48 protein-coding genes, 1 tRNA gene and 1 pseudogene (2 of these 50 running past the window's edge) are annotated in these 57,671 nt (G+C 52.3%); 18 read left to right on the forward strand and 32 right to left on the reverse strand.

What is annotated here, in order from left to right; translation table 11 throughout:
- The 4 genes from BOC67_RS15630 to BOC67_RS15645 all read right to left on the reverse strand — a co-directional run.
- Nucleotides 1–193 carry the start of a RagB/SusD family nutrient uptake outer membrane protein gene (locus BOC67_RS15630; protein WP_291911535.1) on the reverse strand. It extends 1,256 nt beyond the left edge of the window, so the window shows 193 of its 1,449 coding nt (coding positions 1–193); the start codon lies at nt 191–193; its stop codon lies off the left edge, out of view.
- A gap of 24 nt (nt 194–217) precedes the next feature.
- Complete coding sequence (locus BOC67_RS15635; RefSeq protein ID WP_291911536.1) at nt 218–3,457, reverse strand: TonB-dependent receptor; 3,240 nt, start codon at nt 3,455–3,457, stop codon at nt 218–220.
- A 241-nt stretch (nt 3,458–3,698) separates the two neighbouring features.
- Nucleotides 3,699–4,838 (reverse strand): FecR family protein, encoded by a 1,140-nt coding sequence (locus tag BOC67_RS15640; RefSeq protein WP_291911537.1) that lies wholly within the window; start codon nt 4,836–4,838, stop codon nt 3,699–3,701.
- 111 nt (nt 4,839–4,949) lie between these two features.
- Nucleotides 4,950–5,534 (reverse strand): RNA polymerase sigma factor, encoded by a 585-nt coding sequence (locus tag BOC67_RS15645; RefSeq protein ID WP_291911538.1) that lies wholly within the window; start codon nt 5,532–5,534, stop codon nt 4,950–4,952.
- 282 nt (nt 5,535–5,816) lie between these two features.
- On the opposite strand from BOC67_RS15645, the gene msrB reads away from it, so the two are divergent.
- Nucleotides 5,817–6,260 (forward strand): peptide-methionine (R)-S-oxide reductase MsrB, encoded by a 444-nt coding sequence (msrB, locus tag BOC67_RS15650; protein ID WP_291911539.1) that lies wholly within the window; start codon nt 5,817–5,819, stop codon nt 6,258–6,260.
- A 265-nt stretch (nt 6,261–6,525) separates the two neighbouring features.
- The gene (locus tag BOC67_RS15655; RefSeq protein ID WP_291911540.1) at nt 6,526–6,903 is read left to right on the forward strand and encodes a hypothetical protein; all 378 of its coding nucleotides are present in this window, start codon (nt 6,526–6,528) and stop codon (nt 6,901–6,903) included.
- A gap of 61 nt (nt 6,904–6,964) precedes the next feature.
- Here the strand turns inward: BOC67_RS15655 and BOC67_RS15660 are convergent, their stop codons facing one another.
- The gene (locus tag BOC67_RS15660) at nt 6,965–8,113 is read right to left on the reverse strand and encodes an acyltransferase (RefSeq protein ID WP_291911542.1); all 1,149 of its coding nucleotides are present in this window, start codon (nt 8,111–8,113) and stop codon (nt 6,965–6,967) included.
- 121 nt (nt 8,114–8,234) lie between these two features.
- Here BOC67_RS15660 and BOC67_RS15665 point away from each other — a divergent pair, with 121 nt between their 5' ends.
- Nucleotides 8,235–9,029, forward strand: coding sequence for a DUF4846 domain-containing protein (locus BOC67_RS15665; RefSeq protein ID WP_291911543.1), 795 nt, complete (start codon nt 8,235–8,237; stop codon nt 9,027–9,029).
- Here the strand turns inward: BOC67_RS15665 and BOC67_RS15670 are convergent.
- Entirely contained in the window at nt 9,016–9,819 is an 804-nt protein-coding gene (locus BOC67_RS15670; protein WP_291911544.1) for an SDR family oxidoreductase, read from the reverse strand. The two genes, BOC67_RS15665 and BOC67_RS15670, sit on opposite strands and share 14 nt — an antisense overlap.
- Nucleotides 9,820–9,838: 19 nt before the next feature.
- Entirely contained in the window at nt 9,839–11,038 is a 1,200-nt protein-coding gene (gene uxuA / locus BOC67_RS15675) for a mannonate dehydratase (RefSeq protein ID WP_291911545.1), read from the reverse strand.
- 160 nt (nt 11,039–11,198) lie between these two features.
- On the opposite strand from uxuA, the gene BOC67_RS15680 reads away from it, so the two are divergent.
- The 7 genes from BOC67_RS15680 to BOC67_RS15710 all read left to right on the forward strand — a co-directional run bounded on the left by BOC67_RS15680 (nt 11,199) and on the right by BOC67_RS15710 (nt 21,934).
- Complete coding sequence (locus BOC67_RS15680) at nt 11,199–12,221, forward strand: LacI family DNA-binding transcriptional regulator (protein ID WP_291911546.1); 1,023 nt, start codon at nt 11,199–11,201, stop codon at nt 12,219–12,221.
- 159 nt (nt 12,222–12,380) lie between these two features.
- Nucleotides 12,381–12,761, forward strand: a complete 381-nt coding sequence (locus tag BOC67_RS15685) for a hypothetical protein (RefSeq protein WP_291911547.1) — start codon at nt 12,381–12,383, stop codon at nt 12,759–12,761.
- 273 nt (nt 12,762–13,034) lie between these two features.
- Entirely contained in the window at nt 13,035–14,120 is a 1,086-nt protein-coding gene (locus tag BOC67_RS15690) for an efflux RND transporter periplasmic adaptor subunit (RefSeq protein WP_291911548.1), read from the forward strand.
- A gap of 19 nt (nt 14,121–14,139) precedes the next feature.
- A complete protein-coding gene (locus BOC67_RS15695) occupies nt 14,140–17,307 on the forward strand; it encodes an efflux RND transporter permease subunit (RefSeq protein WP_291911549.1) in 3,168 nt (1,055 codons plus the stop codon).
- Nucleotides 17,300–18,730 (forward strand): TolC family protein, encoded by a 1,431-nt coding sequence (locus BOC67_RS15700; RefSeq protein WP_291911550.1) that lies wholly within the window; start codon nt 17,300–17,302, stop codon nt 18,728–18,730. The genes BOC67_RS15695 and BOC67_RS15700 overlap by 8 nt, the downstream gene beginning before the upstream one ends.
- A gap of 693 nt (nt 18,731–19,423) precedes the next feature.
- Nucleotides 19,424–20,140 carry a terpene synthase family protein gene (locus BOC67_RS15705; RefSeq protein WP_291911551.1) on the forward strand — a complete coding sequence of 239 codons (717 nt, stop codon included), beginning with the start codon at nt 19,424–19,426 and terminating at the stop codon, nt 20,138–20,140.
- Between the two features lie 156 nt (nt 20,141–20,296).
- The gene (locus BOC67_RS15710) at nt 20,297–21,934 is read left to right on the forward strand and encodes an ATP-binding protein (protein ID WP_291911552.1); all 1,638 of its coding nucleotides are present in this window, start codon (nt 20,297–20,299) and stop codon (nt 21,932–21,934) included.
- 62 nt (nt 21,935–21,996) lie between these two features.
- On the opposite strand, the gene BOC67_RS15715 is transcribed toward BOC67_RS15710, so the two are convergent.
- Both BOC67_RS15715 and BOC67_RS15720 read right to left on the reverse strand, forming a co-directional pair.
- On the reverse strand, nt 21,997–22,452 hold the full coding sequence (locus BOC67_RS15715; protein ID WP_291911553.1) for a hypothetical protein: 456 nt from the start codon (nt 22,450–22,452) through the stop codon (nt 21,997–21,999).
- A gap of 33 nt (nt 22,453–22,485) precedes the next feature.
- A complete protein-coding gene (locus tag BOC67_RS15720) occupies nt 22,486–23,322 on the reverse strand; it encodes a hypothetical protein (protein ID WP_291911554.1) in 837 nt (278 codons plus the stop codon).
- A 283-nt stretch (nt 23,323–23,605) separates the two neighbouring features.
- Between BOC67_RS15720 and BOC67_RS15725 the strand changes: the two genes are divergently transcribed.
- Nucleotides 23,606–25,228: an NADP-dependent glyceraldehyde-3-phosphate dehydrogenase gene (locus tag BOC67_RS15725; protein WP_291911555.1), complete on the forward strand. Its 1,623-nt coding sequence runs from the start codon at nt 23,606–23,608 to the stop codon at nt 25,226–25,228.
- Nucleotides 25,229–25,753: 525 nt separating this feature from the next.
- Here BOC67_RS15725 and BOC67_RS15730 read toward each other — a convergent pair.
- The 4 genes from BOC67_RS15730 to BOC67_RS15745 all read right to left on the reverse strand — a co-directional run bounded on the left by BOC67_RS15730 (nt 25,754) and on the right by BOC67_RS15745 (nt 31,520).
- Nucleotides 25,754–27,190: a hypothetical protein gene (locus tag BOC67_RS15730; protein WP_291911556.1), complete on the reverse strand. Its 1,437-nt coding sequence runs from the start codon at nt 27,188–27,190 to the stop codon at nt 25,754–25,756.
- Nucleotides 27,191–27,794: 604 nt separating this feature from the next.
- Nucleotides 27,795–27,867 (reverse strand) — tRNA-Lys (locus BOC67_RS15735).
- A gap of 73 nt (nt 27,868–27,940) precedes the next feature.
- Nucleotides 27,941–30,364, reverse strand: coding sequence for a penicillin acylase family protein (locus BOC67_RS15740; RefSeq protein WP_291911557.1), 2,424 nt, complete (start codon nt 30,362–30,364; stop codon nt 27,941–27,943).
- Nucleotides 30,365–30,416: 52 nt separating this feature from the next.
- Entirely contained in the window at nt 30,417–31,520 is a 1,104-nt protein-coding gene (locus BOC67_RS15745; RefSeq protein WP_291911558.1) for an 8-amino-7-oxononanoate synthase, read from the reverse strand.
- A 61-nt stretch (nt 31,521–31,581) separates the two neighbouring features.
- Here BOC67_RS15745 and BOC67_RS15750 point away from each other — a divergent pair, with 61 nt between their 5' ends.
- A complete protein-coding gene (locus BOC67_RS15750; protein ID WP_291911559.1) occupies nt 31,582–32,178 on the forward strand; it encodes a tRNA-(ms[2]io[6]A)-hydroxylase in 597 nt (198 codons plus the stop codon).
- Nucleotides 32,179–32,306: 128 nt separating this feature from the next.
- Here the strand turns inward: BOC67_RS15750 and BOC67_RS15755 are convergent, their stop codons facing one another.
- Nucleotides 32,307–34,550: a patatin-like phospholipase family protein gene (locus BOC67_RS15755; protein ID WP_291911561.1), complete on the reverse strand. Its 2,244-nt coding sequence runs from the start codon at nt 34,548–34,550 to the stop codon at nt 32,307–32,309.
- A 115-nt stretch (nt 34,551–34,665) separates the two neighbouring features.
- On the opposite strand from BOC67_RS15755, the gene BOC67_RS15760 reads away from it, so the two are divergent.
- Nucleotides 34,666–36,126 (forward strand): MFS transporter, encoded by a 1,461-nt coding sequence (locus BOC67_RS15760; RefSeq protein ID WP_291911562.1) that lies wholly within the window; start codon nt 34,666–34,668, stop codon nt 36,124–36,126.
- On the opposite strand, the gene BOC67_RS15765 is transcribed toward BOC67_RS15760, so the two are convergent.
- From BOC67_RS15765 to BOC67_RS15800, 8 genes are all read right to left on the reverse strand, one after another.
- Entirely contained in the window at nt 36,121–37,104 is a 984-nt protein-coding gene (locus BOC67_RS15765; RefSeq protein ID WP_291911563.1) for a GSCFA domain-containing protein, read from the reverse strand. The two genes, BOC67_RS15760 and BOC67_RS15765, sit on opposite strands and share 6 nt — an antisense overlap.
- A 9-nt stretch (nt 37,105–37,113) precedes the next feature.
- Nucleotides 37,114–37,965 (reverse strand): hydroxymethylglutaryl-CoA lyase, encoded by an 852-nt coding sequence (locus tag BOC67_RS15770; RefSeq protein WP_291911565.1) that lies wholly within the window; start codon nt 37,963–37,965, stop codon nt 37,114–37,116.
- 38 nt (nt 37,966–38,003) lie between these two features.
- On the reverse strand, nt 38,004–38,774 hold the full coding sequence (gene rlmB / locus BOC67_RS15775; RefSeq protein WP_291911567.1) for a 23S rRNA (guanosine(2251)-2'-O)-methyltransferase RlmB: 771 nt from the start codon (nt 38,772–38,774) through the stop codon (nt 38,004–38,006).
- A gap of 36 nt (nt 38,775–38,810) precedes the next feature.
- Nucleotides 38,811–39,362, reverse strand: a complete 552-nt coding sequence (locus tag BOC67_RS15780) for an NUDIX hydrolase (RefSeq protein WP_291911568.1) — start codon at nt 39,360–39,362, stop codon at nt 38,811–38,813.
- Between the two features lie 30 nt (nt 39,363–39,392).
- Nucleotides 39,393–39,833 (reverse strand): N-acetyltransferase, encoded by a 441-nt coding sequence (locus tag BOC67_RS15785; protein ID WP_291911570.1) that lies wholly within the window; start codon nt 39,831–39,833, stop codon nt 39,393–39,395.
- A gap of 161 nt (nt 39,834–39,994) precedes the next feature.
- Complete coding sequence (locus BOC67_RS15790) at nt 39,995–40,906, reverse strand: EamA family transporter (RefSeq protein WP_291911571.1); 912 nt, start codon at nt 40,904–40,906, stop codon at nt 39,995–39,997.
- Between the two features lie 479 nt (nt 40,907–41,385).
- The gene (locus tag BOC67_RS15795) at nt 41,386–41,916 is read right to left on the reverse strand and encodes a methylated-DNA--[protein]-cysteine S-methyltransferase (RefSeq protein WP_291911572.1); all 531 of its coding nucleotides are present in this window, start codon (nt 41,914–41,916) and stop codon (nt 41,386–41,388) included.
- Complete coding sequence (locus BOC67_RS15800; RefSeq protein WP_291911573.1) at nt 41,876–42,799, reverse strand: DNA-3-methyladenine glycosylase; 924 nt, start codon at nt 42,797–42,799, stop codon at nt 41,876–41,878. Before BOC67_RS15800 ends, BOC67_RS15795 begins: the two co-directional genes overlap by 41 nt.
- Before the next feature lie 99 nt (nt 42,800–42,898).
- Between BOC67_RS15800 and BOC67_RS15805 the strand changes: the two genes are divergently transcribed.
- Nucleotides 42,899–44,326, forward strand: a complete 1,428-nt coding sequence (locus BOC67_RS15805; protein ID WP_291911574.1) for a PLP-dependent aminotransferase family protein — start codon at nt 42,899–42,901, stop codon at nt 44,324–44,326.
- Between the two features lie 66 nt (nt 44,327–44,392).
- On the opposite strand, the gene BOC67_RS15810 is transcribed toward BOC67_RS15805, so the two are convergent.
- The 5 genes and pseudogenes from BOC67_RS15810 to BOC67_RS15835 form a co-directional block, all read right to left on the reverse strand.
- On the reverse strand, nt 44,393–45,142 hold the full coding sequence (locus BOC67_RS15810; protein WP_291911575.1) for an SDR family oxidoreductase: 750 nt from the start codon (nt 45,140–45,142) through the stop codon (nt 44,393–44,395).
- A 156-nt stretch (nt 45,143–45,298) separates the two neighbouring features.
- Nucleotides 45,299–46,047 (reverse strand): annotated as a pseudogene (locus BOC67_RS15820) (SDR family oxidoreductase).
- Between the two features lie 408 nt (nt 46,048–46,455).
- Nucleotides 46,456–46,725: a helix-turn-helix domain-containing protein gene (locus tag BOC67_RS15825; protein ID WP_073078726.1), complete on the reverse strand. Its 270-nt coding sequence runs from the start codon at nt 46,723–46,725 to the stop codon at nt 46,456–46,458.
- A gap of 347 nt (nt 46,726–47,072) precedes the next feature.
- Nucleotides 47,073–48,449: an ATP-binding protein gene (locus BOC67_RS15830; RefSeq protein WP_291911578.1), complete on the reverse strand. Its 1,377-nt coding sequence runs from the start codon at nt 48,447–48,449 to the stop codon at nt 47,073–47,075.
- A 1-nt stretch (nt 48,450) separates the two neighbouring features.
- The gene (locus BOC67_RS15835) at nt 48,451–49,134 is read right to left on the reverse strand and encodes a response regulator transcription factor (protein WP_291911579.1); all 684 of its coding nucleotides are present in this window, start codon (nt 49,132–49,134) and stop codon (nt 48,451–48,453) included.
- An 80-nt stretch (nt 49,135–49,214) separates the two neighbouring features.
- On the opposite strand from BOC67_RS15835, the gene proB reads away from it, so the two are divergent.
- Both proB and BOC67_RS15845 read left to right on the forward strand, forming a co-directional pair.
- Entirely contained in the window at nt 49,215–50,249 is a 1,035-nt protein-coding gene (proB, locus tag BOC67_RS15840; protein WP_291911580.1) for a glutamate 5-kinase, read from the forward strand.
- A 13-nt stretch (nt 50,250–50,262) separates the two neighbouring features.
- Entirely contained in the window at nt 50,263–51,513 is a 1,251-nt protein-coding gene (locus BOC67_RS15845; protein WP_291911581.1) for a glutamate-5-semialdehyde dehydrogenase, read from the forward strand.
- A gap of 361 nt (nt 51,514–51,874) precedes the next feature.
- On the opposite strand, the gene BOC67_RS15850 is transcribed toward BOC67_RS15845, so the two are convergent.
- Entirely contained in the window at nt 51,875–52,948 is a 1,074-nt protein-coding gene (locus tag BOC67_RS15850) for a class I fructose-bisphosphate aldolase (RefSeq protein WP_291911582.1), read from the reverse strand.
- A gap of 98 nt (nt 52,949–53,046) precedes the next feature.
- On the opposite strand from BOC67_RS15850, the gene BOC67_RS15855 reads away from it, so the two are divergent.
- Both BOC67_RS15855 and BOC67_RS15860 read left to right on the forward strand, forming a co-directional pair.
- Nucleotides 53,047–53,631 carry a histidine phosphatase family protein gene (locus BOC67_RS15855; protein ID WP_291911583.1) on the forward strand — a complete coding sequence of 195 codons (585 nt, stop codon included), beginning with the start codon at nt 53,047–53,049 and terminating at the stop codon, nt 53,629–53,631.
- A gap of 9 nt (nt 53,632–53,640) precedes the next feature.
- A complete protein-coding gene (locus BOC67_RS15860; RefSeq protein ID WP_291911584.1) occupies nt 53,641–54,165 on the forward strand; it encodes a GNAT family N-acetyltransferase in 525 nt (174 codons plus the stop codon).
- A gap of 15 nt (nt 54,166–54,180) precedes the next feature.
- Here the strand turns inward: BOC67_RS15860 and BOC67_RS15865 are convergent, their stop codons facing one another.
- The 4 genes from BOC67_RS15865 to BOC67_RS15880 all read right to left on the reverse strand — a co-directional run.
- Nucleotides 54,181–54,876, reverse strand: a complete 696-nt coding sequence (locus BOC67_RS15865; RefSeq protein WP_291911585.1) for an SIP domain-containing protein — start codon at nt 54,874–54,876, stop codon at nt 54,181–54,183.
- A 59-nt stretch (nt 54,877–54,935) separates the two neighbouring features.
- Entirely contained in the window at nt 54,936–55,799 is an 864-nt protein-coding gene (locus BOC67_RS15870; protein ID WP_291911586.1) for an AraC family transcriptional regulator, read from the reverse strand.
- 102 nt (nt 55,800–55,901) lie between these two features.
- Nucleotides 55,902–56,669, reverse strand: a complete 768-nt coding sequence (locus BOC67_RS15875) for a class I SAM-dependent methyltransferase (protein ID WP_291911587.1) — start codon at nt 56,667–56,669, stop codon at nt 55,902–55,904.
- Between the two features lie 48 nt (nt 56,670–56,717).
- Nucleotides 56,718–57,671 carry the 3' end of a M1 family aminopeptidase gene (locus BOC67_RS15880; protein WP_291911588.1) on the reverse strand. Its footprint extends 1,605 nt past the window's final position, so only the last 954 of its 2,559 coding nucleotides appear in the window; its start codon lies beyond the right edge, outside the window; the stop codon is at nt 56,718–56,720.

A 57,671-nucleotide genomic window follows, 5' to 3' on the forward strand; every position in this document is an offset into this window, starting at 1 on the left:
GCTGGCACTGGTACAGGGCGCTCATACTGCCGGACTGGCGGATGGGTTTATAAATCGCATTCAGCCCTGCCTGCACTTCGGCGGGGGAATTGTAAAAGTTTTCTTCCGCTATCGCCTGCGGCTTTTCCTCCAGCACGCGGCTGCAGGCGGTGAAGGACAATGCGGCGAGGAGCAGGTATATTGCATGTTTCATATCAGTCAGTTGAATTATTAACAATCAAAAACCACAACGGATGCCTACCGTAAACGATTTGCTGACCGGATAGGTAGCGTAATCAATCCCTTGCGCCACGGAGTTTTCAGAGCCATAAACGTTCACCTCCGGATCGTACCAGGAGTATTTGGTAAACGTGATCATGTTCTGCGCGCTCACGTACACCTGCGCTTTCCTGAACCATTTGGCGTGCAGTTTTTGCACGGGCAGGTCATAAGCGAGCTGTATGTTTTTGATTTTAAGATAGGAGCCGTTTTCCACGAAGCGGGTGGACATGTTGCCCGCCAGGTTGCGCGTGATCTTCGGATACTTCGCGTTGGTATGTTCCGGCGTCCAGTGGTCCTCCGCTACTTCCGCCGGGAGGTTGAGGCCCATGCCGAGGTCCAGCGTGGCGGCCTTGTTCAGGTTAAAAATATCGTTGCCCTGTGAGCCGGTGATAAACAACGTGAGTTCAAACCCCTTCCAGGAAGTAACGGAATTGATGCCATAGGTAAAATCCGGGTTGGGATTGCCGATGTAGGTTTTATCCGCCGCGGAAATTTTGCCGTCCTTGTTCAGGTCCTCATATTCCAGGTTGCCCGTAGCGCTGTAGCCCTTTTCCACGTAGCCGTAGAAGATGCCGAAAGGCTGGCCTTCCCGCAGCAGGTTCACATAATCGTTGAGCGAGCCGGTGTAAAGGTTGTTGCCATAGATATCCTGGCCGTTATAGAGTTTCAGCACTTTATTGCGGTTGAAGGCGATGTTGGCGCCGATGTTCCATTTTACCGCCTGGTCCATCACCTGCACATCCAGTGCGAACTCCATCCCTTTATTCTCCATTTCGCCTACGTTCCGCACCGTATTCTTGTACCCCATGGAGGAAGGCAGCTGTACCTTGTTAAGGAGATTTTTGGTGCGCTTATGATAGAAATCCGCCGTGAGGTGGAAGCGGTCACGGAACAACCCCAGGTCCAGCCCGAAATCAACCTGGTAGGTGGTTTCCCATTTCAGTGTATTCGGAAGCGTTTCTCCCGGCGCGTAGGTGATGTACGCAGCATCTCCAAAGATGGTAGTGCCCGGGTTCAGGAGGTTCAGCGTTTGATAGGGCGAAATAGCCGTACTGCCGGAAGCGCCATAGCTGGTGCGTATCTTCAGGTCGCTGATTGTTTTGGATTGCCTGATCCAGGGTTCGTTGGACATGCGCCAGGCCAATGCGGCGGAAGGGAAGTTACCCCATTTGTTGTCTTTCGCGTACCTGGAAGAGCCGTCCCGGCGCATGCTGACCGTGAAGAGGTACTTATCCATGAGCGTGTAATTTACGCGGCCAATAAACGAGAGCAGGGCCCATTTTTCGTAGGAGCTGTTCGGCACGCCCGGCGTGGCGGCGCTTTGCAGGGAACCGGTGTTCACCACATCGCTGAGGAAGCCGATGCCGGAGCCTTTCATCACGGTTAGCACATTATCCTGGTAGGTGAAACCTGCCATTGCGTTAATAGCGTGTATGCCTAACCGTTTGTTGTAGTTGATCACGTTTTCGTTGAGCAGGCTCTGGGTTTGCGCCGTATTTACCTCCGCCTTGCCAACGGAATTGGTGGAAGGTTCTATGTTGGAATAGATATCCCTGCGGTCGTCCTGGTTATTGATGCCGGCGGAAATGCGGATGCTGAGGTCCTCCATGGGCCGGATGGTGAGCGCCGCGTTGGAAAATACCCGGTTGGCTTTTAACCGCTCGTTGACTTCGTAGATGGGAATCAGCGGGTTGATGATAGCGTTGGAAATAAACGGGTACGCTGTGGTCAGGCGGCGATAGGAGCCATCTTCCAGGTAGGGCGTCAGCGTGGGCGGCGCCATCAGCATGGCCGAGATGAGATCGCTGCCGCGGTTGCCGAGCTGGGAATTCTGCACGCGGGTGTCTATCCGGGTGAGCGCCACATTATACGACAAGGAGAATATTTTACTGATGTCATGTTCTATACTGCCCCGCAGCGAGTAGCGTTTATAATCGCTGTTGCGGACGATGCCATCCTGCAGGTAGAGGCCGGCCCCAACGGAGAAGCGGGTTTTATCCCCGCCGCCACTAACGGTAACGCCGGTATTGGACAGCGGCGCTTTGTGCATGACGAGGTCCTGCCAGTCGGTACCCGGCATTTTTGCAAAATCGTCTATCTGCTGCTGGGTGAAGTAGGCCGGCACGTTGTCGTTCTTCGCCTGCTCGTTGTAGAGCAGGGCGTATTGCTGCGGGTTCATGAGCCGCATTTTTTTGGTGACCGACTGTATGCTGTAGCTGGACGCTACATCCACCGTGGTCCCTTTTTTTTTCTTTCCCGATTTGGTGGTGATCATCACGATGCCGTTTGCGCCGCGGGAGCCGTAGATAGCGGTCGACGAGGCGTCTTTCAGGACCTCCATGGACGCGATGTCTGACGGTTGCAGGAAATCCGGGCTGCCGGTAAACGGAAATCCATCGATCACATACAGCGGTTCATTGCTGCCTAAAATGGAATTCACGCCCCGGATGCGGACGCTGATTTTCCCGCCGGGCGCGCCGTTGTTCTGCATCACCTGCACGCCGGGCGCGCGTCCGGCGAGGGCCTGCATGGCGTTGGTGAGGGGTTGTACGGAAATATCTTCCGAACGTATCTGGGATACGGCGCCGGTGAGGTCTGATTTTTTAGCGACGCCGTAGCCGATCACCACCACTTCTGAGGATTTATTGATCACCGGTTTGAGCCGGATGGCCAGCGCGGCGCTGCCGTTGGCGGTTACTTCCAGCGTTTCGTAGCCCAGGTAGGAAATGACCAGCACGGCGTTGGCCGGGGCGTTGAGCCGGAAGGAGCCATCCGCCTGGGTGACGGTGCCTGTGCTGCTGTTTTTCACTTTTACCGTGGCTCCCGGCAGGGGGCTGCCATCTTCGCCGGTTACCTTGCCCTGGATTTCCTGCCGCAGGTCGGCGGGCTGGTCCGATGTATTTTCCTTTGCGGTGATCACAATATTTTTACCGACCACGGTGTAGGTAAGCGGCAGGTTTTTAAGGCAGATATCCAGCGCCTCCCGGAGCGGGAGGCCTTTGATGTCCACGTTGATGGCGGGGGCCAGGTCCAGCAGGTGATGGTCAAAAAAGAATACGTACCCCGACTGCTTTTCAATGGCCCTGCATACCTTTTCCAGGGAGATGTTTTTCCTAGACAGGGTAATTTCCTGGCCATAGCCATTGGCGCTCACCTGCAAGCATGCTGTTAATAAAATGGCTGCTGCGATTTTCATAACGCGAATTGTTTGGGCGATCCACGGTGGTTGACTGCCCGTGTGCCGGAGAATAGCTTTAAAATTCATACATTTGATTGGTTTGGGTAATAAAAATCCCGCCCGGCGTTAGCCAGGTGTTTGAAGGTCGTGGAATGATTTTCAGGAGTTACCCGCCATTATTACCGGAGGTGTTGGCGCACTTCCGGTTTTTATTTATGGATAACTGTGCGTTGATTACATTTTCATAACGGTATTGGTTTCATGGCTGTACGATGATTTTGTGATGAGATAGTTTGACATGGATCTTACTGAGTTCAAGTATCCTGATAACTTCTTCTATACTGCTGTTCCGGTTGATCTTTCCACCAAATTCCCTGTCGGCCGGCACTTTACCTGCATATTCCACCTCCACATCATACCACCGTGCGATCTGCCGCATGACGCCGGGAATTTTTTCGTGGTTAAAGAGGAAGTAACCGTTTTTCCAGGCTACGATCTCTTCCACGTCAGGCGCTGCCATTACCTGCGTACTCCCGTCAGCGGTAGTGCTGGCCTGCTGGCCCGGTTGTATGCGGGTGGTGGCTTTGGGCGTTTTCAGCGCGATGGCGCCTTCCACGAGGGTGGTGCGTATGGATGGTTCTTCCGTATAGGCGTTTACGTTAAAGCTGGTACCCAGCACCTGGATGGTGGTATGTTGCACTTTGACAAAGAAAGGTTGATTGGGCGCGGGGGCGATTTCGAAATAGGCTTCGCCGGTCAGTTCCACGGTGCGGTCGCTCCCGGTAAAGCTGGCGGGGTACCGCAGGCTGGAAGCGGCGTTTAGCCATACCCGTGAGCCATCGGCCAGCACGATGCGGAACTGGCCGCCCCGTGGCACCTGCAGCATATTATACTGCAGCGGCCCCGTTGTGCCGTTACCGTTATAGGCCAGTACGCCCCCGCTCAGCTGCAGGCTGGCATTCCCCTGCCGGGCCACGGTAGCGCCGGAGGAGTCCAGCGGTACCTGCGTACCGTCCGCCAGGGTGAGGATGGCTTTGCTGGAACCTGGTACGGGCAGGTTTTTCTGCGCGGTGATGGGTGCCTTTGGCGTCGTTGGGTGATTTTTCCAGAAGTAAATGCCTGCGCTGAGCAGCAGCGCTATAGAGGCCGCAGCGGCCACGCGTGGCCACCAGGCAGCGCGTGGCGTTTGCGCCGGGCGCAGTTGGGACCAGAGGCGTTCCTTTACCTCATCAGGGCCGGCCGGGGGGCTTTGGAGCAGCTGTTGGTCGATAGCCGCTTCAAACAGCTGCCGGTATTGCTCCTGCTGCAGCGCCTGGCGGAATAGTTCGAGGCCTGGCGCATCCAGCGTATCGTTGAGGTATTGTTGTAATAACGTGGCAAATTGTTCCGGATGTATCATAGTGGAATTACCTTACTGGGGTAAAGACGCGCAGGTGTGAAAAAGGGAGGTGCCGGAAGAAAAATTTTTTTTTTGGATGCAGATGGGGATGGAATTTTTTCTGTAAACTTTTCAGCTACAAACCAGGAAGAAAAAAGTAACAAGGTACCCCGGCAGCCATTTACGCAGCGCCGCCAATGCCTGTACGATATAACTTTTAACAGTAACCCTGGAAATTCCCATCAGGGCAGCGATTTCAGCATGGTCCAGCCCCTCGAGGCGGCTCAGCCGGAACGCCTTCTGCTGCTGGGGCGGGAGCTTCAGGATGGCTTGCTGGAGTTGCTGCAGCAGGTCCCGGGAATAGATTTCCTCCGGGCCTTCCATACGGGCGCTTTCCCGGAAATACTGCGCCTGGTATTCCAGGTAGGAAGCCTGGGAATGCAGCTTGCGCAACCGGCTGAATATCAGGTTGCGGGCAGCGATAAAAAGATAGCCTTGCAGGTTGGTAACCGATGGCAGCGTGGTCCGCTTTTCCCAGAGCATGGCAAATACATCCTGCGTAATATCTTCGGCGATCTCCGGAGATTTGGATAATACCAGGGCCGCGGCATACACCCTTTCCCAGTAGCGCTCAAACACACGCCGGTAAGCGTCTTCGTTTCCTGCAGCTATGCCCGCAAGCAACTCCTGGTCGCTGCTATTGATGAAACACTCCATTGAATCACACCCGCTGGTTTAGACCCGAATAGCCGGGCAGCTAAAAATAGCAAAAAATTATCTGGAGGCGGGGGAAATTGCGGCCGAACAAAAAACCCGGTTCCCGCATTTATAAGATAGTAATTAACAAATCCTTATATACTGCCACATCCGCAGCATACGGCAAATGCTTAAATTTGTATGGACATCGAATCAGCACCGCATATGAGAGTTCAATCCATCATACTCCTTCTTTTATTATTTGTAACCGCGTGCAAAGGACAGGCGCAAAAGAGCAATAATATGGAAACGACACACAACAACAATCCCTACTATTCCCGTACAGATACCACCCATCTGAACGTGAGTAATGCAGAGTGGAAAAAAATACTGCCGCGCGACTTATACCAGGTTGCCAGAGAGCAGGGTACCGAAAGGGCGTTTACCGGCAAGTACTGGGAAGGCAATCCCAAAGGCACGTACTACTGCGCCGTTTGCGGCAACGAACTGTTCCGCTCGGATGCGAAGTTTGCCAGCGAATGCGGATGGCCCAGCTTCTTTGAGCCGGTAAGGGAAAACAGCGTGATCTACAAGCCGGATCATTCCTTTGGCATGGAACGCATTGAAGTGGAGTGCGCTAGGTGCAACTCCCACCTGGGGCATATTTTTGACGACGGTCCCCCGCCTACGCATAAACGTTTTTGTATGAACTCCGTGTCGCTCGACTTTGAGCCGGACGCGAAGTAACTGCCGGCAGGCGGAACTTTTTTAAGGGGGAAAGGCTACGGTCTTTCCCCTTATTTTTTTACGAAGTAAGCACAGCTTTACACAGATTGGGTAGCCCTTCCCCCAGGTTTATTTAGCAGCCGGCACGCGGGCATGGCGAGGACCGGACAACTGTAAGTGCCCTATTATCAGGCAGTTCAGCCTGTTTAAAGGCCGATTTTTGCTAATGGTATGCTAATTGTTTTATGGCAGGCAGGAATCTTTATTAAAAACCAAAACTTACATTATGAAATCTATGCTCAAATTCATCGGGGTGTTACTGTTAACCGCATTTGTGTTCGCTTCCTGTAGCAAAGACACCGATCCAGCCGATGTAGACGTATTCGCCGGTACTTTTAAAGGTAAAATCGGCTATCATGATGCAGATCAAAACCTCAGTACTGATGCAGGCAGTGTATTTGTAACCAAAGTTGGTTCCCGTTATGACTTCCGTTTTTCAGACGGTATTCCGGACCTCACCGGCGTAGAGTTTGAAAAGAAGGACGATAATACCATGGTGAACATCGGTTCCGCAGGAACAGGATTGATCACTATCAATAAGGATAAACTCGTGATCGGCTATACGAAAGATGGCAGAACATGGACGGCTGATTGCGGCAGGTAAGGCTATATTTGCTCAACATACAACTACAAAAAAGCTCCGCGTCATGCGGAGCTTTTTTGTTTTATTTTACTACAGGCACTTTTATCGCGGCGGCCGGCATCAGCTTTTGCTGCAGCCACCTGCGCACCGGTTCATCGTAATATTTCAGACATACCCAGGCTATCCCCACCGCGCTGGCAAATGTCAGCAACGCGTAAGGCGCGGCTTCCGCCAGTGTGATGCCTTTATGCCTGCTTACCCAGCCGGTATAGGTATAAATTAAGGGGTAGTGGGAGATATAAACCGGGTAGGAAATATCCCCGAGGAACTTGCAAATACGCGTGGAGGTCCTGCCTTCCAATACGCCGCTGGCGCCCAGGTACACCACCACCGGAAACACCAGCACAATCACAATACTCTCGTACAACCCGTTCGCCCACATTTTTTCAGCCCCGCCTATACGCGGCATGCCAAGCACCACCAGCAGGAGGATACTGCACCAGAGAAAGGCATTTTTTACCTGTACCAGCCTGGCCGTGCGGAATAACAGCAACCCGGCAAAGAAGGGGAACAGCAGCCGGATAAAACCAATCTTCAATTGCTGGACGCTGAGCGTCCACCCGCCGATCATTTCCCCCCGTTCGCTGGTGATGGCATAATGTACGAGCCAGATGCCGCAAACCGCTACCAGCACGCCCAACGCGGCTTTCGACAATTTTCGTACGCCCGCTGCGTACAGGAAGTTGCCGATGTATTCGAAGAAGAGGGACCATGCAGGCCCGTTCAGGGGATGCATTTCGTTCCAGCCCCGCACATCCATGCGGATGGTCACCGGCAGCAACGTAGCGCCGATGAGCATGATCAGCAGCAGGTACCATACCGGCGTATCGTGGATCTTTGGCCATAAGGGCGAGTCCTGGAAATAGAAAAAGATAGCGCCTATCACGGAGCCCATGACTACCATGGGTTGCAGGCGAATGAGGCGGCGTTTGAAAAACCCGCCTACGGACATCTTTTCCCACCTGTCATCATAGGCGTAACCAATTACAAAACCGGAGAGGAGGAAGAAGAAATCCACGGCGAGGTAACCGTGGTTGATCATCAGGTCAAGGCTGCTGGTAGCATGCGCCTCCAGGATATGAAAAATGACCACCGTGAGCGCGGCTACGCCACGAAGCCCGTCCAGTATAGGAAAATGCGGTTTAGAGGGAAGAATACCCGATTTAATCATAATAGTTTATTTGGGAACAGGCCATAATATAAGAAGGGGAACCGGCTGCGCAGAATTTTTTTTACCAGCGGCAGCGTATGGAATATTTCCTCCCCTGCATCTTCCTTGGAAACCTGTATGCATGAAACTACTGTTTGTTATCTTGTTGCCCCTCTCCTGCTTTGCCCAAACGGTGGGCACTATAGCCACGCCTCCGGGATTTGAGCGTATGCCCGTTGCCGGCGGGTCCTTTGGGCAATGGTTGCGGAGCATCTCCCTGAAAAAAAGTAATACTGTTTATTTATACAATGGCCAGCCGAAGGGCAACCAGCAGGCGCAGGCCGCCGTGCTGGACGTCAGCGTGGGGAATAAGGACCTGCAGCAATGCGCGGACGCGGTGATGCGCCTGCGTGCGGAATGGTTGTATGCGCAGCAGCAGTACGACTGGATCGCCTTCCGCGCTACGGACGGCACGCTCCTTTCCTATGCCGCCTGGCAGCAGGGATGCCGGTACCGGTTGCAGGGGCAGCGATTGGTGAAAATATGTAACGGAGAAAAGGGAAATAACCGGGCGGCCTTCCAGGCTTACCTGGAGCTGGTATTCAGCTATGCGGGTACCAGTTCCTTACAACGGGAACTGGTACCCGCGGCCGGTAAAGCTGTTTGGCCCGGGGATGTGTTTATCCAGGGCGGCTCCCCGGGGCATGCGGTGATCGTGATGGACGTCATCACCAACCACCGGGGGGAGTATAAATTTATGCTGGCGCAAAGCTATATGCCTGCGCAGGATATACATATCCTGAAAAATCCGGCGGATGGCAGCTGCTGGTATGATGCCAATACAGGCGGGATGCTGCGTACGCCGGAGTGGACGTTTGCGGGAAATGCGTTGTATAAGTGGCCGGATGGCAACGCCTCTACCCTTACACCCCGCTGAACACAGAAAATCCCCCGTCTACATTCACCACGGCGCCGGTCACAAAGCGGGATTCATCGCTGAGCAGCCATATGAGCGCGCCGTTCAGCTCTTCGGCCTCACCGAAACGTTTATACGGCGTGTTTTGCAGCACGAGCTGGCCTCTCAGGGTATAGCTGCCATCCGGCTGGGTGAGCAGGGCGCGGTTTTGCTCCGTGAGGAAGAAGCCTGGCGCAATGGCGTTCATGCGCAGTTTATCCCCGTAGCGGTTGGCCATTTCCACGGCAAACCACTGGGTGTAGCAATCAATGGCCGCTTTCCCGAGGCTGTAGCCCATCACTTTGGTGATCACGCGTTTGGCGCTCATAGAGGAGATGTTCACGATGCTGCCACCGCCGCCGGCGGCAATCTGCCGGCCGAAGATCTGCGTGGGCAGCACGGTGCCCCAGAGGTTGAGGTCCATGGCGCGGCGCATGCCGTTCATATCCAGGGCAAAGATGTCCTGTTCCGGTTGCAGGATCGCTTCGGGGATGTTGCCGCCGGCGGCGTTCACCAGCCCGTCGATCCGGCCAAAATGCTGTATGATTTTATCGCAGGCGGCTACCAGGTCCGCTTCGCTGAGCACGTCCGCCTGTACGGCGAGGGCGTTGCCGCCGTCCGCGTTGATCTGCGCCGCTCTTTCTTCCGCTACCTGGAGGTTACGCCCCAGGATGGCCACTTTACCGCCAGCGCGGTGGATGCCTTCTACGAATGATTTTCCTAAAATGCCGGTTCCCCCTGTTACGACAATTACTTTTCCGTTGAGATTCATTGCTGTTGTTTTTCTATAATTATTTTACGGTTTCCAGCATGCCTTTGATGCCTTTTTCCAGTCCGTTGAGTTCCGCCAGGCCTTTGAGCCGGCCGATGAGCGAGTACCCCGGGTAGGTGTTAAAATCAAAGTCCGTCCATATTTTCTGACCATGATCCGGGCGTACGGGGATGGCTACATCCGCGCGGCCCTGCTGTTGCCTCCTGAGTTGTTCCAATACCACCTGCTTCATGACCTTCACCATATCCGTACTGCCGTTGAGGTGTTCGGCTTCGTAGAAGCTGCCGTCCGCATCGTGCTGCACGTTGCGCAGGTGCAGGAAGTGGATATGGCTGCCGAGGCGGGCGATCATGCCGGGCAGGTCGTTGGCGGGATTGGCGCCCAGCGAGCCCGTGCAAAAAGTGATACCGTTGGCCGGCGAAGGGCACATGGCGATCAGCTCCTGCAGGTCCTGCTCCGTGCAAACGATCCGCGGCAGGCCGAGGATGGCGAAGGGAGGATCGTCCGGATGGATGCACATGTTGATGCCGAGGCGTTCCGCGGCGGGGATCACCCGGCGCAGGAAGTAGGCCAGGTTTTCCTTCAGTTTGGCGGCGTCAACGTCTTTATACCGCGCTAAATGCTCCTTAAACTCCGCGATGGTAAATACTTCGTCCGTACCGGGGAGGCCGGCCAGGATGGTGCGTACGAGGGTTTGTTGCTCCTCTTCCGACAGTCCGTCCAGGTATTGCCTGGCGGCCGCTTGTTCCGCCGGCGTGAAGTCCGCCGATGCGCCGGGCCTTTGCAGCAGGTAGAGGTCAAACGCCACCAGGGCCGGGCGGTGGAAGCGCAGGGCGGACACCCCGTTGGGCAGCCGGTAGTCCAGGTGCGTACGGGTCCAGTCCAGCACCGGCATAAAGTTGTAGCACACGGTTTTAATCCCCGCGGCCGCCAGGTTGGTAAGCGTTTCGATATAGTTGCCGATCATCGCGTCCCGCCCGGGGCCGGCGATTTTAATGGATTCGTGCACATTCACGCTTTCCACCACGCTCCATGTAAGGCCATGGGCTTCAATTTCCTGTTGGCGCGCGCGGATGGCGGGCAGCGGCCATACCTCCCCGCAGGGGATGTGGTGCAGGGCGGTTACCACGCCGGTAACGCCTGTTTGCCGGATGGCCGCCAGCGTAACGGGGTCCGATGGCCCGAACCAGCGCAGGGTTTGTTCAAGAGCTTGGATCATGATGGTCTGATTTCAAAACAAGTAGCAGAAGGTTTTTTATAACGTGGCAATAAAAGTAGTAAATAAAAACAATCGATTGTTATTTTTTTAGGGGGAAGATCTAATGCTGCTTTCGGGTAATAATAAAGTATATTTAACAACCGATTGTTAACAATATGCCATGAAGAAAAAGGAAGCGACTATCTACGATATCGCGGAAAAGCTGGGCCTTGCCGCCTCGACTATCAGCCGGGGCCTCAAGGGGCACCATACCGTGAGTCAGAAAACGCAGCGTAAGATCATTGCCACGGCGGAGGCGATGGGCTACCGGTCTAATACCATTGCGGCCAGCCTGCGGACGAACAGCACGCAAACCATTGGGGTCATCGTGCCGCGGCTGGACAGCTACCTGATGTCCCAGATCATTGCCGGCATGGAGAAGGTCACCAGCGAGGCGGGGTACAACCTGCTCATCAGCCAGTCCCGGGAGCTGGCCGCCAACGAGGCCCGCAGCGTGCAATCCATGCTCAACAGCCGGGTAGACGCTATGCTGGTATCCCTGGCGGAACATACGGAGGACCTGGCGCATTTCGAGGCCTGCAAGGCCAAAGGGGTGCCCCTGGTGTTTTTTGACCGCGTACCGGCGGATACAGACCAGCTTTGCATCACGATCAACAATGAAATGGCCGGCTATCAGGCAACGCGTCATCTGATAGACCAGGGCGCAAGGAACGTCATGCTGATATCCGGCAGCTTCCGGAGGAACGTGTATTCACAACGTTTGGCTGGTTACAGGCGGGCTTTAATTTCTTCCAAAATAAAATTTAAACCGGAGAACATTATCATCAATGACCTGACCGAAGAAGCGGGCATACGCGCCGCGAGGGCCGTGGTAGAGCAACAGGCCGATGGCGTGGTGGTGGCCAACGACATCTGCGCGGCCGCCTGTATGAACGAAGTGCGGCGCCTGGGCCGGCGGGTACCCCAACAAGTAAAGTTTACGGGGTTCAACAACGATTTTATTTCCCGGCAGGTGACGCCTGCCCTCACTACTATCCACTACCCCGGCGTGGAGATGGGGGAAGTGGCGGCGCGGCATGTGCTGGCTCACCTGAAGGGCAACCTGGACATTGCGCAGATGGAAAATATCGTGATCAAATCCAACCTGATCGTGCGCGAGTCGTCCCTGCAGGACCATCGTTGAAGCATGGTCAAAACCGGCATTTGCGCAGTATTAACTTATATTTAATATTACCATTTGACGGCGCAGCACCGGCATCTCCCCAGCCCAACCCTTATTTGGGCGTTCCGGGGTTCCAATATTTTTTTTTGATTTCAAAGTTTTATTATTTTTGGCCCCCAAATGAGAGTGGCAATATTTTTCGCGTGTTTATCTTTTTTTCTCTTCAAGGGAGATGACCGTGCCTATGCTGCCTGTCGCCTCCACAGCTTTTGGAGTGTAACGCTCAAAAATCTCCAGCACAAACAACTCACCAAACTGAACCCTTCCATCATCCAGGATTCCAGCCTCGAGGAGGAGGAAAAACTGATGATGACGGATGACGTGGAATCGGACAGTTGCAGTACGTTTGTTGCCCGGAAATACCGCCTTATTGCCAGCTTTTACCTGTCGCTTGCCAGCTTCTTTGAGGAGCGGGATCTGCACAAGTGCTATCATACCCCACCGCCCGACTGGGGACAACTTTCCAACATTTATATTACCCAACGCGTACTCCGTATCTGATATCGGGGGAGTGACTTTTTTCCCGCAAGGGTCATAAGGAGCAAAGCACACAAAGGATGGTGTGTTGATTTTTCCTGTAACGGGACATAGGGGTTTATCAGTCCTGGCGTTTTGTTAGAAGCGCCTGGCGGCTGTTGTACCTCAAGTCAGCGGGGGAAAATCCGCTCCGGCCGAAGGCCCTCTGCGCGCTTTGCTCCTATGCCGCTTTTGTGGGAAACCAATAATCCGCTCAGTCCAGAAAAATCACATCGACTTAATTACCCAAATATAATCATGAATAAGATCGTCATGTTCACCGGCCTGTTGGGCGTAATCTACGCTGCAACAAGCTGCCAGGCTCCAAAAGAAGAAAAGGAAGAAACCGGCAAATACACGGTTACCAGTCCGATGGAAGTAGACACTTCCTTCACGAAAGAATATGTTTCGCAGATCAAATCTGTCCGCAACATTGAAATCCGCGCGCAGGAAAGAGGCTTCCTGCAAAACATTTATGTAGACGAAGGGCAGTACGTGCACGCCGGCCAAATCCTCTTCAAGCTGATGCCGAACGCCTTCCAGGCCGAGCTGCTGAAAGCCGAAGCGGAGGCCAAAGCCGCCGCCATCGAACTGCAGAATACCAAAGCGCTGGTAGAAAAAAACATCGTTTCCAAAAACGAGCAGGCGGTAGCCCAGGCCAAGGTGGACCAGGCAAACGCCGAAGTGGCGCTGGCCAAACTGCACCTCTCCTACACGGAGATCCGCGCCCCGTTTGACGGCACCATCGACCGCATCCCTAAAAAACTGGGTAGCGTGATCGAGGACGGCGAACTGCTCACCACCCTCTCCGACAACACCCAGATGTTTGCCTATTTCAACGTATCCGAACCGGAATACCTGGAATACCAAACGAATGTAAAAGGCCGCGCCAACAACAAGGTGAGCCTGCTCCTGGCCAACAACCAACCTCTCGCATACAAGGGCGAAGTAGAGGTGATCGAAGGGGAATTCGATAACGAAACCGGCAACATCGCCTTCAGGGCCCGCTTCCCGAACCCGGACCGGCTGCTGAAAAACGGGGAAACCGGCAAAGTGATGATGACCGTGCCTATGAGCCGCGCGATCGTCATCCCGCAAAAAGCCACCTACGAAATCCAGGATAAAAAATACGTGTTCGTAGTGGACAAAAATAATGAGGTAAAATCCCGCAATATCAACATCAGCGGGGAAATGCCGGATTTATACATCGTTGGAAACGGTCTTGCCATCACCGACAAAATTTTGCTTGACGGCGTTCAGAAAGTTAAAGACGACCAAAAGATCAATTACGATTTCAAAAAACCGGAAGAAGTACTTTCTCACCTGAGATTAAAAGCTGAATAGCAGGCAAAGCCAACTACGTATGTTCAATAAGTTTATTCAGAGACCCGTTCTCTCTATTGTAATATCACTCATCATTGTGTTCCTGGGCGTGTTGGGAATCATGCAGCTGCCCGTGACGCAATTCCCGGCCATCTCCCCTCCCAAAGTGAACGTGACGGCGGAATACCCGGGCGCCAACGGTGAGCTGATGATCAAATCCGTTATCATTCCGCTGGAAAGAGCGATGAACGGCGTGCCAGGCATGAAATACATGACCTCCGACGCCGGTAACGACGGGGAAGCATCCCTGCAAATCATTTTCAACCTCGGTACAGATCCAAACCAGGCCTCCCTCAACGTTCAAAACCGTGTAGCCTCCGTGGTGAACAAGCTGCCGCCGCTGGTAGTGCGCGAAGGGGTGAAGATCACGAAGGAAGAAACGAACATGTTGATGTATATCAACCTGTATAGCGATGATCCGCATGCCGACCAGAAATTTCTTTTTAACTACGCTGATATCAACATCCTGCCCGAGCTGAAACGCGTGCCGGGCGTGGGTGTGGCGGACATCCTCGGGAACCGCGAATACGCCATGCGCGTGTGGCTGAAGCCGGACCGCATGCTCGCCTATAAGATCAGTGCGGACGAGGTGATGAAAGCGCTGGGCGAACAAAGCCTGGAAGCCTCTCCGGGTAAAACCGGGGAAAGCTCCGGTAAACGTTCCCAGTCGTTCGAATATGTACTCAAGTATCCCGGCCGGTACACGACCAAAGAGCAGTACGAAAACGTGATCCTGCGTTCCAATGCCAACGGGGAAATGCTCCGCCTTAAAGACGTGGCAGACGTGGAATTCGGCAGCTCCATGTACGACATCTACTCCAACCTGAACGGCAAGCCTTCCGCGGCGATAGTGTTGAAGCAGTCCTACGGCAGTAACGCCAGCCAGGTGATCAAGGACGTAAAGGCCAAGATCGCGGAGATCCAGGCCGCCTCCTTCCCGAAAGGCATGCACTACGAGATCAGTTACGACGTATCCAAATTCCTGGATGCCTCCATTGAGAAAGTATTGCATACCCTCGTGGAAGCCTTTATATTGGTGGGTATCGTCGTGTTCCTCTTCCTGGGGGACCTCCGCTCCACCATCATCCCTGCCATGGCGGTACCGGTATCACTGATCGGTACTTTCATGTTCATGCAGTTTTTCGGCATTACCATTAACCTGATCACCCTCTTTGCGCTGGTACTGGCCATCGGGGTGGTGGTGGATGATGCCATCGTGGTGATTGAGGCCGTACACGCCAAGATGGAGGAAGAGCATATCGGGCCGCTGAAGGCCACTAAAAAGGCCATGCATGAAATTGCCGGGGCCATCATTGCCATCACATTCCTGATGGCGGCGGTGTTTATCCCGGTGGCATTTATGACCGGGCCGGTGGGGCTGTTCTACCGCCAGTTCTCCATCACCATGGCTACCTCCATCATATTGTCCGGTATTGTGGCGCTGACGCTCACGCCGGCGCTCTGTGCCATGATCCTCAAGAACAACCATGGCAAACCGAAGAAGAAAACGCCGGTGGACAAGTTCCTCGACGGGTTCAACAACGGCTTTAATAAAATTGCCGGCCGTTACCAGGGGCTGTTGGGTAAGATTGTGAACAGGCGGGTGGTGACTTTCGGTATCCTCATCATCTTCTGTATCGGTACTTATTTCATGAATAACAGCGTGCCTTCCGGCTTCATTCCGAATGAGGACCAGGGTATGTTTTACGCCATTATTCAAACGCCTCCCGGCTCCTCACTGGAACGCACCAACGAAATTGCGGAGCGCCTGCAGAAGATTGCCGAAGGCGTGGAAGGCGTGCAGTCTGTATCGTCCCTGGCAGGTTATGAAATCCTGACGGAAGGTACGGGTTCCAACTCCGGTACCTGCCTGGTGAACCTGAAAAGCTGGGATGAACGTAAACATTCCGTTTCGGAGATCATGGAGGAACTGGAGGAGAAAGCCAAGGATATTACCGGGGCCAACATCGAATTCTTCCAGCCGCCGGCAGTACCGGGATATGGCGCTGCGGGCGGGTTTGAGCTGCGCCTCCTGGACAAGACAGGTAGCGGCGATTATAAAAAACTGGAGCAGGTAAACAACGAGTTTGTGGAAGCGCTGAAGAAAAGAAAGGAGCTGACTTCCGTGTTCAGCTTTTACAGCGCCAGCTTCCCGCAGTATATGCTCAGTGTGGACAATGACCTGGCGCAGCAGAAAGGCATTACGATCGACAATGCGATGAATACGCTCTCCACCCTTATTGGTAGTAACTACGAGATCAGCTTCATCAAGTTTGGCCGCCTTTACAAGGTGATCGTACAGGCATCGCCGCAGTACAGGGCGTTGCCGGAAGACATCCTGAAGCTGTATGTGAAGAACGACAAGGACGAGATGGTGCCTTACTCCGCCTTTATGAAGATGGAGAAAGTCTATGGTCTTTCGGAGATCACCCGTCATAATATGTACACCTCTTCGGAGATCAGCGGTTCCAGCGCGCCGGGCTACAGTAGCTTCCAGGCGATCCAGGCGATTAACGAGGTAGCGAAGAAGGAGCTGCCGAGGGGCTATGGCATTGACTGGGCCGGTATTTCGGCGGACCAGGTGGCGCAGGGGCACCAGGCGCTTTGGATCTTTTTGATCTGTCTTGGATTCGTGTACCTGATCCTGAGTGCGCAGTACGAGAGTTTCATCCTGCCGTTATCGGTGATCCTGTCGCTCCCGGTGGGTATTTTCGGGGCCTTCTTCCTGTTGAAGGTATTAGGCCTGGAAAACAACATTTACGCGCAGGTGGCCATGGTAATGCTCATTGGTTTGCTCGGTAAGAACGCCGTGTTGATCGTGGAGTTTGCCGTGCAGAAGCACCGCAGCGGTTCCACTGTGATGGAAGCGGCGCTGGAAGGCGCGCGGGTGAGGTTCCGCCCAATTTTGATGACGAGCTTTGCGTTCATTGCCGGTCTGATTCCGCTGGTGATAGCTACGGGACCGGGCGCGTTGGGTAACCGGACGATTGGTACGGCCGCTGCCGGCGGTATGCTTTTCGGTACCGTGTTCGGCGTGGTGATCATCCCGGGATTGTATTTCATATTCGGGAAGATTGCAGAGAAACATATGTTCGTAAAGGACGAAGAAGAAAATCCATTAACAGAAGAAATTGATCACAATGTATAATAGCAGGAAAACATACCTGGGTATATTGGGCCTGGGTTTGGCATTAGCAGCCTGCAAGGTACCTGCCGGTACGCAGCAGGTAGAAAACAGGAACACGCCCGCTTCCTTTGGCAACGGGCAGGATTCCACTACTGCCGCCACTATTGAATGGCGCAGGTTTTTCACGGACCCTCACCTGGTAAACCTGATCGACAGTGCGCTGGCGCATAACCAGGAGCTGATGATCACTTTGCAGGAGATAGAGATTGCCCGCAACGACGTGCGTTTCCGCCAGGGAGCGCTGATACCGCAGGTAACAGCCCGTGCGGGCGCCGGCGTGGAGAAGGTGGGCCGCTACACCAGTCAGGGTGCGGGCGACGCCTCCACTGAAATCACCGAAGGCAAGGAAGTACCAGACCCGCTGGGGGATTTCAATATCGGCGCTTATGCCACCTGGGAAGTGGACATCTGGAAGAAGCTACACAACGCCAAGAAGGCGGCGGTGGCCAGGTACCTGGCTACCGTGGAAGGCAGGAACTTTGTGATCACGAACCTGATCGCTGAAATAGCCAACTCCTATTACGAGCTGCTGGCGCTGGACAACCAGCTGGCGATTGTAAGGCAGAATATTGAATTACAGAAAAGCGCGCTGGACATCGTGAAGGCGCAGAAGGAGGCTACCCGTGCCACGGAGCTGGCGGTGAAAAAATTCGAGGCGGAGGTATTGAAGTCCCAAAGCCTGGAGTTTGATATTGCGCAGAAAATAAAGGAAACGGAGAATAAGATCAACTACCTGTTGGGCCGTTATCCGCAGGAGATAGCCAGGGATAAAAGCGATTTCCTGCAGGCGATGCCGTCCATGATCAGCGCGGGGATACCTGCCCAGCTGCTGGGCAACCGGCCGGATATCAAACAGGCGGAGTTGGAACTGGCTGCCGCCAAGCTGGATGTGAAGGTGGCGAGGGCGGAATTCTACCCGTCGCTGGGCATTACTGCCGGCGTGGGATTCCAGGCGTTTAAACCTTCCTATCTCTTTAAATTCCCGGAGTCGTTATTGTACAACCTTGTGGGCGACCTGGCGGGGCCGTTGATCAACCGCAATGCGATCAAGGCGGAATTTAACAGCGCCAATGCGCGGCAGCTGCAGGCGATGTATAATTACGAGCGGGTGATATTGAATGCTTTTATGGAGGTTTCCAACCAGCTGTCCAATATCGATAACCTGGAGAAGAGTTATAGCCTGAAGTCGAAGCAGGTAGCGGCGCTGACTACGTCTATTGATATCAGCAACGACCTGTTTAAATCCGCCCGTGCGGATTATCTGGAGGTGCTGATGACGCAGCGGGATGCGCTGGAGTCGAAGTTGGAGTTGATAGAGACGAAGCAGCAGCAGTTTGCGGCGGTGGTGAATGTGTACAGGGGGTTAGGAGGAGGATGGAGATAACAGCAGGGTAAGCGGGAGTACCCCTGCCTTCGCATATGAAGAGGATGTATCATGGCTGATACATCCTCTTTTTCATTGGAGCGCACTGCATGTATTTTGCAGTCATACTTGATAGTTTTATTATGCTGACACTCATCGCTGTTAACTATTCCGATCGCCTGGACGTTTTCGACCTCTACAGGAGGGAATTTGTGATATACGTACGATTATGCATACATAAAAAATTTTAATACAAACGCTTACATACAATCATTTTCTCGTCTAAAAAAGTTTACTAAATTCAGTGCACTGTCCTTACAGTAGCATGATTGTCGTATGAAGCCTGCTGGTACTTTCCTTTCTTCATTTTTTGTTGTCCTGAATGTGCTTAACTGTTCCAAGTAACCTAGACCACAACTGCATTAAGTCTGTTTTTAACATCCAAGCTTTCTTTTTCAAACCTTAAACAATACAGCCATGAGCTCTATTAAAGCAACCTTGTCCAATCTATTGGACCAAGTGCAGTATCCTGCGCATCCATACACCAGTACCCACTGTGATGAGATGGAGAGTATTACGCGTGCCTGGATTGACCAGTACGATTGCTTAACCCCCGAGATCAGGTACAAAGCCAAAATTAGCAGTTACGGGGTCTTAACGGCAGATGTACTTCCGAGAGCAGACATGCAGACCTTAAAGCCCATAACACGCTGGATGTTGTGGGCTTTCATTTTTGATGACTTTTACGGGCCTTATCCGAAAGATGAGCTAAAACGAATTTGCAGGAATGCCCTGGCTACTATCAGCAATGAGCCTATTCCGCCTGCAAATGCCATTTTCGATCAGCTGCGCATTACCTGTGCAGAGCTGCGGGAACAGACTACGCCGCAATGGATGAACCGGTTCTTAAAGTCGCACAAGTTTTATTTCCAGGGCCTGCTGATGGATACTTTCAGCTACAAGGAGCATCGCACCTACCCGACGGAGGAGCAGTATTTCAAGATCAGGGATCGTTTGATCGGCGGCTTTATGGTGATGGACCTGCTGGAATTAATCTCGGACAAGATTATGCCTGATGAGATTATTTACCACCCGGACATTCACCGGATGCGGTTATTGGCCAGCAGGCTGATGATCTATGATAACGACATCTTCTCTTATCAGAAAGAATTGCTGGAAGGAGAATCCATGAACCTTGTGCTGGTTATTGCCAATGAGAGAGGCATTTCGATTGAAAAAGCCCTGAAGGAAACGATCAGGATAAGGAAAAAAGATTATCTTGAATTGCTGGCCTTCAACCGTAAGATCGGGCAGTTTGGCAAGTGGAGCAGGCAGGTATTGCAGTATTGGGAGAACACGATGATCCTGCTGGAGGGCCAATTGAAATGGTATAAAATAAAATCGCAGCGCTATGGAATAACCAATGATTAACAAAAAAACGATCATTTTTCAGTAACTTACGATCCAAAGAATATTCTATTTTATTTTTTGGATCGTAATTCCCCTCAAGGCTAATAACCCTTAAAAATTTCCATGAAAGCTTTTAGCAAAACTGAGACGCTTTTAGTCCTCAAACGGATCTCCTTTTTGATCGCTGTTTTGTCGCTCACAGGTGGCATGGCAGTTGGAAAGGTATTAGACTTCACCCCCATTTTCTACGTTGAAACGTTTATTGGTATTTTCTTCTTTGTTATACCATATCTGCCAAAGTACCTGGGGCTGGATCTTACCATATGCCTGTTTTTCACTATCCTGAATGCGGCATTGGTGTTTTACGGCATACTCCTCGGTCCGCTGTCGGAAATCCATTTGCTGGTAGCATTTCTGCTGGGCGCCAGCTGTTACCTGCTCAGGGGGAAGAAGCTGTTGCTTTTTCCGGCCGGCATGGTAGTCAGCATGTTGATATTCCTGGAACTCAACTATTATAATCACTGGTTTAAGCCGTTGGATATCTCTTATCGCCATGCTATTTTGGTAAGATGGATAGTGGTATTTACAGGAAGCAGTTTATCCGCAGTTACTATTTTCTACTTTGTAAAAAGTTGGGTGAATTCGAAGTTTTACTCACTCACCCGCAAAATTGCAGAGCAGAATGTTGAATTGGCGAGTGCGATAGAATGCAAAAGCAGGTATGTGGACATGCTGTCCCACGAATTGCGTACCCCGCTTAACTCCATACTGGGCATTGCGCAGCTGCTGAATGCGCGGAGAAGCGACTTTGACCATGATACGCAGGTGGAAGTTCAGCACTTGCTTGAGTCAACCCTGATCAGTGAATTGATCGTAAACAACAGCCTTGATTTTTCCCGGATCAATTCAGGCAAGCAATACCAGCTGCAACGCAGCACGGTGGACCTAAAAGACCTCATTGAGTCCACGTTCATCATGCAGCGTTACGTGGCCAATTCCAGAGGCGTAAAAATCCAGTTGAATTACCAGGAGGGGCTGCCCCCGTACATTGTGACGGACGAAGTCCTGTGCCTGAAGATCTTCAACAACCTGTTCAGCAACCTGGTGAAATATGCGCCGGCCAATACAACGGCGGAGATCAGGGTTACCTGCGACAATAAGTATTTATATGTGCAAACCATTAACAGCGGCAGCATAGATGCCGGCTTGCTGCATAAGATATTCGACGCGTTCGAATCTTCTGCGGTGGAAGTCAACAGCACAGGATTGGGGCTGTTCCTTTCCCGCAGCTATGCCCGAATGCAGCAGGGCGATATCACCGTGCAATCTGAAAACGGGCAAACTATATTTTGCTGCAAACTGCCGCTGGAAAAAGGCGAAGCAAAAAACAAAAAGACCCAGCTTTTTTCCACGCCAGGAAGTCTGCGAGGGTACAGCATCCTCGCGGTGGATGACGACCGCATTGAACGGGATATCATCAGCAAAAGAATCGCGCAGACCGGCGCTGCCTGCGTTACCGTAGGAGATATGGAAGAAGCGAAGGCTTACCTTTCCGAAAACACGCCGAGCCTGATCCTGACGGATTACCAGCTGACGCCTACTTCCAATTGCCTTGGTTTAATTGATTATATCCGGGGCGATGAGCGGCTCAAAGAGGTGCCGGTGATCATCCTCTCGGGGGATTCCCATTCCAATGCCGAAACGGTGCGCACACTGCGTGCCGATGGCGCGTTGACCAAGCCATACTCCACCCGGGACCTGGAAAGCATCCTGCGGCAGCACCTCGTGCCCGTAAGGCTGTTACTCAAACGCTGATCTCAGAAATATTGGTAAGGATATAGTGCATACAATTCCGGATGTATGGTGTCCAATGCTGTTTAATAGGCTGCCTGCAATGGCGCTGCAGGGATGTCTTCCGCATCCAGCAAGGCTTCCAGCTGGCGGATCACCAGCCCCAATTGAACAAAGCCAGCAAACTTCACCGGCAGCGGCAAAAAATCATGGAGGTCCGCATACTCCCCTTTTTCATGATGATAAAACAGTACCTGCATTGTTTTGCGGTCAATGCACCATTCGTCCCCTTGTCCGGAGCGGGCGATGAGCCATACCGCCGGCGCGAGGTCCGGGTAATGCTCCGCCAGGTAGCGATTTTCCTGCAGGCAGGTTTCATAATCGAACAGGATGATATCTGCGCATAGCTCCATACCCTTATAATTGGTGATAAAGGGCAGGTAATCCGCATCGCTGATACGCACCTTATCGAGGCTCCGGATGGGTTGTTGCCGTTTTTCGAAGTCGCTGAACAGCTGATTGATATCTGGTACGGTTATCATAACAATCTTAAAGATAGGACACTTTGACCATGCTTAAAACAGGCTGCCCTGCACTACTGCAGGCGGCGTTGCCGGGTGAAATAAACCGATAACAGTAAACGGTTGTTTGGACGTAGCGTGAACATTTTGCGTGGTGCCGAGGAAAAAGTGCAGGTCGGTATTGCGCACGTAATCCTGCAGGTATTTTTTCCGGAGTTCGTTGGCGGCTTTCGCTTCTTTATCCGCGCCATGTTGCTTCTTCAGCAATTTCCAATACTGGGATGCCAATGCAAAGTCTTCGAAGGGCAGCGTTATTTCCTTGTTACTGTCATCCAAAAACCGGAAAGTGAACTGGTAGGGCAACTTTTTATAAGCGGCCAAGGGTTCTTCTTCCTGCATAAATACATGGGGGTAATATTTTTCCTGCTGCATTTTTGCCAGGCGCTCGCTGTCCCATTCCGGTGTTACGGGCGTAGCATCCAAGCCCAGGATGCGTTGGGGCTTAAAGACGGCCAGGGAGGTGTAGAAAGCCTCGTGTTTAGCTTCCATGAGCAGGTTATCCAGGTTGCGGTAGATTTGTTTTTGTACCAGCGCCTTGCGTTCTTCCCAGTAGTTGGCGGTGCCGGCATGCCCCAGTTTTTTAAGGGGCAGCTCGGGGTCCACGGGGCGGAAGCTTTCCAGGCGAAAATCCCTTGGGTTCCGCTCCAGGTCTATTTCGATCCAGTCGTACAACTGGTATTGTTCTTCGTAAGTTTTTTGTGAAAAAGAGATGGGGTAGATCCTGATAAAAGCGCCATCTTCCCTGAAACCTGCTATGCTGAGCTGCTCATCGTAGTGGGAAGTTAAGGTCGGGTAACTTTTCACAGTAATCATCACTTTCGTCAAAGCCATGCAAAAAAATTTTAAAAAGTAGCCGTTTTACAATGGTTCCGGTAATAATGTCAGCATCTTGATAAGATCGCTCACATTAAGCTGTACACGTTATAAATGTATTAATTCTTACCTGGTAAATAATCCGCCAAAACTAAGGTTAATCGTTGAAAATAAAAAAGTTATGATGCATTAAACCATTTGGGCCCTGTTAGAAATAGATATTTTTTCTACCCCTATCAAAACATTCTATGCAAATAATTCGTTCTAATTTGTGTATTTTGTACGCATAAATTATGAACACATGAGTTTTCAAGAAGAGCTACAAAGTATATTTGTCGCAGAAAATGAAATCCCCGAAGAATTCCGCATTACTGAAATTCACCAGCGAGAGTACCTCGTAAACGGGGAAATGAAGCCATGGGATGGTCCTGTGAGCGAAGTATATTCACCGATTAACATTCCTACCCCTGAAGGACTTAAACGCAAGCTGATCGGCACCTATCCGCTCGGCACTGAAAAAGAAGCCTTTGAAGCCCTGGACGCAGCTTTGGCAGCGTATGACAATGGCCGCGGCGAATGGCCTACCATGCCATTGGCGCAGCGTATTGACTGCCTCTCTGTATTTGCCCGGAAGATGACAGACCAGCGTACCCTGATCGTTAAGCTGATCATGTGGGAAATCGGGAAGTCGTATGCCGACTCCATCAAGGAATTTGACCGTACTATAGAATATATCAACGCTACCATTGACGCGCTGAAGGAGATCGACCGCAGTTCCAGTCGGTTTGAGATCAAGGAAGGCACGATTGCGCAGATACGCCGCTCCCCGCTGGGCGTGGTGCTGTGTATGGGGCCGTTCAACTACCCGCTGAACGAAACCTTCACTACGCTGATCCCGGCGCTGCTGATGGGCAACACCATCCTGTTCAAACCGCCGAAGCACGGTACTTTATTGCATTATCCACTGCTGCGTGCGTTCATGGAGTCGTTCCCGAAAGGCGTTGTAAACACCATTTACGGCCGTGGCGCCGCCGTGATCCCCGGCATTATGCAAACCGGTAAAATCAACGTACTGGCCTTCATTGGTTCCAGCAAAGTGGCCAACGACCTGCGCAAGCACCATCCGAAGCTGAACCGCCTCCGCGCGGTGCTGAGCCTGGATGCTAAGAACGCGGCGATCGTAACGCAGCATGCCGACATCAAGGTGGCAGTGAATGAAACCATTTTAGGCGCATTATCGTATAATGGTCAGCGTTGTACCGCTATCAAGATCGTTTTTGTACACCGTTCCGTGGCGGATGAGTTCAACGCCAGCCTGAGCGAAGCCATCTCCAACATGAAGTTTGGCATGCCATGGGTAAAAGGCGTGCAGCTCACCCCGGTAGCAGAACCCGGTAAGCCTGCGTATATCCGCGAGGTACTGGAAGATGCAGCTGCGCATGGGGCATCCGTGATCAATGAGCACGGCGGCGCTACCAACGAATCATTTGTATTCCCTGCGGTGGTTTACCCGGTGAACAGCAAGATGAAGCTGTACCGCGAAGAACAGTTTGGTCCGGTAATCCCCGTGGTGCCGTTCGACGATATTGAAGAAACCATCGATTACCTGATTGAATCCCCTCATGGCCAGCAGGTGAGCATCTTCAGCAACAATCCTGAAGAGGTGGCCAGCCTGATTGATCCGCTGGTGAACCAGGTGAGCCGGGTAAATATTAACTGTCAGTGCCAGCGCGGTCCGGATGTATTTCCGTTCACCGGCCGTAAGGATAGTGCGGAAGGTACTTTATCCGTACATGATGCGCTGCGCTCTTTCTCTATCAGGTCGCTAGTGGCAACGAAGAGTAACGACACGAATAAAGCGCTGCTGGAGGACATCCTGAAGGAGCATAGTTCTGACTTTTTGAGTACGAACTTTATTTTTTAGTATTGTTTGCATTATTGAAGAGAGAAGGCCCTGTAGTGATACGGGGCTCTTTTGTTGGGGGAGCTGCAGGGTAGAGTTAAATTTTATGGCGGGATTTATTATGGAGATGATTTTCAGCATACGTAATCCTGACAAGCCCGGCATTTTAATATCGATCTTCTGTGATTTCCATTTAGTGACGGTTTGGATAAAGCATTTCCAGGCGACGCTTTACCTTTTGCAGCCCTAGCCCCTTTGGCATGTTGTTTACGAAATCAGCTGGCAAACCCGTATTATTTTTCATAGAAAAAATTAAATCTTTCCCCCTAATAATTAAAAGCACATGGATAAAGGTATCTTTTATCCCCCTTCGCTGGCGGGAAAGATGCAATTGATCCCTTTGTTAAACAGCTGATATACTCCCGCCAGGAGTGGCAGGTGCGATACAAAGGCGGACGCAGGTCTGTTTTCCGGGCTGCCTGTAGAGAAAAAAATGGCATGACTTTATCAATGATAATAAAGTCATGCCACTACGACACTAAGGTTTTACTTCTTGGCCAATTGTATAATTTTAAACGGAACGCTAACATTAAATTGAACGCTAAATTTCTCTTTGGCGGTTAGCGTTTTGTCCGCAATATTCTTGTATCCTGCCAAAAGCGCAAAATTGATAGCACTTCCATCATTCTCTTTATTTGGTAAGCTAATCACTGGGCCGACGAAGAGCTCCACTCTGTTTTTCACCTCATAACTATTACTGTAGGCCCAATAGCCGGTAATGTTACCACCAAAATTTTTATTCTTACCGAACAGAATTGTATATTGTCCGGAAAGGCTAACCACCATATAATCCTTAAATGGCAATCGACTGCTATCAAATGCAGTTTGCTTATTAGATACATAGGATGTATTACCTGATCCTGTCACTAATACCGAGTCTGTAATGAAATCATTCTTAAACTTTTTATTTTCCGGCAATTCATAATTCCCCTGTCGTTGGATACCAAAATCTATATTTGCATTTTGGGAAAACCTGGCATTATAACCAAAAAAAGAAAAGCCTAGCGTTCCTCCCCAATTAGTAAATGAAAAATCGTTAAATCTATCTGCGTATGTGATTGGAGAAGGATTATAGCTCGTAAATGGCTTTTGATTTAAAAAACTGTTCAGGTTAAATAGCCAAATACTATATCCTTTCCAATTCGAATTCTTAACTTCATAATCAGTTAGCGAGTCCTCCATTAATTCAAAAATGTAGTTTTTCTTCAATTGATTTCCATCCTTACTCAAATCATATAATTCCCATAACATATCCAATTGATCTCTTATAATTTTGATTGTATCTCCAATTACTTTAACGCGACCTGAATCATAAGGATTAGCGAATGAACTTCTCTTATATGCATCCACATACTGAACAAGTAATGCCTTAAGAGAATCCCTGGTCATATTGGCATAATTCAACGCTGTATATTTGCTTAGGTTGTCATATTGCTTCTTCAAAAAGTCGGCCTTGCTAACCTGAAAGTTATAGCACTCCTGCCTTGACTCATACAAGAGTGTTTGACTAAACCTATAGCTAACACCTAATTTCACACCCCATGCAGACCCGAAACCATTTTTTCCATAATAAACAGTCGATATATTATTGGTTACGTCCCCGTTGAAGCCAAAATTCAAAATTGTTTTGTTTCCAATAAGAAAAGCAGCTTGCAGATCTGCTGACAGCTTATCATCACTGAGTTTCAAATTTGCACTTGTGCCATTTTTTAATTGGCCGTTAGGGCCAGGTGCAACAGCAGTAAGGAATCCCGCAGTGATAGTATTAAACGCTTTGTCAGACACCATAAACTCTTTAGAACAATCTGTTGTTCTCAAAAGAGAATCTAATGTTTTCTGTAGAATAGCTTCCGAAGCTTTACCATCCATATATAAAATGGTTGATTTAGGAATTGCCTGAGATTTTGCCTGGAGCTGTAACATACAACACAGAATAAAAATTGATAGTACTCTCATAGTAGTTTTAGGGAGCTTTTGGGTAAATTAATAGGGATTAAAAAATTGAAATTATTTCGATTGTTTTATTTTTCACCTCCTCTTAATAGATTTCATTTCTTTGAGAATACAACCTTCAACTGAAACTATTGATTCCTAATATATCTCACAGCTGCCCTCCCACTCCTTTAAACTTATCCACGAAAGCACTGATCTTCTGGAATACCCGCTGTTTGATTGTTAAATATGAAGGATTTAGAGGACTCATTTTGGGTAACAGGGCGTTTAGCTCTGTGCCAGGTAACAATGGTCATTTTGCTTAAGATATTTTAGGGGTCCAATCCTTCACACAATTGCATGACCTGTTACATCATCACTTGTCAAATTTTAGCTAATATAAAAAAAATACAATACTATGAGAAACACCATTGCGTAAATTGATATTATATTAGAAAACATGAAATAAAAAAAGTTGGCGAAGCACCAGTTGACACGGAGCATGTCAAACACTTTCCAGAATAAGGATAGGTTGTACACAGGTATAAAATAAAATAGAACAGGCTTCCAAAACTGGAAGCCTGTTCTATTTTCGTGATCCCGCTGGGACTCGAACCCAGGGCCCATACATTAAAAGTGTATTGCTCTACCAACTGAGCTACGGAATCAATCACCCTCTTTTCAATTGGGAGTGCAAAGATAGGAATTATTCATTCCAAACCAAATTTTCTTAAAAATTTTTTATTTCCCGCTGAAAACCGCCTTGTACCGGATCACCGGATCATCCTTATCCTCCGGACGGAAAATATGCAACAGGTAGTATTTCCCAGCTACCCAGTCCGCCACGGCGTTCTCATAATAAGGCGAGCCAGGGTTGCCGCTCTGCCCTCCGGGATATATCCCATAGGCCTCCGTTTTGTCCGACAGCTGCACCACCATACGCCAGGAAGGGCCATGGTTCTTCTTGGTGGCATTTACGATATGCGTACCACCACCGGTGTTCAGGCCATTGGCCCCGAAAGGCTTCAGCACCCGCGTCAGGTGGCGGATGTCCGTGCCGCGGTACTTGCCCAGCGCCAGCCTGCCCTCCTTGTCGGCAGCAGCGGCGTCCGCGGCGGTGGCTATGAAGGCGTCGTGTACCAGGTCGGATAAGGTTTCCCGCTGCGGCGTGCGTACGTTATCGATGAATTTAAACGACGTATCCTTCAGCAGCAGCATCAGCGTGGCGGTGGACTGCGGAAAAGGCAGGAATACGCTGTCATTCGGGTACAGCTCATCCAGCCAGATGGTATCTTCCAGGTGCATCCAGAGCTGGTTAAACAGCGTTGCGGCGCGACTCTCAGGCGACGCCACTGCGTCCCAGGAGGCCAGCTCCCGCCAGTAGCCACGTTGCTGCGCATTCAGGGAAGCCGTATCCATGTGCTTTTTCAATACGGGCAGCGCAGTGGCCGCAAACTCATTATAATTATCGTTCTGCAGCGTCATCATGTCCTGCGGCGTAATGCCTGACATAGCCGCGAGCTTTTCGTTGATACGCTTACCGCGGAACAGGTCGTACTCCCCGTAAAGGCGGTAAGGATAGGAGCTGTCCGTAGCGCGCTGATTGGCGGAGCTTACGAAACCACGGGCCGGATTCTTAATATGCGGCAGCTCCTCATGAGGAATATACCCCTGCCAGGCGTATGTACTATCGGAGCCGGGCATGATCCATTTACCCTGATCCTTCCAGCGCGCAGGGTACTGCCCGTTATGCCAGATGGCGATATCGCCGCTTTTTGACGCGAATACGAAGTTTTGCGCCGGGCACTGGTAAGTACTCAACGCATCCAGGTAATCCTCGTAATTTTTGGCTTTATTCAGCTTGTAAAAGGTGAGAAATTCATTGGATGGGTCCAGGGCCTTCCAGCGCATAGCCAGGAACTGCTGACTGGTAGTATGTTCCGGGAAGGTGTTATCATACATGACCGGCCCCAACACGGTGTAAGCCACGGTATCGTACACCGTAGCGCCGCCACGGACTTTGATAGTTTCAATACGTTGCTCCGCAGGGCGGTAGCTGCCATTAAATAAATATTCCTTGCGGCCATTGCGGAACTCCATGCGGTAGAAATCCTTCACGTCCTCTTCCCCATTGGTTACGCCCCAGGCGATATTGTCATTGAAACCAATGATCACGCCCGGCGCGCCGGGTAAACTGGCGCCGTAGACATTCATATCCGGCGTGTTGATCTGCACTTCGTACCAGAGGGATGGTAAGCTCAGCCCCAGATGCGGATCGCTGCAGAGGATGGGAGCGCCCAGCCGGGTTTTGGCGCCGCCTACCGCCCAGTTGTTACTGCCGTTGGCAGGGTCAGGATTGTTCGTGCGGTACTTCATAAACGCGGCATCCAGCGCCAGCAGGCTGTCCGGCGGCGGTGTGGCCTTAACGGTGGCCGACTGATATGCGGTTCCTTTTGGAATAATCGGGTCGGTGCTGTCCAGGAAATCAGGGTACAGCAGGTTGAAGTCCCTGATATCAAACAGCTGCCGCGCCTTCGTATATTCGAGATCGTTAGCAAACCCCGCGAGGTCGTGCGCCATATATTTCAGCAGGTAGGCGGAGTTGATCAACTCCCAGTGCTGCGGTTTGTAATCGAGTATCTTGTATTCTACCGGCAAGGTAGCATCTGTGAGGGTAGCGATATAAGCATTGACTCCGGCAGCATAGGATTCCAGTACTACTTTTGTCTGCGGGTTGGCCAGCATCTCCTTCAACGCCTGCTCCGCCCCGTATCCCATGCCCCTGCGGCGCGTTTCCCGGTCGTAGTTAATCATGGATGGCCCCAGAATTTCGGAGAGCCTGCCGGCAGCGGCAAACGTCTGCAGCTCCATCTGCCACAGCCTGTCCCGCGCGGTAATATATCCCTGCACGTAATACGCGTCCGCCTCTGTTTTGGCGAAGATGTGCGGCACCATGCGATCATCGAACCACACTTCGGCCATGCCTTTGAAGCCCGGCAGCTGTACCTGATCGCGGGTAGCGTCTATCGGTTCGGCGTTCATCCAGAAGCCTTGCTGCGGACTCAATAACTTACCCAGTGGCGGAACCGATCCTATTTTGGTGTTGAGCGCCCAGGTCAGTGATAAAGTGACAGCGCCTGCGATGACTGCGGGGATAATTCTCATATGATTTCACAGAATGTAATTTCTAAAATACACCAATTTTAGATTATTACCATCACTGTTTTAAGACGCGCAGCAACTGATCTATTTCTGTTTTGGTATTGTAACTATGCAGTACAATGCGGAGCCGCTCCTCGCCTTTAGGCACCGTAGGATGCAGGATAGCGCGTACATCCAAGCCGGCGGACTGGCACGCTGCCGCCACCGTTCTCGTATATTCGTTACCTTTAGTTACCACTGCCTGTATAGGCGTATCGCTTTCAATGAGCTGCAAGCCCGCAGCGCCGGCCCTGAAATAAGCCACCAGCTCCCGCAACTGCTGCCTCGCCTCCGGCATGTACGGAAATAAACTGTACGCGGCCTGTATAGCCGCTATGGACGCAGGAGGTAACGCGGTCGTATATATGAAAGCCCGGCAGAAGTTTACCAGGTAATCCCGCAGCACTTTTGAACCCAGGACCACCGCGCCATGGCAGCCAACGGCCTTCCCAAAGGTATGCACGCGGGCATAACACTGGTCCTGCAAGCCTAAATGCTGCACCAGCCCTTCGCCCTTCCCTCCAAGCACGCCCGTCGCATGGGCCTCATCTACCACCAGCAAGGCATTCAACTCCCGGCACATGGCCGCCATAGCCGCCAGCGGCGCTACGTCGCCATCCATGCTGTAGACGGATTCCACGGCTACGAAGACACGCCCCGCCGCGCGCTCAATCTTCTCCCTTAAATCCCCCAAGTCATTATGCCGGAAGGAAAACGACTGGGCGCGGCTCAACCGCACGCCATCCCGGATGCTGGCATGGATCAGCTGATCGTACACAATGGTATCGCCCCGCTGGGGAACGGTACTGAAAAAGCCCAGGTTGGCATCATAGCCCGAGTTGAAGATCAGGCCCGCTGCGGCCTGGTGGAAAACGGCCAGGTCCTGCTCCACTTCCTCTATCCACGCGTAATTGCCGGCCAGCAAGCGGGAGCCGGTACTGCCCTGCCAGTGCGGCCTGTCCTGCAGGAGGGCATGCACCGCTTCGTGCATAGCGCCGCTGCGCGCCAGCCCCAGGTAGTCGTTGGAGCAGAAGTCCACCAGGTTGCCGGTTTGCCGCAGACTGCGGAAGGAATGCTGCGCCAGCCGCTCCTGTAGCTGTTGTTGTAAGATGTCGTCCATAATACCCGTCAAGTTAAAAATCAAACTTATCTTCGCAAAAAATTAGATTTCCGAAAATATCATGAGTAAAGTTTCCATATTAGGTCTGAAACTCCCGACCGATCCGCGTTGGGTGAACCTGGCAGCCATATCCCTGACGGATATCCTGACAGATCATGCCTACTGCGAACAAAAGGCCGCATCTTCTGCCATCTCCCTCATCCAGCGCAATCCCAACAGAACCAAACTGGTAGAGGAACTGGCGCCCATCGTTACGGAGGAATGGGGTCATTTCCGCCAGGTGCTGGCCGAAATGAAAAAGAGAGGACTCCAACTGGGTAAACAAAGAAAGGACGATTATGTTAACGCCCTGATGGAATTTAAAGTGAAGGGAGGCAGTGCGGACGATTCCCTGCTGGACAATCTCCTCATCTTCGCCCTCATTGAAGCGCGCAGCTGCGAGCGCTTCCGCCTGCTCAGCGAAGGCCTGGAAGATGAATACCTGCGCGAGTTCTACCGTAAATTCATGATCTCCGAAGCAGGCCATTACCGCCTGTTTATCGACCTTGCCAACGAATATTTTGATGAGGAAAAAGTACGGAACCGCTGGCAGGAATGGCTGGCACGCGAAGCGGAAATCCTCAAGGAAATTGAAGTAAGAGGCGATAGAATGCATTAATATTTGCTTGTTTCAGGAAGGTCCTGGCGATCTTCCTGAAACTTGTTGCGGGGTAATAACCACGCCGGCCATAACGGCCCCTAAAAAGTTCACCTCACCAGCCTAATCACAAAACCATCACTACCCCCCTAAAAATTAAAACCCATATTCACATAAAACCTTAACCGCCCCAACTGGTCACTATACATCATAGTCGCCTCAATAGGCCCTAACCTGCTGCTATAGCCGAATCCCAGCCCATACCCGCTCAAATACTTATACTTCCCGCTCGTACTGGCATTCAGGTCATATACCGCCGCTCCTACCCTTGGCATCCCAAACAAGTTCCGTAAAAACTCCCACTGCCAGGCTACCTGTACAGCCGCCACGCTGGTGGTAATAGCTTCCCCTTCAAACAAGCCCACAAACGGGACCTGGTTATGCATCACATCCGTCATGCCCCCAATGAAATAGGTATTCACGCCGGACTGCTGGTTGCCGAAATTCACCGCGCCGGCTGCATTCAGTTCCAGGGCTGATTTATCATCGAAATGCAGGTAGTATTTCATCTTCAGCATGGCATGCTGGAAATCCCGGAAGCTGATGCCCACACTGTCCGGATCCAGCGGCTGCCCGTCCATACTCACCCGTATGCCGGAGTGCTGGCTGTAGATATAGCCTGTCTGGAAATCCAGCAGCATCCCTTTAGTAGGGTAAATTTTTCTGTCGAGAGAATTAATGCCGAAGTACACAAAGCTGTTCATCTGGTTGGTACTGCCCCTGAGCTCCAGCAGCGGGGAATACTGGGGCTTGTACTTGATATATTCCCACCTGGTGGCCGCTCCCATGGCCATGGTACCGCCAAAGGTAAACTGCACGTTCATGCCCACATGCGCGTACTTATTCCGGTAGTTCTGCATCTTATCAAAATCCTGGTCGTAGAAATTCAACCCGTTATTTTCATAATAGGTTTCCAAACCGAATCCAAAGTTCCTGCGCCGCCCCAGGTACTTAAAGTACTGCGCCTCCAGGCGGGGATTTTCGCTGATGCCCAGCGTCACGAAGCTGCGGGAGTTTTTCACGATAAAATTCCGCTGGGTAAGGTTTACCACCGCCATCACGTTCGTGAAGCTGTTATAATTCAACGCCACCTTTGCATAGGTAAGCGCGTTCTCTTCCACATCAATATCCATGCGGCTCCGCCCGTACCCTTCCGGCGTAAGGTTATAGGTGATCAGCTTGTAGAACCTCGTCCCAAACACGTTCTGCACGGCCTCTTTCAGCTGCTGGGAGGTATAGCAGCCGCCGGGTTGCAGCCGGAGGCGCTGCTTGAAGAACTTTTCATCGGAGTGTACCAGCCCGTTTACGTGTATGCTGCTCAGTTCTATATCGGCCGCAAACGGCAGCCGGTTGGCCACAAAGCTATCCTTTGGCGGATACAGGGCATTGAGGGAATCCGCCAGGTGTTTGAACAGGGGGTACATTTCCCGGCCCACCTTCTGCCCCGCGGCAATGATGGAATCCACACTGCCAAAGCTGGCGGCGGAGTAGGCGCTTAATTCTTTATTTAGGGAGATATAAATATCGCATTTCTTCCGGGCTTCCTCAAAGTCCGCAGCATCTTTGTAAAAGCCAAGCTGGTACAGGATATCAATAGGGGTCACGAGCTTGTCCGCCTTTTGCAATCCGCCGCTCACGTTGGAGCCGATTACGAGGTCCGCCCCCATTTCCCTGGCGGTAATAACCGGGAAATTGCGTACCACGCCCCCGTCCACCAGCTTGCGCCCATCAATGGTTACAGCGGTGAAGACGGAGGGGATGGCCATACTGGCGCGCAGACTGGTCACCAGCTCCCCGCTGTCGAGGGTCACGATTTCGCCGGTGGCCACATCTGTGGCGATGCACTTGAAAGGAATATTGAACCTGGAAAAATCTTTCTGGTCTTTTGCCGGCCAGCAGAGTTTGGCCAGCTGCAGCCAGAGGGCTTCGCCGGAAATCACGCCGGACGCCAGCTTGGGCCGGCCGTATTCAAAAGGTATCTCGATGATGTATTTGTTGTACTCCCCTTTTTCTTCATAGGAGATGTCCGTTATATTCGGCTGGTTGCTGAACAGCACATTCCAGTCCATATGCTTCGCGATGGCCTCAATGGAATCCCCGGAGTAGCCGATGGCATATAGTCCGCCGATGATACTTCCCATACTCGTGCCCGTGAGGTAGTCAATTTTCAGCCCGGCGCTGTCTATCGCCTGTAAGATGCCGATATGCGCCAATCCGCGCGCACCGCCCCCGCTGAGGGTAAGCCCTATCTTCGGCCTGTGGCCGTTCTGCGCGGACGCCCACAGGGTTCCACATAACAATAAGGCGAGTAAGGTAATATGCCGCAATCTCATGGGTTATAACAGCTCTTCTCTAAAGATAAAGAAAGATTGTATGCGGTTATGAAACATAACAAAGTTTCATTAACTTTTACGGATACTTTTTATCATCCAATCCGTCTACACGTTTATGAAAACACTCACTGCTAAGCAGAACATCTGGCAGGTTATCTTCGCCTCCTCGGCAGGCACGCTGATTGAGTGGTACGACTTCTACATCTTTGGTAGCCTGTCGTCCATTATCTCTGAAAAATTCTTTCCGCCCAGCAACCCTGAACTGGCTTACATCGCCACCCTGGCCTTCTTTGCCGTGGGCTTTATCGTACGCCCCTTCGGCGCGATCGTATTCGGCCACCTGGGGGATAAGGCAGGGCGCAAATACACCTTCCTGCTCACGCTCATGATCATGGGCGGCTCCACCTTCGCCATAGGCCTGATTCCCAGCTATGCCACCGTTGGCATTGTAGCGCCGGCGCTGATCCTGGTGCTACGGCTCCTGCAGGGGCTCGCATTGGGCGGGGAATACGGCGGCGCGGCTACCTATGTGGCGGAGCATTCCCCGGCGGAAAAACGGGGGTATTATACCAGCTTTATCCAGACCACGGCTACACTGGGCCTGTTTGTATCGCTGGGCGTCATTCTCGCCACGCGCACCAGCATGTCGCCAGAGGCGTTCAATGAATGGGGCTGGCGCATACCGTTCCTGCTCAGCGTACTGCTCGTAGTGATGTCCTACTACATCCGCATCCGCCTGCAGGAATCCCCCCTGTTTGCCCAGATGAAATCCGAAGGCAAAACCAGCGCGAACCCTATCAAGGAAAGCTTTGGCAACAAGGAAAACCTGAAATTAGTGCTGATTGCGCTCTTTGGCGCTACTATGGGGCAAGGCGTGGTATGGTACACCGGGCAGTTCTATGCGCTCTCCTTCCTGCAAAAAACGATGAATATCGAATTTGTGCAGTCCAATGTCATCATCGCGATTGCATTACTGCTGGGTACTCCGTTCTTCATCTATTTCGGCGGCCTCTCCGACCGGATCGGGCGCAAGAAGATCATGATGGCGGGTATGCTCATCGCAGCCCTGGCCTACTACCCTATTTACGCCGCTATGGATAACATTGGGAACGTCAATAATAAAGTGGAGCTAAAGGATGCCTTCCGCATCGAGAATAAGAGCCATCGCAATGACGCGGGGGAAATGGTGACCGTGACCACCCGCGTACATACCTACGACGATCAGACCATCCTGAACGAAACGGATGGCAAAAAAGAAATTATTGTGAGCACGAAGAACCTTTCACTGCTCGTATTGCTGGTATTTATCCAGGTGCTTTTTGTGACGATGGTATATGCGCCTATCGCGGCATTCCTGGTGGAGCTGTTCCCAACCCGCATCCGCTATACGTCTATGTCCCTGCCGTATCATATCGGCAACGGGGTTTTCGGAGGGCTGCTGCCTACGATTTCTACCATCCTCGTTACGCAATACCATAACCACCTGGCCGGGTTGATCTACCCGATTGCCATAGCGCTGATCTGCTTTGTGTTTGGGATGGTCATGATCCGCGAACGGAAAGGAGAAGCTTTATAATTGCTGCGACTGCAGCTGCTCCAATAATGGCTGCAGCTGCAGTTCCGGATGCGCCTCCATCAGCTGCCGCACTTTCGCCACCTGGGTAGCCAGGAACTGCTGATGGCGGACGCCCTCCGGGTGGAATGGCCGGTGGGCCGCCGCCTTGCGTAATTCGGAGAGCTGTTTGAGTATTGGCAGGCTCTGTGGATGCAGGCAGTGCCCGAGCACTTTATCCCAGACATAGTCGATAGCCTGTTGATTAGGATGCACTAAATCTTCCTTAAAAAACCTATAATCCCTCAAATCATCGATCACCAGTTCATATGCCGGGAAATAATACAGCCGCGCAAACTTATTGACCAGGTGATGTACCGCCTGCAGCAGCACCGCTTTGCTGAGGTTATTCTCCACCACGCCATCGCGAATATAACGGACCGGGCTTACGGTAAACAGGATGTTCACCTTCCTGTTCCTGAAAAACAGCCGGTGCATCACGTTATCGAGGGCGGTAATGATTTCTTCAGCGGATAACAGACGTTTATAGAAGTTGTCCCCGGGCACTTTATGGTTATTGGCTACCAGCCGGTTGTTTTCCTTCAGGTGCCATGCATGCGCACTCCCGAGCGTCAGCACCAGCCAGTCGGCATTTTCCAGTTGCGCGGCCGCCTGCTGCTGATGGCGGTTGATTTCTTCCAGCACCTTATCCGGGTCAGCGCCGGAAAAACGGCTGTGATGGTCCCAGCTATGCCAGCGGTCATCATGGAAGAAGAGGTCATTTTTCGTATATACCTTACCGTCCAGGTAGGTGGTAAGGGCATGGGTGATACTGAGAGGATTGAACAGTATGCCATGCGGGTTGATGAGGGTATTAAAAAAATTCGCTTCCAGCTTACGTCCTATCTCCTCTGCAAAGCAGGAGCCCATCAGCAACAGCTGATCGCCGTACTGAATGCCATTTTCCAGGGTATCTACCGGGAAGCTCAGGTGAAATTGCATGTAATCCGCTTAATTCTTAAAAACAATATCGGCCAGGGCCTGGGCTTTCAGCATGGCTGACTGGTCCAGCTGCAGGGGCGCCTGCTGCCGTTCGCAAAATGCGACCAGGTTTTCCGTTGCCAGGTTGCCCACCAGCTCATCTTTGGCCATAGGGCAGCCGCCAATGCCTTTCAGGGCGCTGTCGAACCGCCGGCAGCCGTGTTCCCAGGCTGCCAGCACCTTTTCCTCCCAGCTGTGGGGGGCTGCATGAAAATGCGCGCCAAACTCCACCTGCGGGTAGGCCGGAATGAGGTGGTTAAAGAGGTTACGGATGGTGACGGGGTCGGCAACGCCCACGGTATCCGCCAGGGAAATGGTGCCGATTTCCATCTTCACCATTTCCTCCACCCAGCGCAGGACGATTTCCGGGCTATAGGCATCCCCGTAAGGGTTGCCGAAGCCCATGGAAATATAAACGACCAGCTCTTTTTTATTTTTGATACAGAGTTCCTGGATGGTTTGCACCTGTTCCAGCGACTCAGCGATGGTTTTATTGGTATTGCGCAGCTGAAAGGTTTCCGATACCGAGAAGGGAAACCCGAGGTAACTGATTTCATCGAACACCACTGCTTCTTCGGCCCCTCTTACATTGGCTACAATAGCCAGCAGCTTACTTTTAGTGCCGGAAAGGTCCAGTTGCGGCAGCACTTTGGCGGTATCGGCCATCTGCGGAATGGCTTTAGGCGATACAAAGCTGCCGAAATCGATGGTATCAAAGCCCACTTTGAGGAGGGCGTTGAGGTACTCCACTTTTTCTTCCGTGCTGATGATCCTGTGCCATCCCTGCATGGCGTCTCTTGGACATTCTATCAGTTTAAGCATATGCATAGTTTGGAATAAAGCAGTTTTGAGAAATACGGTTACATCCGCTGCTTCATGGCTTCGTACAGGATAATGCCCGCTGCTACCGATACGTTGAAGGATTCAAACTTACCGGCCATCGGGATGCGGAACAGTACATCGGATGCTTTGCGCAGCGCCGGATATACGCCTTTATCCTCGGAGCCCATGATAACGGCCACCGGCTCGGTAAGGTCGCACTCGTGCAGCATGGCATCTGTTTCCATTTCGCTGGTAAGCACTTTGATACCGTTGAGATGGAGGGTATCGATGGCTTTGAGCAGACTGTTTACCCGGCAGATGGCGATGCGTTCCAGCGCGCCGGCAGAGGATTTCATGGCTTCTTCATTGAGGGCGGCCACGCCTTTGTCCGGTATGATGATGGCCTGGGCCCCGCAACATACTGCACTGCGGGCAATGGCGCCGATATTCCGTACGTCCGTAATACCGTCCAGTATGAGGAACAGCGGGGTTTGCCCCTGTTCGGTTACATGAGAAATTACGTCCTGCAAATCCAGGTAGGTCACATTACCGGCCAGGGCAATAACGCCCTGGTGATTGGCCTGGGTAAGCCCGTTGAGCTTTTCCACCGGTACCAGGTTGACAGGTATATTATAGGTTTGTGCCGCTTCTTTTATCTGTGGGATGATATCCCCCGTAGCACTGCGGAGCATGAATATGCGTTCGATAGGCTTGCCGCTGTTGATGGCTTCCATAACCGGCTGACGGCCTATGATCAGCGATGACTGCTTCGGACGCGGGCTCGCGTGCCGCTTAAATTTCCTTTCCATTGGCACAAAGATACAGGTAGTTGCGGACATACCGTGCTAATACCCCAGCAGCCGCAGCTTCATTCGCTGGATAGCCGCTACGGATATGGAATCGGTGATCTCCATGTCCTGCACCATACGGAAGGCTTCCTCGAAAGGCACTTTCCGGACGGTGAGCTGCTCGGTTTCTTCCGGCTCGGAGGCGCCCTGTTGCAGGCCGCGGGCAAGGAATACCACCGCTGTTTCGTCCGTCACGGAGTTGGAGGTATCGATGCGGGTCAGCAGTTCCCATTCGGCGGCTACCAGCCCTGTTTCCTCCAGCAGCTCGCGTTTGGCGGCATCCAGCGGGTCCTCGTCCAGCGCGCCGCCGCCCTCCGGGATTTCCCAGCTGAAACGGTTCAGCGGAAAGCGGAACTGCCCCACGAGGTAAGTGTTCATCTCCTCATCCAATGCCAATACGCCGATGGCTATATTTTTAAAATGCACGACCCCGTAGATGCCGGGATTGCCGGCAGGGTTCAGCCCTTCGTTATGCGTGATCCTGATCCAGTTGTTTTCGTACCTCGTTTCGCTGGAATGTATTTTCCAGGGGTTCTGATGTTTATCCATCCTGTAAAAAGTAAAATGAAAAATGAACGGTTAAACGGACAGATAATAGTAATAGAAATCGGTGTCTTTCTTAAACCCTTTTCCTTCGTACAGTCGCTGTGCGGTTTCGTTGGTCACCTCCGTTTGTAACGTTACATATCCTGCGCCGGTATCGATGGCCAGCTGCCGGGCGGCGTCCACTAACCTGCTGCCGGCGCCTTTGCCCCGATGGGCTTCCAGGACAAATAAATCGTTCAGCAACCACGCACGTTTCATGCCAAGTGAGGTAAAAATCGGGTAAAGCTGCATAAAACCCACGATTTCGTCCGCTTCCATGGCCACGTAAATGCGGCTTTCCCCTTTTTCCATGCGCTCGGAGATGAATTTGAGCGCGCCGTCAAAATCCGGCGCGGATTTGTAGAAGGTCCGGTAGGTATCGAACAATACCGCCACTTCGTTGAGGTGCATGGTGGTTGCCTGGATAATTTCCATATGAATTGATTTAAATAGTTCTCAAGTTAAACCCTTTTGGGCAAAAATAGTTCAGATGCCTGATCCGGTAAAAACCGGGGCGGCATCTGACTATACTTCTACCTTAATATTTTCGTGTAGGGGTTGGGGTTATAACCCGGACAGGTTCCGGGGATATGTTGTCATGACATCGCAGTGCGTTTATTCTTCGCCACGGCATTATTCACCAGGTACACCCCGCCCAGGGTAATCATTGATCCCAGGCCCATCATCCAGGTCAGTCCTTCCTTCAGCCAGAACCAGCCCAGCAGCACCGCCACAATAGGATTGATGTACGCATACACCGCCGCCAGCGAGGTAGGCATGTTATTCAGCACAAACACATAGGCGCTGTAGGATAGTAACGATCCCACCAAAATCAGGTACAGCAGGCTTTCCCAAAGCTCGGTATCAAAACTGCCGAACTGCAATGGCTCGCCCATGAACAAGGTGGACACCACCAGCATCACCATTCCGCTGAAAAACATCTGGTAGCCTGCCCCGTAGAGGAAATTAATATTCAGCGCCCACTTGGCCGTTAGCACGGAACCCAGCGCCCAGCAAAGGGAGGCGAACACGCAGAGCATGATGCCGAAGCGGAAATCCGGGTTGATCATGCTGGATAAATAATTGTAAAAGATGGCCGCCACGCCCGCAAAGCCCAGCAGCAGCCCGATGCACAGCTGGGTACTGAGCCGGGTGCGCTGCACCATGAAGAAGCTGAAGAGCGTGATCCAGATAGGCACGGTGGCGCTGATGATGGCGCCCAGGCCACTGGGAATATATTTCATGGACCAGGTCATCAGGCCATTGCTGCCGCAGAGCATGAGCAATGAAATCAGGAAGAGCTTCAGTAACACTTTACGCTCCGGTACGGCGTGGCCGCGGAGGAGGAAGAAAACTACCAGAATAAATCCCGCCGTGCCTTGCCGCAAGCCTGACAGCGTGATGCCATGCAGGTGGCGGACGCCTATGCTGGAAGCCATATAAGTGGTGCCCCAAAAAATACTAACGATCGTTAGCGCCAGGTATCCGATTGGTGTAGCTTTACGCATGTTATGATGATGTGTGGTTAACGTTGCGATGCCATGCAATAGCTGCCTACCCCTGTATTTGCAGGGACTTGCAGCGTTGTTACCTGTTTTTCCGGTTGTGGAAATAAGGTAATTACAACACAAAATTGATGAAATTCAGATTCTTAAAACAGATGCAGTTTTGGATATTTTAGGCGTATCAGATTTTAGCGGAGGGGGTTGCTCGCAAAGGGGCATAAGGGGGCAAAGGAGGGTTGCTCGCAAAGTGGCATAAGAAGGCAGAGTGACAAAGGGGCAAAGGAGGGTTGCTCGCAAAGTGGCATGAGAGGGCAGAGTGGCAAAGGGGCAAAGGAGGGTTGCTCGCAAAGGAGGGTTGCTCGCAAAGTGGCATAAGAGGGCAGAGTGGCAAAGGAAGATCTTGCAGATAACGCTTATTTCAACCCGCTCGCCTTCATGATCCAATTATCCTGCCCCCCAACGCAAAGTCCCACACATACCCCTCACCTCATCCCTTTAAACAAATCCCCGCCCTCATGATCCAGCAACCAGCGCTTCCGCCACAGCCCTCCTGCATAGCCCGTCAGCACACCGTTTGCGCCCACTACACGGTGGCAGGGCACAATAATCGCAATGGCATTTTTGCCATTCGTAGTACCTACTGCGCGTATGCTCTTCACGTTATTGATCCGTTTGGCAAGTTGCAGGTAAGTGATGGTTTGCCCGTACGGGATTTTCAACAACTGATCCCATACCCGGTGCTGGAATTCAGATCCCGGTTGGGAGAGGGGAAGGTCGAACGACTTCCGGTCGCCCGCGAAATATTCAAACAGCTGCTGCGCACATTCCAGCAGCAGCGGCGGCGCCTCATGGAAGACGTCTTCCGGGTTATCGGTAAAAGAAACGGCGGTGATATGGGTGGTAGTGCCGCTAATCAGCAGCGGCCCTACGGGGGAGTCTATACGAAGATGATACAGCGCATCCATATGACATTTATTGGGGTAGTAATGTTCTCCAAAGGTAAAACGTAGCATAGGCAGCATGTTGCCCCCATTTGCCGGTGATGGCTTTCAACTCCGCTGCCGATGGCTTGGCGGATAGCTGCAAACGCGCCTTGATGGCGTTGTGCAGGCCGGCGTCTTCCAGGGGCAGCGCTTCCGGGAAACGGCCGTACTTCATCAGGATGTAATTGGCGGACCAGTTGCCGATGCCTTTCAGCGCCAGCAATCGCTCTTTCGCCTGGTGGTAATCCATGCGGTCCAGCGCCGCCATGGAAAAGGTTCCGTTCACGATCTCCTGCGCGGTGGCAATCAGGTAGCGGGCTTTGCCACCGGAAAACTGCATGCCGGTCAGCACTTCCGGGCTTAGGGCGGCAATCACTTCCGGGCGGGGAAACAGGTGGTAGGTCTGGCCATCCAGGTCAACGCTGCAGCCGAAATGCCGGATGAGCCGCTCGCGCAGGGTGTACGCAAACGTGAGGTTGATCTGTTGCCCTATGATCGTCCAGCAGAGGGTTTCAAACAAGTCGGGGATACCGATCAGCCGCAGCCCTTTATATCGCTCCGGCAAGCCTGCCAGCAAAGGCTGCTGCGCAGCGAAATCATAGAAAGGTTGTAATGCGCCATCCAGGTGCAGCCACCGGGTTACGTACTGGGATATGCAGGCGATGGCTTTGTCAGAAATCCCCTGCGTTTCACCGGCAACGCCCTTTTCCACCAGCCGGACGTCCACGCCCATCTTCTCCCCTTCCACTCCCGTCACGGTCGCCAACACCAGCCTTCCATCCGCTACCATCATCTTCTGCAACCTTCCGTCCCGGATAAAATGCAGGTTCTCCTTATCCGACCTGCCCAGGAATACCAGGCATTCCGCAAAGGAAAAATTGCCGGGATCGTTGATATCCACAAAAATTTTCATATCCTGCAAAATTAGACAATCAGGCCGCAACCACAAGCCCGATAATTGCGAAAAACAGATGTAATTTCTTACTTTTATACCGTATCAGATTTTTGCGGTATGTTTAAAACAGCAGAACACCTGTATATCCAGGTAGCAGACAATATCGAGCAGCTCATCGAAAAGGAAGTCCTCAAAATCGGTGAAAAACTGCCATCCGTGCGTACTTTGAGCAAGCAGCAGGGCATCAGCCTGAGTACGGCCTTCCAGGCGTATTACCACCTGGAAGCCAAAGGGCTAATCGAATCCCGCCCCAAATCCGGCTACTACATCCGCTTCAACAGCAAGCGCATGCCGGAGCTGCCCGCCAGCTGCGAGCCGGTAAAGAAAGCGGCGGAAGTAACCGTCCACGAAATGGTAGCAGCCGTGTTTAACCTCATGGCCGCTTCCGACGTAGTGAAGTTCTCCGTCGCCACCCCGCCGCCGGATATCCTGCCCGGCGCCAAAATGGCCAAAGCCGTCGTACAAGCCCTGCGGGAGCTGCCCCACTACGGTATTGCCTATGATCCGCTGCAAGGCAACCTCCGCCTGCGCAGGCAGCTGGCGTTATTGTCCCTCAGCTGGGGCGGCGCCTTTACGGAAAACGATGTGGTCACTACCAACGGCTGCGTAGAGGCGTTAACGTTATGCCTCAGCGCTACCACCCAACCCGGCGATACGATCGCGATCGAAAGCCCGGCTTATTACGGCGCGCTGCAGCTGGCGGAAGGACTGGGACTGAAAGTCCTGGAAGTGCCCACGCATCCAACTACCGGGGTCGACCTCGCGTATCTCGACAAAGCCATTCCCCGCCATAAAATAAAAGCCTGCCTCTTCGTCCCCAATTTCAACAACCCTATCGGCTGTTGCATGCCGGACAAGCAGAAGAAAGAACTGGTGAGCATTATCGAGAAATACGACATCGCGCTGATAGAAGATGACATCTACGGGGACCTCTACTTCGGCAAACAGCGCCCCGCCACCTGCAAAACGTTTGATAAAAAAGGAAATGTGCTCTATTGCAGCTCCGTGTCTAAATCCGTTGCCCCGGGATTCCGCGTCGGATGGACGCTTCCGGGAAAATACAAAGACCGCATCCTGCAATTGAAACATATGCATGCCATCGCCTCGCCCAGCATCACCCACGCCGCCGTAGGGAACTTCCTGGAGACCGGCCGGTATGAAAATCATTTGAGAAATCTCCGTAAAGTATTACATACCCAGTACCTGCGTTATTCCCAGGCTATCATGGAGTACTTCCCGGAGAGCGCCCGCGTGAGCCGCCCGCAGGGTGGTTGCGTGCTGTGGATAGAGCTGGAAGGGCATATCAATACATACGAACTGTTTCAGCAGGCGCTGAAGCACAAAATCAGCATTTGCCCCGGAAGAATTTTTTCCCTGCAGGACAGGTACAGCAATTGTATGCGTATCAGTTTCAGCGTACCCTGGAGCAAGCAGGTAGACGATAGTTTGAAGCTGTTGGGAAAACTGATCCGTAAAATGGGGTAACCCGGTAATATTTCCCGCCAGGAAGCTACCAGCGGGAAATACCGGAACAATTACAAAAATGACAAATCAACCGGCGAGGGGATGTACGGCAAAGCCTCCGTCCACATTCACTTCGGAACCGGTAATGAAGCTGGCGTCAGGGGAAGCCAGGAAAGTCACCAACTTGGCTACTTCCGAAGGCTGACCGATGCGCTTCAATGGTACCAGCGTACCGAACTGGTCGAGGGTGCTTGCGTCAATTCCCGCCTTATCGAATATAGGGGTGTATATAGGCCCCGGATTCACGGCATTTACACGGATATTCCTGGATGCCAGTTCCCTGGACAGCGTACGTGCAAGGGAGTTAAGCGCCGCCTTGCTGGCGTTGTACACGGAAGCGTTAGGCATGCCGGCCAGGGCATTGATGGACGAAAGGAAGATGATGCTGCCGCCTTCGTTGATCAGCGGGAGCAGGTATTGCGCAGTGAAGAAGGCCCCTTTGAAATTGATATCCATCGTGGTATCAAAATTCTCTTCCGTGGTATCTTCAAAGCTGGCAAACTTTCCTACGCCGGCGTTGATGAACAATACATCTATTTTACCATAACGGTGTTGGATATACGACGCCAGTTCCTTCGTATCCGCGAGCGACTGCTGATCAGCGGTAAAGCCCGCCGCCGGCTCGCCCAGCTGCTGCACTGCTTTTTGCACAGCGTCCGCATTACGGCCGGTGATGAGTACCCTGTATCCTTTCTTCAAAAATTCTTCTGCTGTAGCATATCCTATTCCGCTGTTGCCGCCTGTTACAACGACTGTTTTATCCTGATAAGCACTCATTTTTTAAAGATTTAAATATTTCAATATAATAGGCCAAAAAAATATACATGTTGGGTGGGCCTTGAGGCCCGACAATGGATGAAGTGGTTTATTCGGGGTTATGGATGAAGTCGATCTGGTTGGAGAAATACAATTACAACTATGGCAAATTGGTAATTAACCTGCTAATGGATGAACGCTGAAACCGCCGTCAATACTGATTTCAGCCCCATGTACAAACGACGCTTCCGGGGATGCGAGGAAACCTGCCATGCTGGCTATTTCGGCCGGTTCTGCCACTCTGCCCAGTGGTACGCGGCTGGCCATATGGCGGAGGGTATCTTCGCCCAGTCCTGCTTTTTGTAAAATGGGTGTGTTTACGGGGCCGGGAACAATGGTATTGACCCGGATGTTGCGCGGAGCCAGTTCTCTGGACAAGGTCCTGGCCAGGGAATTGAGCGCCGCCTTGCTGCTGAGTGAACAGCCGCGCCCGGCATGCCGCCGTTGGCGTTACTGGAAGACAGGAAGAGGATGCTGGCGCCGTCCTTCATCAGCGGCAACAGTTGCTGCACCGTGAAAAACGCTCCCTTGAAATTCGTGTCCATCAGTTCGTCAAATAGTTCTTCTGTCGTAGCTTCGAATGGTCCAAACTTCCCGATACCGGCGTTGATAAAGAGCACGTCTATCTTACCGTAACGGGAACGTACATACTCCGCCAGCTTAATGGTGTCTTCCAGTGATTGCACATCCGCCTTAAAGCCCTCGGTCGGAAAGCCCAGGTCGTAAACGGCTTGTTGTATGGCCGCAGGGTTTCTACCTGTGATCAGCACGCGGTAACCTCTGCCTAAAAATTCTTCTGCCGTAGCATAACCTATTCCGCTGTTGCCGCCAGTGATGACGATCGTTTGCTGTTGTTTCTTTGCCATTCTTTTGAAATTACCTGTGTGAACAGATAGAAATCCCTTTTTAGCTATACAATCTGTTATGATGAACTCAGTGATCCACCGGGGCAAAAGTTTGGTTCCTGTTTTCTTCTGTTGTGTCTTTTGCCTGCCTCCGGTGTTTCCGCTGAGGGAATTCCGTTTTGGTGGAAGGTTCCGCTCTCCCCGCACCCGTAGCGGGGAAAGCGCCTCCGTTTGTACTTACCATTAACCAAAATCTGCTTTCAATGCCCGTTTTTGAAAACAGATCGCTGATGATTCCTTTGATTTATTTAAAAGTTTCAATGTTTAAACACTTAAAAAAAGAGATTCGCATCTCCCATATCTAAACATTTAAAAAAATCGATGTTTCAACGGATAAAAAAAGCTGGGCGCTTTCACCAGGGAAAGCCATCAGCTCAATTTAAGAAAGAACATCGACAGCTGTTTCATCATCTCTTTATTGATGGTGAGCTCCAGCACACGACCCGTCTTTGTTGAATTAAGAACTCCACTGTCCACCAAAATCTTTACGTGGTGCGAAACAGTAGGCTGAGATAAACAAGTCAGACCACACATATCGCCACAAGCCATACTTCCCTTTTTCGCGATCTCCATCAGAATGGATAACCGGTGTTTGTCCGCTATGGCATTGGCTGCTTTTTCAATTAATCCCAAATCCATGATGCAAATGTAATACTATTTTTGAAATATCGAAATTTTTCGATGAATTTTTTTTTGCGGCGATTTCAAAACAAAATTAAGATTTCCCGGAAAATACCGGAGGAAACCGGATGATACATGAAACGTTTCCGGGGGACAGGCCACCGTTACAGTCAGTTCGGTTATTTTTTGGGGGAGAGATGTAGCGCCGCGCGGGCAGCTGCTACGGCCGGGCTCCACCATGCGCCCGGAATATGCCATAGGCGCCGCCCCGCGATGGGGAAAACGGCTCCTGTAAAACGCTGCCGGCACTACCTTCGCGGGTTTGCCCACCTGAAACCCCGGCTAACAGCCCATTGCCCTCCTCCTCACTCTCCCTTCCCATACGCAAACTCCACTGTAAACGTCGTCCCCTGACCCTCTTTGGACACCACGCTGATCCGCCCCTTATGCAGCTTAATGATCCGCGAAGCCAGCGGCAACCCAATACCCGTACCATCCGCGTACTGCCCGTTCGCCCCCCTGTAAAACGGCGTAAATATATTAGGCAGGTCCTTCTTCACAATCCCCACTCCATGATCGCTGAACCGCAGAATAGTATGCCCCTTGAACCAGGTCACCACCACCTGCATCTCATGATTATCCGAAAACTTGCACCCGTTTTCCATCAGGTTCACAAATGCCACCTTCAGCAAATATTCATTGCCTTCAATAGATAAATAATCCGGTGCATCCTCCCCTTCTTCAAAATTTACATTGATCCGGTAAAAGGGAAACGCCTTCAACACCTCTTCCCTGCCCTCCATCAGCACCTCGTCCAACCGGAGGGGCTTGAAGCGGATCTCCGCCGGGTCATAACTCGCCTTGGCCAGGTCGAGCAAACTGTTGGAAAGCCGCACCAGCTGCCGGGCATCCGCAATCGCATGCTGCATGCTCTGTAAATACTCCTCCGCAGGCCTTTCCCGCGAGGCGGAAATTTCCAGCTCCGCCATCATGGCCGTGAGCGGGGTACGTAACTCGTGGGAAATGTTGGATACGAACTGCTTCTGCGCTTCGAACGACTGCTCCAGCCTGTCCAGCATGGCATTGAACGTCACGGCCAGTTCCGCCATTTCATCCTTCCCGTTGCCTTCCGGCACCCGCTTATCCAGGTTGGTAGCGGTTATCTCCTCTACGCGGTCCACCATCCGGGAAACCGGCTTCAGCGCCAGCCTGGCAAAGAAGTACGCCGCTATAATAATGCAGATCACCGCCCCCACCCAGGAAAAACCCAGTATCCAGGCCAGGTAACGGAGCCGCGCATACCCGTATTCATCCTCCGCTACGGCGGTAATCAGGTAGGTATGCCCCTGGTGGCTATACGAAAAGCCTACCACCTGCAAATGCCCCTGGGTAAAGAAGATCTCCCCGCTTTCCAGGATGTTTTCCAACATGGCCGGCGTTTCCTTCACTTTGTCGATATCGGCAGCATCGTGGTACAACAGCTGAAACGTGGTGTCGTAAATGGCGATTTCCTCCTGCGCCAGGTTCCCGCTGCTGTTGCGGTAAATCAGTTGCAATACCTGCGGATCAATGTGCGCATCCAGCAGCAAATTGGCCTTGGTAATGGCCTGGCGGTGGAGGTTCTTGTAATAGTCCTCCTCACGGTCACGGGCATAGGAAATATAGATCACCACCACCAGCAGCAGCAATATTGCCGCAGTGATACCGGAAATTAATAAAGTCAGCCGCGTTCGGATTTTCATTTTATCCAGCTTTTAAAATGAAGCCCATACCCGTGCGGGTATGGATTAATTTGACGGAAAAGTCTTTATCTATCTTCTTTCTTAAATAGTTAATGTACACGTCAATGAAGTTGGTGCCGGTGTCATAATGCGTATCCCACACGTTCTCCGCCAGCTCCGTGCGGGATACCACCACTTCCGGGCGTTGCAGCAGGTATTCCAGCAGACGGAATTCCTTGGGGGTCAGGCTGATCTCCACCCCGTCCCGCACCACCGTTTTGGCGCGGAGGTCCATTTGCAGCCCGGCGTATTGCAATACCGTCGTAGGCTGCTGCCGCCGGCCGCTGTAGCGCTTCAACAGGGCTTTAATACGGACCTGCAGCTCCCGCAGGTCGAACGGTTTGACCAGGTAGTCGTCCGCGCCGGCTTCGAAGCCCTCCACCTTATCATCCGTGGTGTCCAGCGCGGTGAGCATCAGCACGGGGATGTCCGGCAAAGCCTCGCGGATAGTGCGGCTGAGCGATAATCCATCCACCCCTGGCAGGATAATATCCGTGATCACCAGCTCAAACTCCCCCGTCAGGGCCAGTTTAAGGCCGGCATTGCCGTCCCGGGCCAGCGTTACCTCGTAGCCGCTCTCCTCTAATCCACGCCGGATCAGCGTTCCCACCCTTTCTTCATCTTCTATGACTAATATCCTGATCATATCCAAATGTCTGTAATTATGCGCTAACGTTATTAAAGTTCGTAGTATTTCAATATTTTGTTGGCAAATTCTTAAAAATTGTGAGCAAACCAATACTTGTCATAAAATTTGGAACCGCGTCCATCACCCGCGAAAACGGGGACCTGGACGAAACGGTGATTGCCGGCATTGCCCGTCAGGTAGCGGAATTGCACGCATCCTATCATATCGTGCTGGTATCCTCCGGCGCAGTGGCCGCAGGCAGGCAATTCCTTAAAAATTATTCCGGCAGCATCAGCGAGCGCAAAGCTGCCGCAGCTATCGGCAACCCCCTGTTGCTGAGCAAATACAGCAAGTACTTCGCCCCGTACGATATCGCAGTAGCGCAAAGCCTTTGCGAGCGCCATCACTTCTCCAACAGGGAGCAGTTCCTGCAGCTCAAACGAACATACGAAGAACTCTGGGAAAATAATATCATTCCCATCGCCAACGAAAATGATGTGGTCAGCAATACGGAACTGAAATTTTCCGATAACGACGAACTGGCCACCCTCATCGCCGTGGGCTTCGGCGCCACCCAGCTGCTGTTCAGCACCTCCGTAGCCGGGGTGCTTGACCGGGACGGCAACGTGGTACCGAAACTGGATGTGATCGACCAGCAGGCGTTAGGCCTCGCGGACAAGGAAAAATCCGCCCTGGGCCTCGGCGGCATGGTATCCAAACTCACCTTCGCCCGCCTCGCCACCCGCATGGGCATACAGGTGGTCATATTCGGCATCCGTACTACGGACGGTATCCTGAACGCCATCAGCGGCAACACGGGCACCCTCTGCCTGCCGCAGCCCTGCAGCATGCCGGCCCGCCGCAAATGGCTCGCCAGCGGCAGCCTCGTAACCGGCCGTATCCTCGTGGATGCCGGCGCAGAACAGGCGCTCGCCAGCAGGCACTCCCTGCTCGCCGTAGGTATTAAAGAAGTGCTGGAGAAATTTGAAGAAGGTGAGGTAATCGAAATCGTTAACGAAAATAATATAGCCGTAGCCGTAGGAAGGGCCAAACTCTCTTCCGACGTGCTGGAAAAAAGCGGCCGCCAACAAAATACAGAAGTAGCGCATGCTGATGACATTGTGCTGCTGTAAATGACCCCCGATCATGCAAAGCATAGTAACGTTACTGGAACAGGCGCAGCAGGCTGCCCCTTCGCTCCGACAGCTCAACGACGCCCAGCGCCAGGAGCTGCTCAATGAACTGGCTGAAGTATTACAGCAAAAGACCACCGAAATCATGGCTGCCAACCAGCTGGACCTGGATAAAATGCCGGACGCAGATCCGAAGAAAGACAGGCTCCTGCTCAACGGCGCGCGTATCCGCGGACTGGCCGCAAGTCTGAAAGACATTGCCCGCCTGCCGGACCCGGCAAACGTGCTGGTACTGGAAAGGCACCTGGACAATGGTTTGCTCGTACAGAAGAAGACAGTTCCCCTCGGCGTAGTGGGCGTTATCTATGAATCGCGCCCCAACGTTACGGTAGACGTGGCCGCGCTTTGCATCCGCTCCGGCAACGTATGCGTACTCCGCGGCGGTACGGACGCGCTGCATACCAATACCATCCTCGTCAGCATCATACAATCCCTGCTGGAAAAATACCACACGGATAAAAACGCCGTTACGCTCATGCCCCCGGACCGCGCGCTGGTAGCGGATATGCTTACCGCCGTGCAGTATATTGACATCATCATTCCACGGGGTTCCCAGCAACTCATCGACTTCGTAAGAGCCAACTCCAAAGTGCCTGTCATCGAAACCGGCGCCGGCGTATGTCATACCTACGTGGAAAAGTCCGCCGACCTGGAACAGGCCGCCAACATCGTTACCAACGCGAAAGTATCCAGGCCTTCCGTATGCAACGCGCTGGATACCGTATTGGTAGACGAAGCCGTAGCGCCGGAATTCCTGCAACTCCTCGCGCCCAAACTGGCAGCCTATAAAGTGGACGTATATGCGGAACCGTTAGCCTTCCAGCTCCTGCAACAAGCGGGTTATCCTCATTTGCACCAGGCCGCCCCGGAAGATTTCGGCCGCGAGTTCCTGGACCTGAAATGCTCCGTAAAAGTAGTGCCAGGGCCGGATGCAGCGCTGGAACACATTCAAAAATATTCTTCCAAACACTCGGAAGCCATCGTATCCCGCGACCCGATCGTCAGCGAACGGTTCATGAACACCGTAGATGCAGCGGCCGTTTACGTCAACGCCTCTACGCGTTTCACGGATGGCGGCGTATTCGGGCTCGGGGCTGAAATCGGCATCTCCACCCAGAAACTGCATGCCAGAGGGCCATTCGCACTGGAAAAACTCGTAACCGAAAAATGGTTCGTGTATGGCAGCGGCCAGGTGAGGGAATAGGGCGGTTTTTTTCTCGCAAAGATGCATAAGGGGCAGGGCTCGCAGAGGGCCTTCGGCCTGAGCGGACTTTTTTCTCGCAAAGAGGCAGAGTTTCTCGCAAAGAGGCAAAGAGAGCAAAGAACGCAAAGGACCAGGTATTATAACAAAGACCCTCTGAGGGCTTTGCCCCCTTATACCCCTATGCGGTAATAATATCCGCTCAGGCCGAAGGCCCTCTGCGATCTTTGCCCTCTTATGCCACTTTGCGAGAAAAAATCCGCTCAGGCCGAAGGCCCTCTGCGATCTTTGCCCTCTTAAACCCCCTTTGCGATCTTTGCCCTCTTATGCCCCTTTGCGAGAAAAAATCCGAGAAACAATCCGCCTATGCTATCGTTACCTCACTATTCAAATACACATCCTGTATTGCTTGCAGCAATGCCGCTCCCTCTTCCATTGGCCGCTGGAATGCCTTCCGTCCGGAGATCAGCCCGGCGCCGCCCGCGCGCTTATTAATCACCGCAGAACGCACGGCATCCGCCAGATCTCCCTCCCCTGCTGACGCGCCGCCGGAATTAATAAGCCCCATCCGGCCCATATAACAATTCGCTACCTGGTACCGGCATAGATCAATCGGGTTATCGGAAGTCAGCTCCGTATAAATGCGGTTATCCAGTTTGCCGTAGCTGGAAGTGCCGGTATTCAGCGCTTTATACCCTCCGTTCACCTCCGGCAGCTTCTGCTTGATGATATCCGCCTGGATGGTTACCCCCAGGTGGTTGGCTTGCCCCGTAAGGTCCGCAGCCAGGTGATAGTCCACATCCTTCTTAAACGCATCGTTGCGAAGGTAGCACCACAAAATAGTGGCCATCCCCAGCTCATGCGCATGTTCAAAGGCCTGCGCTATTTCCACCAGCTGCCGGTCCGCATTGTCGGATCCAAAATAAATAGTAGCGCCCACCGCCACCGCGCCCAGGTTCCAGGCCTCTTCCACCGTGCCGTACAACACCTCGTCAAAGCGGTTCGGGTAAGTCAGCAGCTGGTTATGATTAATCTTCACGATAAACGGGATCTTATGGGCATATTTGCGGGACACGGCCGCCAGCACCCCAAAGGTAGAGGCCACTGCGTTGCAGCCCCCTTCCAGCGCCAGCTTCACGATGTTTTCAGGATCGAAGTAAGCCGGGTTCTTCGCAAACGAAGCGCCCGCGCTATGCTCCACGCCCTGGTCCACCGGCAGGATAGACATATACCCGGTGTTGGCAAGCCGCCCTGTACCAAACAACTGCCCTAAACTCCGCAATACCTGCGGGTTCCTGCTGCTGTAACCGTAAATTTCATTCACCGTTTCAGGGCTTGGCAAATGCAGGCTCGACTTATGGATCGTTTTGCAGGAATGCTGCAGTAATAACTCGCTATCATTCCCCAGTAATTCACTGATGCGCTCTAAGGATAACATAACATACTTTTTTGGCTATCTAAATTTAACCAATTGCATTCGAACCTACCCGAATCATTTTTTATCTTTGCGCACGAACACATATCCCAAACAACGATATGACCACCCGCATAGCAATTATCAGACACGGAAGCACAGCCTGGAATAAAGCAGGACGATTACAAGGCAGTTCAGACATTCCTTTGGACGAAGAAGGCAGGGAACAGGCCCGCAAGCTCGGCAAACGCCTCATGGGCGAGGACTGGGATATCGTGTACAGCAGCCGGCTGCAACGCGCCAAAGAAACCGCGCAGATCATTGCCGACGCAATTCAGCATCCGCACACCCTCCTGGAAGACGACCGCATCCGCGAAGCGGGAGGCGGCCTCACAGAAGGCACCACCGAAGAGGAACGCGTGCAGAAATGGGGCAGCGACTGGAAACTGCTGGACCTCGGCATCGAAACGCAGGAAGAAGTCATTGCGCGTGGAAAGGAATTCCTCACGGAACTGGTGGCCAAACACAGCGGTAAAAAAATCCTCATCGTCAGCCACGGCGGATTTATCCGGAAAATTATCCGGGAACTCGTGCCGGATGCGCCGCATCAGCCGATGTTAAAAAATACTTCCATCACGGAAATACTGCATGCAGATAATACCTGGAGTTGCCATCTTTACAATTGCGTGCAACACCTGGAAGAATAATCTTTTTTTATGCTCCATACCGACTTTTATCCATTCCCCACCATCACCACCAGCCGGCTGCTGCTCAGAGAGCTCCTGCCTGCGGATGATACGGCCATCAGGGACCTGCGCTCTAACCCGGACGTAAATACGTTCCTGGGAAGGCCGCCGGCTATCGACCTGGAAACTGCCCGGCAGTTTATCACCAGCACCAACAACCGCTTCGCCAATGCCGAAGGGCTCTACTGGGTCATCACTGCCCTCCCTTCTTCCCAACTGATTGGCACGATATGCCTCTGGAACTACCAGCCCCAGGACGGGAGCGTGGAGATAGGCTATGAGCTCCTCCCCGCCTTCCAGGGAAAGGGCTATATGCAGGAAGCGATAACAGCAGTGCTTACTTTCGCATTCGACCGCATGCACGCAGCATTGGTCAAAGCCATGGTGGTCGAAGCCAACCTCCGTTCCATAAAATCGCTGCAAAAACAGGGATTTACCGAAATTCCTGCGGAAAAGGAAGACCAGTTACTCATGTTTCACCTCACCCGGAAATAAATCGCGCGCGCTCGTTTACCAGAAACCCTGCGCTTTAATACTCGCATTGTCAATTCCCAGCTGCCGGAGGAACTTACGGGTATTACCCACCAGCCTGGAATTGCCCGCCAAAAAAAACATATACTTCGTATCCTGCGGCAGATCGCCCAGGTAGGCATCCAGCTGGTGGTAGTAGTCCTCCTGCCGGCTAACGACATGCAGGTTCAGCCAGGGGCAGTTCTCCGCTACCATCGCTTTATGGGCGGCTTGGTTCACCTGCAGGAATCCCGTGGTGACAGCCTCCCTGCCGGCCAGCTGCTGCAATGCGCTGAAATGCCCGATGGCGGTATGGTCCCCGATAAACACCGGCACCGTTCCCTCCACTGGCGCATGCCGCACGGAATCAATGGATACATAATGCAGCGGACTACCGGCTTCCAACGTCCGCAGCCACTGGCTTCCGCGGCCGGGGTGGCTCCCGTCTATAAACAGTGTGCAGGTTTTGGTGTCCGCATCCCAGCGGGCCGGCGTATAGTCGCAATAGTGAAAGTTGCTGATACGCGTAGCAATGCGCTGCGCAGCCGTCCAGTTTTCAGGCCGCGCCTGCGGCAGGTGTAAATCCAGCTCATAGTAATCGCCCGTATCCCAACAGCGCACTGCCAGTATGGTGGCGGATTTAATGAAGATATTTTCGATAAAGGAAATGTCCTTTTTTCTTGTGATTGTTTCCATACTACAAAGCAATCACAAAACGATGGGGAAAAATCGTACTAACGGGGGGAGTGATTGGACTATTCACGGAATTGCTTCCGGAACATCAGGGCGGTATGGCCCGTTACTTTTTTAAACAACCGGGTGAAATAACCTACATCCTCATAGCCCAGTTCATAGGCAATCTCCGTCACCGTCATACCCGTATGATACAGCAAGCGCTTGGCTTCCAGCACTACCAGCTGCTGTATATGCTGGGATACCGGCAGGCCGGTAATATCCTTAATGGTATCGTTCAGATGGGTTGGGGTAATATGCAACGCGGCCGCGTAATCCCCCGGGCTCTTCCACTCTTTAAAATGCGCTTGCAGCAGCTGCTGAAACTCCCGGTTGATGACGGCTGCGCGGGTAGTGTGCTGGAAATCCGCGCCGGCATCGTCGAGGCTTTCCGCGATGAGGGCCAGCATAGCCTGTAGCAAACCGTGGAGGGACAATGCCTTGAAGCCATTATGCTGCTCGTCTTTCAACCGCAGCATGATCTCCAGTATTTCATCCAGCTGCTCCTGCAGGCCCGCGGAAGGCCGCAAACTCATATTGGCGGCAAACCATTGATCCAGGTAAGGCTTCAGCGCGGCCGGCATCAGCGAGGCGTCAAAGCTCACCGTATAGGCGCGGGCGTTATTCACTTCAATCAATTGATGCACCTGCCCTGGCAGGATCATGATGATAAAATTCCCCGCTACTTCCGCCGCTTTGAAATCAATCGCCCCCCTGAAACTCCCGTCAAACGTGATGATCAACAGGTAGTGATCGTCGCGGTGAGGAGCAAAAAGGTCGTGGTGGTTCGCATGCACTTCCATCATCATATCCTGGTGGGCATGGATCTCCACCCCTGCCTTTACATGGTCCGGAAGTTTATAATGGGGAATAGGCGCCTTTCTCATGCAACAAAAATAAGCGCAATTGTTTTCCCCGGAAGCAAATGTCCGGATTACAACGGGTGCGCTTCGTTCAAAGGCAGCTACAGCAAGCCTCTCCGCCGGAAATTATTTTGATTTTTTCCAGATGGTATTAAACCCGCCGGTGCAGCCCAGCGGCAATAGCTCCGCCACCTGGCAATCGAAAGATTGCAGCGGTTTTATCTTTTTGGTAAGGAGTGAAAACGGGAATACATCCTCCACGAAATTCGTTTTGGAGAATTGAATGATCTCAAAGTTATTGGCGGCTGCCAGTGCGCGGAGGTCGCGCGTGGTGAAGAACTGCACATGGTCCAGGTTATCCGCCTGGGACTGTACCGTAGTACCTTTGTAACCCAGCATGCGTTTGAAGGTATTCACCGCGGCCTGCAGGCGCGGGCGCCGGCGCAGGCGCAGCATCGGCTTGGTCACCAGCACCTCCCGGGGGCCATTCCCATTGGGCACGGTTACAATCAGGGTGCCATCGTCTTTCAGTGACTGATAGATCGTCTTCAACAGCACACCCGGCTCATGAAGATGTTCCAGCACCTCGCTGCAAATCACAGCGTCGTATTGCTGGCCGCTGGCAATCAGCTCTTCCGCGCTGATTACGGCAAACTGTACATTGGGCAGGGTGTTTTTGCTTTTAGCCACGGCAATGGTCTTTTCGCTCACGTCGATCCCCAGCACTTCGTAGCCAAACTGGCCCAGATGGCGGGTAATAACCCCATTGCCGCAGCCTACATCGAGGATTTTCGCGTTGGCAGGTATAGCGGATTGCAGGCTGTCTGTAATAAAGTTCAGGCGCTTAATATCAGTTATGCGCTCGTATTCATAAGTAATCTTGGGGGACATCATGGATCAATACTACAAATTTTGCCTGTAATTTTCAAACCGCTCCCCAAATCACGGGCGCAACAGCTGCCGGGCACGGGAAAGGTTATCCGTAGCCTGCAGTATTTTACTTTTCAGCTTGGGATTGTAATCCGGATGGCTGTCTAAAAACTGCTGCACCACGCGCCAGGCCTGCTCGTCCTGGTAGTTGCCGAAAGTAGCATTGAGCCAGTTGGCCGGGAAAAAGATATCCCCCGTACGCTGGATATCTTCCAGCCATTCCAGGCTCTCCGGCAGGTACTTCGCGGAAGTAGCCTGCCGCAGCGGATGATGCAGGTAGTACAGCGCAGCCACCACCCAGGCCTCCTTGCTGCGGCCCCTGCGCTCCTTCAGGGAGGCGAAGAACTGGTCCCGCTCCGCCACGCTGGCGGATAAAGCCGGTATCAGGAAACGCAGCCGGTCCTTCTTATCCTCGTCCTTCAGCCGCGCTATCTGCTGCGGTATAACGCTAACGGCTGTATCATTTTTCAGCGTGAGCGTCAGCGCCAGCGAAATATAATCTTCTTCCGCCAGCTTCACTCCTTCCGGCGCTTCCTGCGCGGCCCATACCTTGTACATCCGCTCCCCGGTAGCGGCGGTGGTATAAACGTCCTGCAATGCCTTGAAGATCAGCTTGCGGTTATTGCCGGCCTGCTGTTGCTGCAAGGCCTCCCACAATTGCTTTTCCAGTGTAACGGCCACGCGTACACGATCCTCCGGCTTGGTAAACTCCCAGTACAGGGTGCTGATATAGTTGGTGAGTTGTTTGATGCTCGTTTCTTCTTTTTCCACGGCCAGCCCGGCAGCAAAAAGCTGCAGCAGCTCCTGTGGCTTGTAATAGCGGCCTGCCAGCATATTCTCATAAGCCGCCAGGTAAGCGCTCGCCCTGTTCAGCGCCGTACCGGCGGTGAACAGGCGCTGATTTACCGCCGTATCGGAAGGGAACAGGCCATAACCCAGGCCACTGGCGTTGAACAGGATGTACTG

The organism is Chitinophaga sp. CB10, assembly GCA_001870995.2.
Taxonomy (GTDB): Bacteria; Bacteroidota; Bacteroidia; order Chitinophagales; family Chitinophagaceae; genus Chitinophaga.

Excerpts from the sequence above, each read along its gene's own strand:
- BOC67_RS15850 (WP_291911582.1), bottom strand. The coding sequence starts at position 52,948 with ATGTTATCCTTAGAGCGCATCAGTGAATTACTGGGGAATGATAGCGAG.
- BOC67_RS15835 (WP_291911579.1), bottom strand. The coding sequence starts at position 49,134 with ATGATCAGGATATTAGTCATAGAAGATGAAGAAAGGGTGGGAACGCTG.
- BOC67_RS15765 (WP_291911563.1), bottom strand. The coding sequence starts at position 37,104 with ATGCAATTTCACCTGAGCTTCCCGGTAGATACCCTGGAAAATGGCATT.
- BOC67_RS15770 (WP_291911565.1), bottom strand. The coding sequence starts at position 37,965 with ATGCTTAAACTGATAGAATGTCCAAGAGACGCCATGCAGGGATGGCAC.
- BOC67_RS15845 (WP_291911581.1), top strand. The coding sequence starts at position 50,263 with ATGCAAAGCATAGTAACGTTACTGGAACAGGCGCAGCAGGCTGCCCCT.
- BOC67_RS15795 (WP_291911572.1), bottom strand. The coding sequence starts at position 41,916 with ATGCTACGTTTTACCTTTGGAGAACATTACTACCCCAATAAATGTCAT.
- BOC67_RS15680 (WP_291911546.1), top strand. The coding sequence starts at position 11,199 with ATGAAGAAAAAGGAAGCGACTATCTACGATATCGCGGAAAAGCTGGGC.
- BOC67_RS15800 (WP_291911573.1), bottom strand. The coding sequence starts at position 42,799 with ATGAAAATTTTTGTGGATATCAACGATCCCGGCAATTTTTCCTTTGCG.
- uxuA (WP_291911545.1), bottom strand. The coding sequence starts at position 11,038 with ATGATCCAAGCTCTTGAACAAACCCTGCGCTGGTTCGGGCCATCGGAC.
- BOC67_RS15805 (WP_291911574.1), top strand. The coding sequence starts at position 42,899 with ATGTTTAAAACAGCAGAACACCTGTATATCCAGGTAGCAGACAATATC.
- BOC67_RS15865 (WP_291911585.1), bottom strand. The coding sequence starts at position 54,876 with ATGGAAACAATCACAAGAAAAAAGGACATTTCCTTTATCGAAAATATC.
- BOC67_RS15755 (WP_291911561.1), bottom strand. The coding sequence starts at position 34,550 with ATGAGATTGCGGCATATTACCTTACTCGCCTTATTGTTATGTGGAACC.
- BOC67_RS15870 (WP_291911586.1), bottom strand. The coding sequence starts at position 55,799 with ATGAGAAAGGCGCCTATTCCCCATTATAAACTTCCGGACCATGTAAAG.
- BOC67_RS15645 (WP_291911538.1), bottom strand. The coding sequence starts at position 5,534 with ATGGAGTGTTTCATCAATAGCAGCGACCAGGAGTTGCTTGCGGGCATA.
- BOC67_RS15790 (WP_291911571.1), bottom strand. The coding sequence starts at position 40,906 with ATGCGTAAAGCTACACCAATCGGATACCTGGCGCTAACGATCGTTAGT.
- BOC67_RS15685 (WP_291911547.1), top strand. The coding sequence starts at position 12,381 with ATGAGAGTGGCAATATTTTTCGCGTGTTTATCTTTTTTTCTCTTCAAG.
- BOC67_RS15875 (WP_291911587.1), bottom strand. The coding sequence starts at position 56,669 with ATGATGTCCCCCAAGATTACTTATGAATACGAGCGCATAACTGATATT.
- BOC67_RS15740 (WP_291911557.1), bottom strand. The coding sequence starts at position 30,364 with ATGAGAATTATCCCCGCAGTCATCGCAGGCGCTGTCACTTTATCACTG.
- BOC67_RS15745 (WP_291911558.1), bottom strand. The coding sequence starts at position 31,520 with ATGGACGACATCTTACAACAACAGCTACAGGAGCGGCTGGCGCAGCAT.
- BOC67_RS15655 (WP_291911540.1), top strand. The coding sequence starts at position 6,526 with ATGAAATCTATGCTCAAATTCATCGGGGTGTTACTGTTAACCGCATTT.
- BOC67_RS15855 (WP_291911583.1), top strand. The coding sequence starts at position 53,047 with ATGACCACCCGCATAGCAATTATCAGACACGGAAGCACAGCCTGGAAT.
- BOC67_RS15690 (WP_291911548.1), top strand. The coding sequence starts at position 13,035 with ATGAATAAGATCGTCATGTTCACCGGCCTGTTGGGCGTAATCTACGCT.
- BOC67_RS15670 (WP_291911544.1), bottom strand. The coding sequence starts at position 9,819 with ATGAATCTCAACGGAAAAGTAATTGTCGTAACAGGGGGAACCGGCATT.
- BOC67_RS15780 (WP_291911568.1), bottom strand. The coding sequence starts at position 39,362 with ATGGATAAACATCAGAACCCCTGGAAAATACATTCCAGCGAAACGAGG.
- BOC67_RS15810 (WP_291911575.1), bottom strand. The coding sequence starts at position 45,142 with ATGAGTGCTTATCAGGATAAAACAGTCGTTGTAACAGGCGGCAACAGC.
- BOC67_RS15715 (WP_291911553.1), bottom strand. The coding sequence starts at position 22,452 with ATGATAACCGTACCAGATATCAATCAGCTGTTCAGCGACTTCGAAAAA.
- BOC67_RS15825 (WP_073078726.1), bottom strand. The coding sequence starts at position 46,725 with ATGGATTTGGGATTAATTGAAAAAGCAGCCAATGCCATAGCGGACAAA.
- BOC67_RS15785 (WP_291911570.1), bottom strand. The coding sequence starts at position 39,833 with ATGGAAATTATCCAGGCAACCACCATGCACCTCAACGAAGTGGCGGTA.
- BOC67_RS15830 (WP_291911578.1), bottom strand. The coding sequence starts at position 48,449 with ATGAAAATCCGAACGCGGCTGACTTTATTAATTTCCGGTATCACTGCG.
- BOC67_RS15705 (WP_291911551.1), top strand. The coding sequence starts at position 19,424 with ATGTTGTGGGCTTTCATTTTTGATGACTTTTACGGGCCTTATCCGAAA.
- BOC67_RS15760 (WP_291911562.1), top strand. The coding sequence starts at position 34,666 with ATGAAAACACTCACTGCTAAGCAGAACATCTGGCAGGTTATCTTCGCC.
- BOC67_RS15640 (WP_291911537.1), bottom strand. The coding sequence starts at position 4,838 with ATGATACATCCGGAACAATTTGCCACGTTATTACAACAATACCTCAAC.
- BOC67_RS15635 (WP_291911536.1), bottom strand. The coding sequence starts at position 3,457 with ATGAAAATCGCAGCAGCCATTTTATTAACAGCATGCTTGCAGGTGAGC.
- BOC67_RS15730 (WP_291911556.1), bottom strand. The coding sequence starts at position 27,190 with ATGTTACAGCTCCAGGCAAAATCTCAGGCAATTCCTAAATCAACCATT.
- BOC67_RS15720 (WP_291911554.1), bottom strand. The coding sequence starts at position 23,322 with ATGGCTTTGACGAAAGTGATGATTACTGTGAAAAGTTACCCGACCTTA.
- rlmB (WP_291911567.1), bottom strand. The coding sequence starts at position 38,774 with ATGGAAAGGAAATTTAAGCGGCACGCGAGCCCGCGTCCGAAGCAGTCA.
- BOC67_RS15665 (WP_291911543.1), top strand. The coding sequence starts at position 8,235 with ATGAAACTACTGTTTGTTATCTTGTTGCCCCTCTCCTGCTTTGCCCAA.
- BOC67_RS15660 (WP_291911542.1), bottom strand. The coding sequence starts at position 8,113 with ATGATTAAATCGGGTATTCTTCCCTCTAAACCGCATTTTCCTATACTG.
- BOC67_RS15750 (WP_291911559.1), top strand. The coding sequence starts at position 31,582 with ATGAGTAAAGTTTCCATATTAGGTCTGAAACTCCCGACCGATCCGCGT.
- BOC67_RS15860 (WP_291911584.1), top strand. The coding sequence starts at position 53,641 with ATGCTCCATACCGACTTTTATCCATTCCCCACCATCACCACCAGCCGG.
- BOC67_RS15725 (WP_291911555.1), top strand. The coding sequence starts at position 23,606 with ATGAGTTTTCAAGAAGAGCTACAAAGTATATTTGTCGCAGAAAATGAA.
- BOC67_RS15695 (WP_291911549.1), top strand. The coding sequence starts at position 14,140 with ATGTTCAATAAGTTTATTCAGAGACCCGTTCTCTCTATTGTAATATCA.
- msrB (WP_291911539.1), top strand. The coding sequence starts at position 5,817 with ATGGAAACGACACACAACAACAATCCCTACTATTCCCGTACAGATACC.
- BOC67_RS15700 (WP_291911550.1), top strand. The coding sequence starts at position 17,300 with ATGTATAATAGCAGGAAAACATACCTGGGTATATTGGGCCTGGGTTTG.